This window comes from Alteromonas sp. ABH4_452 (assembly GCF_056311825.1).
In genome coordinates, this window is sequence record NZ_CM149973.1 from 2,128,428 (window position 1) to 2,186,098 (window position 57,671).

General features: G+C 44.8%; 47 protein-coding genes (1 of these 47 only partly in view). 25 read left to right on the forward strand and 22 right to left on the reverse strand.

Annotation, left to right across the window (positions count from 1 at the left end):
• The 5 genes from ACYX4N_RS09095 to ACYX4N_RS09115 all read left to right on the forward strand — a co-directional run.
• Positions 1-153: the 3' portion of a VOC family protein gene (locus ACYX4N_RS09095; RefSeq protein ID WP_476056325.1), read on the forward strand. Its footprint begins 222 nt before the window's first position; 153 of the gene's 375 nt are visible here — the last part of the coding sequence; the start codon falls outside the window, past its left edge; its stop codon occupies positions 151-153.
• Complete coding sequence (locus ACYX4N_RS09100) at positions 150-569, forward strand: GNAT family N-acetyltransferase (protein WP_476056326.1); 420 nt, start codon at positions 150-152, stop codon at positions 567-569. The genes ACYX4N_RS09095 and ACYX4N_RS09100 overlap by 4 nt, the downstream gene beginning before the upstream one ends.
• A 408-nt stretch (positions 570-977) precedes the next feature.
• On the forward strand, positions 978-1,643 hold the full coding sequence (locus tag ACYX4N_RS09105; protein ID WP_474806024.1) for a FlgO family outer membrane protein: 666 nt from the start codon (positions 978-980) through the stop codon (positions 1,641-1,643).
• A gap of 4 nt (positions 1,644-1,647) precedes the next feature.
• Positions 1,648-2,412, forward strand: coding sequence for a FlgO family outer membrane protein (locus ACYX4N_RS09110; protein WP_476056327.1), 765 nt, complete (start codon positions 1,648-1,650; stop codon positions 2,410-2,412).
• 10 nt (positions 2,413-2,422) lie between these two features.
• Positions 2,423-3,148, forward strand: coding sequence for a FlgO family outer membrane protein (locus tag ACYX4N_RS09115; protein ID WP_476056328.1), 726 nt, complete (start codon positions 2,423-2,425; stop codon positions 3,146-3,148).
• 125 nt (positions 3,149-3,273) lie between these two features.
• On the opposite strand, the gene mnmC2 is transcribed toward ACYX4N_RS09115, so the two are convergent.
• Positions 3,274-5,472, reverse strand: a complete 2,199-nt coding sequence (gene mnmC2 / locus ACYX4N_RS09120) for a tRNA (5-methylaminomethyl-2-thiouridine)(34)-methyltransferase MnmC2 (protein ID WP_476056329.1) — start codon at positions 5,470-5,472, stop codon at positions 3,274-3,276.
• A gap of 3 nt (positions 5,473-5,475) precedes the next feature.
• Positions 5,476-6,750, reverse strand: coding sequence for a Kelch repeat-containing protein (locus ACYX4N_RS09125; RefSeq protein WP_476056330.1), 1,275 nt, complete (start codon positions 6,748-6,750; stop codon positions 5,476-5,478).
• 223 nt (positions 6,751-6,973) lie between these two features.
• Between ACYX4N_RS09125 and ACYX4N_RS09130 the strand changes: the two genes are divergently transcribed.
• Both ACYX4N_RS09130 and fabB read left to right on the forward strand, forming a co-directional pair.
• Positions 6,974-8,539 (forward strand): AMP-binding protein, encoded by a 1,566-nt coding sequence (locus ACYX4N_RS09130; RefSeq protein WP_476056331.1) that lies wholly within the window; start codon positions 6,974-6,976, stop codon positions 8,537-8,539.
• Between the two features lie 307 nt (positions 8,540-8,846).
• The gene (fabB, locus tag ACYX4N_RS09135; RefSeq protein WP_118493712.1) at positions 8,847-10,061 is read left to right on the forward strand and encodes a beta-ketoacyl-ACP synthase I; all 1,215 of its coding nucleotides are present in this window, start codon (positions 8,847-8,849) and stop codon (positions 10,059-10,061) included.
• A 117-nt stretch (positions 10,062-10,178) separates the two neighbouring features.
• On the opposite strand, the gene ACYX4N_RS09140 is transcribed toward fabB, so the two are convergent.
• Complete coding sequence (locus ACYX4N_RS09140) at positions 10,179-11,900, reverse strand: serine hydrolase domain-containing protein (RefSeq protein WP_476056332.1); 1,722 nt, start codon at positions 11,898-11,900, stop codon at positions 10,179-10,181.
• A gap of 358 nt (positions 11,901-12,258) precedes the next feature.
• On the opposite strand from ACYX4N_RS09140, the gene ACYX4N_RS09145 reads away from it, so the two are divergent.
• Positions 12,259-12,873, forward strand: a complete 615-nt coding sequence (locus ACYX4N_RS09145; RefSeq protein ID WP_476056333.1) for a Pr6Pr family membrane protein — start codon at positions 12,259-12,261, stop codon at positions 12,871-12,873.
• Positions 12,874-13,174: 301 nt separating this feature from the next.
• On the opposite strand, the gene ACYX4N_RS09150 is transcribed toward ACYX4N_RS09145, so the two are convergent.
• The 4 genes from ACYX4N_RS09150 to ACYX4N_RS09165 form a co-directional block, all read right to left on the reverse strand.
• Entirely contained in the window at positions 13,175-13,648 is a 474-nt protein-coding gene (locus tag ACYX4N_RS09150) for a (2Fe-2S)-binding protein (RefSeq protein ID WP_071951887.1), read from the reverse strand.
• Between the two features lie 3 nt (positions 13,649-13,651).
• The gene (locus ACYX4N_RS09155; protein WP_476056334.1) at positions 13,652-15,976 is read right to left on the reverse strand and encodes a molybdopterin cofactor-binding domain-containing protein; all 2,325 of its coding nucleotides are present in this window, start codon (positions 15,974-15,976) and stop codon (positions 13,652-13,654) included.
• Positions 15,977-16,110: 134 nt separating this feature from the next.
• Entirely contained in the window at positions 16,111-16,335 is a 225-nt protein-coding gene (locus ACYX4N_RS09160; protein WP_476056430.1) for an alpha/beta fold hydrolase, read from the reverse strand.
• Positions 16,336-16,378: 43 nt separating this feature from the next.
• On the reverse strand, positions 16,379-17,068 hold the full coding sequence (locus ACYX4N_RS09165; RefSeq protein WP_474806045.1) for a Crp/Fnr family transcriptional regulator: 690 nt from the start codon (positions 17,066-17,068) through the stop codon (positions 16,379-16,381).
• 189 nt (positions 17,069-17,257) lie between these two features.
• On the opposite strand from ACYX4N_RS09165, the gene ACYX4N_RS09170 reads away from it, so the two are divergent.
• The 11 genes from ACYX4N_RS09170 to purF all read left to right on the forward strand — a co-directional run bounded on the left by ACYX4N_RS09170 (position 17,258) and on the right by purF (position 32,927).
• Positions 17,258-18,013 (forward strand): class II aldolase/adducin family protein, encoded by a 756-nt coding sequence (locus ACYX4N_RS09170; protein ID WP_474806047.1) that lies wholly within the window; start codon positions 17,258-17,260, stop codon positions 18,011-18,013.
• A gap of 236 nt (positions 18,014-18,249) precedes the next feature.
• On the forward strand, positions 18,250-19,458 hold the full coding sequence (locus ACYX4N_RS09175; protein WP_476056335.1) for a 4-phosphoerythronate dehydrogenase: 1,209 nt from the start codon (positions 18,250-18,252) through the stop codon (positions 19,456-19,458).
• A 29-nt stretch (positions 19,459-19,487) separates the two neighbouring features.
• Complete coding sequence (locus ACYX4N_RS09180) at positions 19,488-20,504, forward strand: aspartate-semialdehyde dehydrogenase (protein ID WP_476056336.1); 1,017 nt, start codon at positions 19,488-19,490, stop codon at positions 20,502-20,504.
• Between the two features lie 543 nt (positions 20,505-21,047).
• Positions 21,048-25,781: a FimV/HubP family polar landmark protein gene (locus tag ACYX4N_RS09185; protein WP_476056337.1), complete on the forward strand. Its 4,734-nt coding sequence runs from the start codon at positions 21,048-21,050 to the stop codon at positions 25,779-25,781.
• A 203-nt stretch (positions 25,782-25,984) separates the two neighbouring features.
• Positions 25,985-26,779: a tRNA pseudouridine(38-40) synthase TruA gene (gene truA / locus ACYX4N_RS09190; RefSeq protein WP_476056338.1), complete on the forward strand. Its 795-nt coding sequence runs from the start codon at positions 25,985-25,987 to the stop codon at positions 26,777-26,779.
• A 27-nt stretch (positions 26,780-26,806) separates the two neighbouring features.
• Positions 26,807-27,619, forward strand: a complete 813-nt coding sequence (locus ACYX4N_RS09195) for a substrate-binding periplasmic protein (RefSeq protein ID WP_476056339.1) — start codon at positions 26,807-26,809, stop codon at positions 27,617-27,619.
• A gap of 281 nt (positions 27,620-27,900) precedes the next feature.
• Positions 27,901-28,746 (forward strand): acetyl-CoA carboxylase, carboxyltransferase subunit beta, encoded by an 846-nt coding sequence (gene accD / locus ACYX4N_RS09200; RefSeq protein WP_474807436.1) that lies wholly within the window; start codon positions 27,901-27,903, stop codon positions 28,744-28,746.
• Positions 28,746-30,077: a bifunctional tetrahydrofolate synthase/dihydrofolate synthase gene (gene folC, locus ACYX4N_RS09205; RefSeq protein WP_476056340.1), complete on the forward strand. Its 1,332-nt coding sequence runs from the start codon at positions 28,746-28,748 to the stop codon at positions 30,075-30,077. The genes accD and folC overlap by 1 nt, the downstream gene beginning before the upstream one ends.
• A 45-nt stretch (positions 30,078-30,122) precedes the next feature.
• Entirely contained in the window at positions 30,123-30,743 is a 621-nt protein-coding gene (locus tag ACYX4N_RS09210) for an SPOR domain-containing protein (RefSeq protein ID WP_476056341.1), read from the forward strand.
• 157 nt (positions 30,744-30,900) lie between these two features.
• Positions 30,901-31,389 (forward strand): CvpA family protein, encoded by a 489-nt coding sequence (locus ACYX4N_RS09215; protein WP_179983818.1) that lies wholly within the window; start codon positions 30,901-30,903, stop codon positions 31,387-31,389.
• Between the two features lie 14 nt (positions 31,390-31,403).
• Positions 31,404-32,927 carry an amidophosphoribosyltransferase gene (gene purF / locus ACYX4N_RS09220; protein ID WP_474857062.1) on the forward strand — a complete coding sequence of 508 codons (1,524 nt, stop codon included), beginning with the start codon at positions 31,404-31,406 and terminating at the stop codon, positions 32,925-32,927.
• Between the two features lie 84 nt (positions 32,928-33,011).
• On the opposite strand, the gene ACYX4N_RS09225 is transcribed toward purF, so the two are convergent.
• A complete protein-coding gene (locus tag ACYX4N_RS09225) occupies positions 33,012-33,611 on the reverse strand; it encodes a Yip1 family protein (protein ID WP_476056342.1) in 600 nt (199 codons plus the stop codon).
• A 210-nt stretch (positions 33,612-33,821) separates the two neighbouring features.
• The gene (gene miaE, locus ACYX4N_RS09230; protein ID WP_476056343.1) at positions 33,822-34,604 is read right to left on the reverse strand and encodes a tRNA isopentenyl-2-thiomethyl-A-37 hydroxylase MiaE; all 783 of its coding nucleotides are present in this window, start codon (positions 34,602-34,604) and stop codon (positions 33,822-33,824) included.
• A 196-nt stretch (positions 34,605-34,800) separates the two neighbouring features.
• On the opposite strand from miaE, the gene ACYX4N_RS09235 reads away from it, so the two are divergent.
• Together ACYX4N_RS09235 and ACYX4N_RS09240 are read left to right on the forward strand one after the other, a co-directional pair.
• On the forward strand, positions 34,801-35,397 hold the full coding sequence (locus ACYX4N_RS09235) for an acyl carrier protein phosphodiesterase (protein ID WP_476056344.1): 597 nt from the start codon (positions 34,801-34,803) through the stop codon (positions 35,395-35,397).
• Positions 35,398-35,710: 313 nt separating this feature from the next.
• Positions 35,711-37,222, forward strand: a complete 1,512-nt coding sequence (locus ACYX4N_RS09240; protein WP_476056431.1) for a S10 family peptidase — start codon at positions 35,711-35,713, stop codon at positions 37,220-37,222.
• A gap of 4 nt (positions 37,223-37,226) precedes the next feature.
• On the opposite strand, the gene ACYX4N_RS09245 is transcribed toward ACYX4N_RS09240, so the two are convergent.
• Positions 37,227-38,159: a LysR family transcriptional regulator gene (locus tag ACYX4N_RS09245; RefSeq protein ID WP_476056432.1), complete on the reverse strand. Its 933-nt coding sequence runs from the start codon at positions 38,157-38,159 to the stop codon at positions 37,227-37,229.
• A 99-nt stretch (positions 38,160-38,258) separates the two neighbouring features.
• On the opposite strand from ACYX4N_RS09245, the gene ACYX4N_RS09250 reads away from it, so the two are divergent.
• Entirely contained in the window at positions 38,259-39,272 is a 1,014-nt protein-coding gene (locus ACYX4N_RS09250; RefSeq protein ID WP_474857058.1) for a zinc-binding alcohol dehydrogenase family protein, read from the forward strand.
• 119 nt (positions 39,273-39,391) lie between these two features.
• On the opposite strand, the gene ACYX4N_RS09255 is transcribed toward ACYX4N_RS09250, so the two are convergent.
• Positions 39,392-40,381 carry a YhdH/YhfP family quinone oxidoreductase gene (locus ACYX4N_RS09255; protein ID WP_476056345.1) on the reverse strand — a complete coding sequence of 330 codons (990 nt, stop codon included), beginning with the start codon at positions 40,379-40,381 and terminating at the stop codon, positions 39,392-39,394.
• A gap of 174 nt (positions 40,382-40,555) precedes the next feature.
• Between ACYX4N_RS09255 and ACYX4N_RS09260 the strand changes: the two genes are divergently transcribed.
• On the forward strand, positions 40,556-40,978 hold the full coding sequence (locus ACYX4N_RS09260; RefSeq protein WP_476056346.1) for a winged helix-turn-helix transcriptional regulator: 423 nt from the start codon (positions 40,556-40,558) through the stop codon (positions 40,976-40,978).
• A 101-nt stretch (positions 40,979-41,079) separates the two neighbouring features.
• Here the strand turns inward: ACYX4N_RS09260 and gtfA are convergent, their stop codons facing one another.
• From gtfA to ACYX4N_RS09275, 3 genes are all read right to left on the reverse strand, one after another.
• Positions 41,080-42,576 (reverse strand): sucrose phosphorylase, encoded by a 1,497-nt coding sequence (gene gtfA, locus ACYX4N_RS09265; RefSeq protein ID WP_476056347.1) that lies wholly within the window; start codon positions 42,574-42,576, stop codon positions 41,080-41,082.
• A 383-nt stretch (positions 42,577-42,959) separates the two neighbouring features.
• Positions 42,960-43,139, reverse strand: coding sequence for an oxidoreductase-like domain-containing protein (locus tag ACYX4N_RS09270; RefSeq protein WP_020743842.1), 180 nt, complete (start codon positions 43,137-43,139; stop codon positions 42,960-42,962).
• Between the two features lie 230 nt (positions 43,140-43,369).
• Positions 43,370-44,125, reverse strand: coding sequence for an SDR family NAD(P)-dependent oxidoreductase (locus ACYX4N_RS09275; RefSeq protein ID WP_476056348.1), 756 nt, complete (start codon positions 44,123-44,125; stop codon positions 43,370-43,372).
• Between the two features lie 110 nt (positions 44,126-44,235).
• Between ACYX4N_RS09275 and ACYX4N_RS09280 the strand changes: the two genes are divergently transcribed.
• A complete protein-coding gene (locus tag ACYX4N_RS09280) occupies positions 44,236-45,141 on the forward strand; it encodes a LysR family transcriptional regulator (RefSeq protein ID WP_476056349.1) in 906 nt (301 codons plus the stop codon).
• Between the two features lie 41 nt (positions 45,142-45,182).
• Here the strand turns inward: ACYX4N_RS09280 and ACYX4N_RS09285 are convergent, their stop codons facing one another.
• From ACYX4N_RS09285 to ACYX4N_RS09315, 7 genes are all read right to left on the reverse strand, one after another.
• The gene (locus ACYX4N_RS09285) at positions 45,183-46,952 is read right to left on the reverse strand and encodes a flotillin family protein (RefSeq protein ID WP_474857053.1); all 1,770 of its coding nucleotides are present in this window, start codon (positions 46,950-46,952) and stop codon (positions 45,183-45,185) included.
• Positions 46,953-46,970: 18 nt separating this feature from the next.
• Positions 46,971-47,585, reverse strand: coding sequence for an OB-fold-containig protein (locus ACYX4N_RS09290; protein ID WP_476056350.1), 615 nt, complete (start codon positions 47,583-47,585; stop codon positions 46,971-46,973).
• Between the two features lie 166 nt (positions 47,586-47,751).
• A complete protein-coding gene (locus ACYX4N_RS09295; RefSeq protein WP_476056351.1) occupies positions 47,752-48,525 on the reverse strand; it encodes a hypothetical protein in 774 nt (257 codons plus the stop codon).
• An 83-nt stretch (positions 48,526-48,608) separates the two neighbouring features.
• Positions 48,609-50,531: an alkaline phosphatase gene (locus tag ACYX4N_RS09300; RefSeq protein WP_476056352.1), complete on the reverse strand. Its 1,923-nt coding sequence runs from the start codon at positions 50,529-50,531 to the stop codon at positions 48,609-48,611.
• 14 nt (positions 50,532-50,545) lie between these two features.
• Complete coding sequence (locus ACYX4N_RS09305) at positions 50,546-52,129, reverse strand: alkaline phosphatase (protein ID WP_476056353.1); 1,584 nt, start codon at positions 52,127-52,129, stop codon at positions 50,546-50,548.
• A 321-nt stretch (positions 52,130-52,450) separates the two neighbouring features.
• Positions 52,451-53,176, reverse strand: a complete 726-nt coding sequence (lpxH, locus tag ACYX4N_RS09310) for a UDP-2,3-diacylglucosamine diphosphatase (protein WP_476056354.1) — start codon at positions 53,174-53,176, stop codon at positions 52,451-52,453.
• A gap of 135 nt (positions 53,177-53,311) precedes the next feature.
• Positions 53,312-53,803, reverse strand: coding sequence for a peptidylprolyl isomerase (locus ACYX4N_RS09315; RefSeq protein ID WP_476056355.1), 492 nt, complete (start codon positions 53,801-53,803; stop codon positions 53,312-53,314).
• 183 nt (positions 53,804-53,986) lie between these two features.
• On the opposite strand from ACYX4N_RS09315, the gene cysS reads away from it, so the two are divergent.
• Positions 53,987-55,369, forward strand: a complete 1,383-nt coding sequence (gene cysS, locus ACYX4N_RS09320) for a cysteine--tRNA ligase (RefSeq protein WP_476056356.1) — start codon at positions 53,987-53,989, stop codon at positions 55,367-55,369.
• Positions 55,370-55,445: 76 nt separating this feature from the next.
• Here cysS and ACYX4N_RS09325 read toward each other — a convergent pair whose 3' ends face one another.
• Positions 55,446-57,608, reverse strand: a complete 2,163-nt coding sequence (locus ACYX4N_RS09325; protein ID WP_476056357.1) for a TonB-dependent siderophore receptor — start codon at positions 57,606-57,608, stop codon at positions 55,446-55,448.
• Positions 57,609-57,671 lie beyond the last annotated feature (63 nt).

Here is a 57,671-nt window from a genome sequence, read left to right on the forward strand (position 1 = left end):
TTGTGCTCGCGCTCGTTACATAAAACGAAAATATCTTCAATTGAGAAGCAAAGTTGGGGAAGTGTTTTCTATCTATGGGGCCCGTCGGGCGAACTACTTCATATTACCGAATTAGGTAGCTTTTGCGAGAACGACGGGCGGAATGACGAATGATGCATACGAATTACACCGTTGAAGAAAGTCCTCCGTCAGCTGAAGACTTTGCAAGTTTAAGAAAATTGATTGGATGGAATAACCCGTGTTTATCGGTTGTTCAAAAGAGTATTGATGCCTCGTTGTTTTGGGCAACAATTTACCTCGACGACAACCTTGTAGGCTCTGGTCGGGTGATTGGCGATGGCGCAATGTATTTTTACATTCAAGACGTCATTATTCATCCAGAACATCAGAATAAAGGTTTGGGATCGAAAATAATGAACACCTTGATTGCACATTTAGAGTCTTGCTGCGCACCTGGCGCAACCATTGGCTTATTGGCTGCGCATGGTAAGGAAAGTTTTTATCTTAAGTTCGGTTTTGAACCTCGTGATGGTGAAAGTTTAGGTCTAGGCATGTGCAGGTTTATTTAGCTACCTGGTCATTAACGTGGCATGAGAGTCCCGGGAGTTCTTAAGTTTTTTAATCACATGGCATTGTGATCATTGCCTATTTAATATCGGCAGCTTTCTGTCCTAAGGCGGCAAGTCATCTCCGCTTTTTAAGAACGCTCTGGCTATAAACATCAAACTCATTTAGCGCTGAAAAAGGTACATCTCCTGAAACTAGGCGCTTTACGTCACTTGGTTATCAGCAATTTTTTTCAATTTATCCCTCAATGTATCGTTCAATGCTACTAGCAGCCTCTCTTTGGTGCGAATTTTGCAAAAGCCTGCTTAAAGACACTGAAAATGTCGGTTTGCGAAGTAGCTGATCACGTTTTTTGATGAGTTTTTGCTTCTTTCCGATAGTAATTTGACGTTTTTCACTGGACACGTGTAATGAAAAGTATCACAAAACCTGTCTCTCACGCTTGGCTGACAGAAAATGGTCGCTTAGTCACGAAAGCCTTGGCATATACCGCGCTTATATTGGGCTTACTCTCTGGTTGCTCTTCATCTGACGAACCTAAGAGTCAATTTGCGCAAACCGATGCCAGCGACGTATCGGCATTGGGGAATGTGGAATACCACACCTATATGTTGGCGAACGAACTTTTTGCTGATGTGGGTCCAGCGCGTCAGTCTCGCTATGCGGTAGTTGGCTTTGTACCTGCCGATACTATGAAATACAGTGCTGACCATCAACACCCGCTAATGTTGTTGGGTCATCAACTTGAGCAGGGAATGATTACTGAGGCCACGAAAAGAGGCTTTTCTACTCAAGAATTTAAGCTTTCGAACGATATAATTGTTAGTGACGAGAGCGACAGAGTGTTAACGCGCAATATCGACCAGCTTTCCAACATTGAGCGCGTCGATTTTTATATTACCGGCACTATGGTGTATCAAGAGTCTGGTGCGGTGGTTAACGCTCGAATTATCAACGCTAGAAATAAAAACATTGTCGCTGCAGCAACACGCTTTTTCCCAGCCGAACTGTTTTGGCGAGAAGAACAAGTAACCACCAGAAATGGCAAGTTATACAGAACTGAAGGTACGAGGTAACCCCATGAAAAGACGAAATCAATACGCAGCGCTTTCGCTTTGTGCTTCACTGCTAAGCGTCAGCGGGTGCTCTATGATGATGGGGGAAGAAGAGGTAGCAGAACAAGCGCCTCAGCGCCCAGCCATGAACGTGATTGATATCACTGCCGCCGACCGCGCTCCCTCAAAGCCAGTTGAAAATACCAATGATACCCAGTCTCAGGGTATGGACGCGTATGGCGCTATCGGTCAACCTCCTTTGTATTCGAGCGTACAGGGCGCGTATAAAGGTCGGCCTCTTACCAAGCATATTGGCGACTATGTGAAGAACATGGCGCAAGACTTAATCGCCAATATGGAATACGTGAATAACAAGACACCTATTGGTGTAACCCATTTCGCACTGCTAGATACTGACTTGCAGAAAACAGATTTGCTTGGCCGTCAGATGGCGGAATCTTTTGTTCACGAACTGCATAAATTCCGCGTGCCGGTTATCGACTTCAAAGCCACCGAGTATATTCGCATTACTGACGATGGCGATTTTGTATTAAGCCGAGACTATTTGGAATTGAGCAGCAGCCTGCCTATTGAATACGTGTTAACCGGAACCATGACCAAGCACCAAGGTGGCGTGTTAGTTAACGCCCGTATTTTAGGCATGGAGTCGCGTGCAGTGGTGGCAACTGCGCAAATGCTAGTGCCGTTCTACGTTGTAGATGCACTTATTCCAAGTGACGGTAGCCAGCAAAACGGTATGCGCGATGGCGTTAAGCTAAGTCGCGGCTAGGAGTTTCAGTATGGTGTTTACTAAGAAGCTTGTTCAAAATAGCTGGGTAGCGGTTGGCCTTATGCTAAGTGTATGTATGACAGGGTGCACTAGCACAGAGTCTATTGGCTCATTTTGGTTAGGTGAAGACGGTGAAATTACGCATCACGCTGAGCCAGTTCCTGTACCAAGCCGCTCAGGGTTAGAGTACACACCAGATTCTCGCGATAGACAATATCAACAGCACGTGGAAGTAGAGCCGGGCTACAAAGACCCGCTACACAATGGCTATTCACCTTCACAAACGCACAAACGTTTAAACGATTACGCTTCGCAGCTTGCGATGGAGTTGATGGACAATGCAACCCGTCTTACGCAGCAAGATATGGTGGGTGTGGCGAGTTTTGTAAGGCTTAATCAGACGTTGAGCGACAGCACCGTGTTAGGCAATCAGCTTTCAGAGTATCTAATTGCTGAGCTGCAAGACTTTGGGTTAGCGGTTGTCGACTTTAAACTTGCAGGTGGCATTACCGTAACGCCAGTGGGCGATTTCGTACTCACGCGAGATGGTACTGCACTCGCTAAACAGGTTGAAATGGACCATGTTGTAACCGGCACCATTATTGAAGATGACAGAGGCGTACGCGTAAACGCCCGTATTGTGTCGCTGGAAAATAAACAAGTGGTGGCAAGCGCCAACGTATACATTCCTGCGTTTATCGTGATGGATTTAAATAAAATGGCTAGCGTAAACTAGCCATTTAGTTCCATTGCGCTCTGTTTTTTCAAAGCGAACTCATTTCATGTTCGCTTTAAAACCTCTAAATATCCGATCTATTGTGTTTAAGGACAGGAGAATTTTCGCAAAAACCTCTCGGTTTATTATCCCTGACTTCTAATCGCTTCTCGCGTCATAAAGCGGCTGGTGTTAACGGCATTAAGCAGATCATTGCTTAAAGGTAGCGGCTCCCTACATAGACTGCTTACCAAAACCTCTGCCATTAATGGCGCTGTGGTTAACCCTCGTGACCCTAAGCAAGTAAGGGTGGACACTACACTTTCAGGCAACACAGGCGCGCTGGTTAACGGCTTGCCCACGCCTAGCATATCGTAGTGTTTTTTCAACGCATTAAAATCATGCAGTACACCGACTACAGGCTGGTGGTCGGGCGAACCTAAGCGCGTTGCCGCTCTTGCTTGGCCGTCGTGTTGTAATGCCTGCACGATGTCGGTATTTGCCAGCGCCTGTTCATGTGTGGCAAGGTTCGTTTCAGTTTCGTCGCTTCGCACATCGGTACTTAAGTCGTTTTTCACGTAGGTTGAGCCAAGTGCGTGTCTGTCGTCGAGCGCAGGCGTCATATAGCCTTTATGACACAATACCGTTTTGAGCTGTTCAATTGGCATTTGGGTGGGGATGGCTTCAACCTGGCCGCGAACAGGGCGAAGGGACAGGCAGTCAAAATCGCTAGCGTTTACCGCACCTGCGCCAAGGGCAAGAATAAGATGATCGGCAATAACGTTTTCTTGCGATAAGTCGCTATCGAAAGTGTTGCTATCAAGATCACCCTTAGCACATTTCTCAGGCTCACCAAGGTTAAAACAAATTTGCACTTTATGTGTCGCTGACCCGTTTACGCTGCCATCTTTAGTTATAACCACATCACCCGTATCAAGAGCGCCGGTTGAAGCACCGCCGTCAACATTACGTAGCGTTCCCTCAATCGCTTTATGGGATACATAGGTATGATTGGGTTTCAGCGTGAGCTTGCCACTTTGAAGAGCTTCTTCAATCATGGCACTAACTAGCTGTGGAGGAGAAAGCCATCCGCCCAAGCCAATGTATAAGCCAGAGTAGGGAAGAGCTAGGTTAGCGATATCGCTCACTTCTTTGTTGTCCACGGGTTTAATTAAAGCTTCAGGCCATACGTCGGCTGCTGCCAGTTTATTTTGGCGTTCCGCTACCTTGTCGTTAAAGCTTAATTGAATAACGCCACAAAAATCATGGGCAACGTCGGCTAGGCCACAGGCTTTTGCATGTTCAATAGTGTGATCGTAGGCTTGTCTAGCATACAAAAAACTGTGCGCCTGAATGCGGCTGGCAATACTTGCTTCGCTATGAAGCTGCGGGTAAAAGCCGCCTTGCGGGTTTCCGGACGCGCCGCTTGCAAGAGTGTCCCCATCGAAATACAAGGTGGTGTTAATACCGCGCTTCACTAACGCAAGGCACGCAGTGGCTGCAGCAAGGCCGGATCCTACTACTGCTACTTTACTTGTTTTATCTAAACTGCCGTTAGCGTACCTGTAATAGGGGCCAGCAGGCAGGCGAAGTTTATGCTGCACATTTTCGTTGTCTTGGTTAAAAACGCCGGTCAGCATGTCACGCTTAAGGCCAAAGCCGTTGCGTTTTTTAATGCTAAAACCCACACCAGCTAGCCCACGCTTTACTATGCCTGCGGCGGTAAATGTGCCAAAGGTTGTACCGGTTTTTGATAAGCGAGCCATTTGGCTAAACAGAGCGTCGGTCCACATGTCGGGGTTTTTGCTTGGTGCGAAACCATCTAAAAACCAGGCATCGATTAGTCCATTTGCAGGGGAATGCCATTGAGGTAAAAGCTCGTGAACATCACCAATCCACAGGTCGAGCGTGGTTGAGTGCTTATCGAAATGTAAGCGATGACAACCTTCAAGTCCCATAGGGTAAAGTGCAGCGAGTGCTTGCGCTTCGTCTTTAAGGGCAGGGAAAGCTTCTAGTGCACGCTGCATATCCTGTTGAGGCAGTGGAAACTTTTCCGTGGTAATAAAGTACAGGTGCTTAAGTGGATGATTCGGGTTCGCTGCTTTAAATTCGTTAAAAGCACGCATAGCAACTAAGAAATTAAGCCCAGTCCCGAAACCTGTTTCGGCAATGACAAAAGTTGGGTTGCGCCACTGTTGCCAGCGTTCAGCAAGGTCGTTGCCAGCAACAAAAACGTGTTGGGTTTCATCAATTCCGCTGTCGTTAGAAAAATAAACGTCGTCAAAATGGTCGGCGACAGGTGTACCGCTCTCATTAAAATGAACCTGTGCATGCTTAGATTTCACTGTTTATTTTTCTCCGCTTATATTGTTTTGGTGCTGACACTCTAGTTTGGGGGCTGTTTTTACTCGTTCATCAGCTTGCCCATCCGATGATTGGCTTGAAACGTTAAAGCTAGTTTGTCGCGTTGGTGAACAAGACGCCTCTGCGAGTGCTGAAAAATGCGTGGTGACTTTACTGGTCACGCGCTGCGCGCCAAGCATACCGCCAATAGTGACCCAAGAACCGTTAACGTTAATTAATCCGCGATGATCCATGGTGGGCGCTTCAGCTTCTGTTTTCGATATACCCCACGTTTCTTTTGCAGTATCAAAGGCCCAAATGGCGTCATCTGCAGTTGAAGGCTCGCCGTTATAGCCAATGCCATCGTAGTTGTACGGGTTAGCCGAGCCGCCTACAAAATAGATTTTATTGGTGGCCTCATCGCCCGCTGCGGCCATGCGATAGCGCGCAGTACCTGTTGGATGGTCAAGTTTACGCCAATCAACCTTTAAAGGGTTTTTCTTATCAATTACGCCTTTGAAACAGGCGGTTTCTGCAGCAAAGCTACGGCGTTTATCACTGTGCGGTGTTACTGATACGCCGTCACAAATTACCATGGTGTTATTAACGATGCCTCCAGCTTGACCAAATACCGGTTGGCCAAGAAAAGGGCTTGCCTGTTGCCATTGCTCGGTTTGCGTATCGTAGATTTGTACAAGATTTACGTTGCCATCGTTGTGCCAGCCTGAAACTAAGTAAACGTAGCGGTCTTGGTAAACCAGTGCAGTTGCATCATCAACAGGTACAGGCATAGGCGCCAATAGCGTATATTCCTCTGTCGTGGGCGAGTATTTATAAACATCTGGCGTACTAATTTCATTATGATCTTCATCCACCGTGTAGCCACCAAAAATGTAAACGGCATCGTTAACACCTACCGCCACGGAAGCCAAGCGACCTTTTAGTGCAAGGCTGGATGGAACTGGGGGAAGAGCTTGCCACTGCAAAGGTTTATCTTTGTTGTTAATAACGAGCTGCCAAGCACGGTTGTGCACGTTTTTATGGGTTTTGCCTTTGCCCAGCCCCATAAAACTAAATACATATTGTGTGTTGTTTATGGTGACAGAAGCTACGGCATTGTTTGACACAGGCTCTGGTAGCGCGGGGAGCCTAATAGTCGAAGCTGCTGCTGAGACAGTCGCTGCAGAAGCAATGATAAAGGCTGCCACCACGAAAGAAAGTCGGGGTATCGCACTTTGGAAAATGTGTAGAGCAATGGTTCTTGGCTTTTTTAATGACACAGCAATCTTCAGTTTTATCTAAATTTCGAACGTTTGGCCGCGTATTCTACCTGTCACCTTTTTGTTTTTCCGCAAAAGTTTGTACCTGCTTAAAACTCTTCTTTTTTTATTGCTTCTGCAAATAACAATCTATCAGTAAAAACAATACGTTTATTTAATTGTTGTTGTAAATAATTTGTTAAATTTAGCTGTGCGTCTATTGAAGATAGTTCAGGGAGAAGATATGGCGGGCGTGTTTCACCAATGTGGCAAGAGCATTTGCAAACGCACAAGAGATGAAATGGATGAGCGTGCACGTATCATCGCGTATGCACTTGCTGAGCAAGATGTAAAAGAAAACGATGTGGTAGCTATTTTTATGCGAAACCACGTCGATATATTCGAAATAGTAGAGGCATGCCGATATGTGGGTTCGCGTTATGTTTTGCTTAATTGGCACAGCCCAGTTGCAGAACTTTTACCTATTTTAGACGACTGCAGCGCTAAAGTGCTGTTCGCTCATCGAGATTTATTAAAGGGTGAGAATGACCTCCAACCATTGTCGCGCGTTTCCACCTTGTCAGTGATATATACGGTTAAAACGCCGGAAAGCATTTTAGAGCGCTATCATCTTACAGATAATTCACTGTTAGCATCCGAGCCGAAAACTGGGGAGCAGTACCAGTGCCTTGATACGCTATTAGCTGCCCCAAACGCAAAGCGCCACAATGAACCGCCGAAACGCTTCAAGGGCATGTTTCCGTACACGTCGGGCAGTACAGGAAAACCCAAGGGCATTAAGCGCGATGAAGACCTAACGCGGCCGGACCCTTATTTGATATTCAAAGGCCTCTCTGAAGCGTTAATGCAATTGTCGGAAGGTGACCGCTTTTTTGTCTCTGCACCGCTTTATCACAGCGCACCTCATGCGCTTACGCTCTGCTGTTTAGCAGCGGGTAATGTTGATGTATACATTGAGCCTCAATTCGACCCGGAACGATTTTTACAAGACATAGAGCGGTTTAAACTGACTCATGCTTACATTGTTCCCACCATGATGGTGAGGCTACTTAAACTGCCCGAGTCGATAAGAAGCAAATACGACACTTCAAGTTTGCGATTTGCCTTATCAACAGGGTCGGCACTGCCAAGCGATGTGAAAGAAGCAATGATTAACTGGTTTGGGCCAATATTTTATGAGTCTTATGGCGCTAGCGAATTGGGCTTCATGACCTTAATTTCATCTAAAGAGGCATTAGCTAAGCCTAATTCTGTGGGCAAGCCCATTCCCGGTGCAGCAATTAAAATACTGAGCGACAATAAAGAGGCGTGTGAAGTAGGGGACGTTGGCGTTATATACGCGCATCTCTCTATGTTCGCGCCATTCAAGTATACCAATACTACGGGCGCGCCGAGTGACTTGCATGTTGGTGAATTCACAACATTAGGCGATATGGGTTATGTGGACGAAGATGGTTACTTATACATTTGCGATAGAAAAAAAGACATGATCATCTCAGGTGGCGCCAATATATTTCCTGCTGAAATAGAAAGCGTCATCATAGAAATGCCTGAGGTTGCAGACTGCGCGGTATTCGGAGTGCCTGATGCTGAGTATGGCGAGAAAGTCGTGGTGGCTATTCAATGCCTACCCGGCAATACGCTTTCGATTGATGCGCTACACGGGTATTTAGATGGCAAACTAGCGCGGTTCAAGTGGCCTAAAACGTTGCAAATACTCGAAGCTCTGCCCAGAGAAGATACGGGTAAAATATTTAAGAACAAACTTAGAGCCCAATTTAGTGAATAAAAGAAACCGCAAAAGTTTATGTTCAAGCTATTTTGAAGGTTTTGTGAAGGTATAAATTAACGCTAGTCATGACCCTGTGCATTCGTGCTACATTGGACTTATTAAAATAAAAAACTACGTAGCCGCAGACGGTAACAACGAAAGAGAAGAGAAGTGGTCAAGTAACCTGTTTGTACCAATATGCACAGCATTGAAACAGGTACTGTAACGCTTAAGTATAGCTAGTTCGAGTATGGCAATTGGCAGAGCAGACCACTTTACCATTCAAAATCGTTACCATAAGCCGCAACAACGCAAAGGGTAAACTATGAGAAGAGCAGTTATCACCGGTCTTGGTATCGTATCAAGCATCGGCGTAAATAAAGAAGACGTACTTGCTTCACTAAAAGCGGGTAAGTCTGGAATTACATTTTCAGAACAGTTCGCCGAAATGGGCCTTCGCAGCCAAGTTTGGGGCGACATCGACATCGATTTGAAAGAGCACATCGACCGCAAAGCTATGCGCTTTATGGGCGATGCGGCAGGCTACGCGTACGTAGCGATGCAACAAGCCATTGCAGACTCTGGTTTAGAAGAAAGCGACATTTCAAACGAGCGCACAGGTATTATCGCAGGCTCAGGTGGCGCATCTTCTGAAAACCAAGTGCTTTCTGCTGATATTCTTCGCGAAAAAGGCGTTAAGCGTGTTGGGCCCTACATGGTTCCTCGCTGTATGGCATCTACGGTATCAGCTTGCTTAGCGACACCGTTTAAAATTCGCGGCGTGAACTATTCAATTGCCTCTGCATGTGCAACCAGTGCCCACTGTATAGGTAACGCGCTAGAGCTTATTCAGCTTGGTAAGCAAGACGTAGTATTTGCCGGTGGCGGTGAAGAGCTACATTGGTCACTGTCAAGCCAGTTCGACGCTATGGGCGCACTAAGTTCTAAATATAACGACAATCCTGCTGTGGCATCACGAACTTATGATGCAGCACGCGACGGCTTTGTAAGTTCTGGTGGCGGCGGTATGGTTGTTGTTGAAGAACTTGAGCACGCACTAGCACGCGGCGCAAAAATCTACGGTGAAGTAGTAGGTTACGGTGCTACATCAGATGGCTTCGACATGGTTGCACCATCGGGTGAAGGCGCAATTCGCTGTATGAAGATGGCAATGCAAAATATTGATGCGCCTATCGATTACTTGAATACCCACGGTACATCAACGCCAGTAGGCGATGTGAAAGAACTTGCGGCGATTCAAGAAGTGTTTGGCCAAGCGGGCGTACCTATTAGTGCAACAAAGTCACTGACAGGTCACGCACTAGGTGCAGCGGGTGTAAACGAAGCTATCTATAGCTTGTTGATGATGGAAAATAACTTTATCGCGCCATCAATTAACATCGACACGCTGGACGATGCAGCACAAGGCTTAGATATTGTTACCGAAGCACGTGAAGCAACGCTAAACACAGTGATGTCTAATAGCTTTGGCTTTGGCGGCACTAACGCAACGCTGGTTATGCAGCGTTATAATGGCTAGTCAAAGCAGCTAGGAACAGAAAATTCTTAGCTTCATTTTAAGAAGCCTTAAACTAAAAAGGGCGTAAAACTTAACACCATGAGTGTTTGTGTTTACGCCCTTTTTTATTGTAGACACTTATAGCTTTCTAAAGTAAAGATTGCGAACACGACCGTTAGATATCCTAAAGCCATTCACCTCACCGTGAACATCGCGTTCAAATAGGATATCGCCAACTTGTGAGCTAAAAAAGTCACCTTTGACTGGCGCAATATAATGGTCGCTCAAACGGTGATGAGAAATTTTCAGCTGTTTATTTTCTGGTGAAAAGTGATAAGTGGAGGAAAGTTCAGGGCTGAAGTAACTGCCGGCGAATTGCGATAACCAGGTTTTGGTTATTTTGACTGGTGTATAGCCAACCGACACATACGTATCGACGTTGTCTACTTGCACGGTCATTAATCTTTTCTCATCGCTTTCAGTAAAGCTAACATAAATCTCACCCTCTACATTCAGCATTTTGAAAGTGTTTTCACTGATAGGAGCGAGTACGCTTACGTTATCTTCCCCTCTTGAATACATTAGTTTACCGTTTTCTAAATATATCTCTCTCGAGTACGTTTCTGGTTCATACCAATAGTGACCCACATAGGCATTGAGTGTGTCTTCATCTAACACAAGAAAATTAGATTTTTCTTTAGGTGAGATTGACTCTAGAAATGCGTCAGCAATCGCGTTCTGAGGGGGAGGAGTATTTGTCTCTAGAAGCCTGTCAGCAATTTGTAGAGCCAATTCCCAAGGCCTTGCATCTGCGCCATTATTCAATATTGCTATTGCTAAATTTTGTTTAGGGAATCGAGCCAAATACGAACGAAATCCTGCGTCTCCGCCGCTATGCTGAATATATTTGGTACCTTTGTAATGGCTAATAAATTGCCCGTATGCGCCACCAAATGTATCTCCATTGTTTAAGGACGCAAGGGTATTCATTTGCTTGACTATAGCAGGGCTACCCACAGTCGGCTCGCTAAAATTAGCTGACCATTTCAGCAGATCTTCTGCGGTCGTAAATAAACTGGTTGCACCTACATTTGAAAAGTTCAACACGCTTTTTTTGTAACCATTGCCGTTACGCTCGTATGAGTAGGCCCTATTGCTAACGATCTTTTGATGGTCGTCGTAAAACAAGCTGTTACTCATATTCAATGGCGTGAACAGCCTTTCTTGCGTGAATTGAGCAAAAGATTTACCGCTAACACGTGCAACAACCTCTGCTAATAGTGTGAACCCGGTATTTGAGTACAGAAACTCTTCTCCCGGTTTGAAGTTTAGCTCTTTTTGTCGCGCTACTATTTTCAGTACGTGTTCGGTAGTGATTACGTCATCTAATCGCCAACCAGCCATACGCAACAAATTCCATTGATCTCGCATGCCGCTTGTATGTGATGCTAAGTGTCGTAAAGTTATTGTGTGACCAAAATCCGGCACTTCTGGAATGTATTGTCGTATGTCGTCATCGAAATTTAACTTGCCTTCTTCAGCAAGTAGAAGAATGGCGAATACGGTAAATTGCTTAGATACGGATGCAACGTGAAACATAGTTTCTGGCGTAACAGGTATATCGTACTCTAAGTTCGCACTGCCATAACCTTTTGAAAATATAATCTCTCCATCCTGCAGAACTGCAACTGAGGCCCCTGGCTTATTAATATCATCGAATTGGGTAAATAGTCGGTCAAACTCGATAGTTTGTTGTGAAGGGCTATTAAGAGGCTTTTCAGGTTTTGATGATGGTTGGCAGGCGCATAAACCAATTGATAGCAGTACACTAATGACTAGACGGGCTGCAAAATTAGACATTATAACGATTCCTTGTTATCACTTATTTTCAATTTTTTTCCGACGAAGAGCAAACTTCAATACGCTGTACAAAAACGCAAAAGCTATTCACAGGCAAAGGTTAGAGTAAAGTTGTTTTAATTTGCAGGCAAACATATTTTCTATTAGCTACCTACTGACGAAAATGCTTTTTCACCTGTTCTTTTCACTTTGGCTCGGCTGCTATTTCCTATCATTTGCTAAATATACTAAGTTTATGACGAAGCAATTTAGTATCAGTTGGTCTAAAAAAGCAGTTTTTCTTTTTTTAGAGGTCGATTAGTCTAATACTTGAGCCCTATTTATTTGTTAGAACCTTCATTATTCGAAAGGACTTTAAATGGATTTTGTTCTTTTTTTAATTACAGCACTGGCACTAATAATTAGCCTTATAAGAGAAATTAGGAAACGAGGCAGCGACAGCATAGGCGTTGTGGTATGGAAATATTTTAGTTATTACACAACACTTTCTAATCTTCTTGTCCTAGTTTGGTTCGCGGCTTTGACTTTTGGGCCTGAGCAATCAGTTGCTCAATTTGCTAACAACCCCAATGTAGCCACTGCAGTTACTTTTTATATAGTTACAGTTGGTATTGCTAACTACCTTATCTATGGATGGCTAAAACTCTCATTGTTTGAACGTATTTCAGATTTATTAGTCCATGCCGTTACACCCGTAATCACACTTGCGTACTGGTTTTTCTTTGTAGAAAAAACGCAGCTTCAATACTCTAATTTAGGCTATTGGCTCATTTTTCCGCTTACTTATGCCGCGTACACAATGTCTCATGGGAAATGGACGAAATTTTACCCTTACGAATTTACAAATGTTCAAGCGCTAGGCCTTAATAGAGTTTTATTAAATGGATTAGTATTATCTATCAGCCTCCTTGTTGGCGGCGCTCTATTTATATTTTTGGGAAAACTCTTGGCAAGTTCTAATAGTGCACTTTAGCCGCTTGTTCTGATCGTTGGGATCTTATACATGGGCTACGTTACTTCGTTTCTAAATTTAACTCATGCGTTATCTAGCATTTGTGTAGGGTGTAAAGGTTTGCTGTTTGACTTAAAAGGCTTGTGAGGCCCCTGTGTACGTGAAGCAACCCTCCAATTAAAAGCAGGTGGAATACCTGCAATTCGCTTTAAGCAGTCTACAAGACGACTAACCCTGTAGGCGAAATACTCAGATTAGATCTGAGCTTATACATGTTAAGGTGTTCTTCTCAGCCCAACCCGTTTTTCCAAAAATTAGCTTCTTATGTCGTCTGCTGAATCAAAGCTGCAGCATGTTTAATGGCTTTTCGAATCCTATGATAGGTACCACAGCGACAGATATTGTCGCTCATAGCTTCATCAATGTCATCATCGTTGGGATTGGGATTAGACTCCAAGAGTTTGACGGCGGTTAAAATTTGTCCTGCCTGACAAAACCCACACTGAGCGACATCTTCGTTTATCCATGCTTCTTGCACCGGATGCAGAATGTCATCGACCGCCAGCCCTTCAATAGTGGTTAGCGATGCACCCTCCACGTCTTCCATTGGAACAATGCATGGGCGGACTAGCTCACCGTCTTTAAAGATAGTGCAAGCGCCACACACGCCAACACCGCAACCATATTTTGGGCCAGTAATACCAAGTCGATCACGCAGGAGATACAGGAGCTCATCGTCGTTTTCAGCGTCGATAGAAACCGGGTTATTGTTAACATTAAATGTAATTTGTGGCATGAATTAACCCTCTGGATAGAAGTCACGAAGTGGAAAACGACGTGGTGCAATGCCCGTCGCCCTTGCAAATGCGTTGGCTATCGCCGCTGCCGCTGCAGGAACTACCAACTCGCCTGCACCTCCCGGTGTTTCTCCGTTAGGCGGCATAAAATGCACTTCAATATCCGGTGGCGTGTTGCGCATTCGAGCAATTTCAAAATCGCCGTAACTGCTCTCGCGTATGGCGCCATTGTCGAGGTGTAAACTGGTGCGGATCATGTAGGTAATGGCATCGGTTGCCGCACCGATAACTTGCGCCTCAAGGCCGGTTGGATTCAATACTCGGTTCACATCCAGCGCGACAACAATCTTGGTGACTTTACATTCTTTCTCCGGATCTTTGAACGTTTGTAATTCAACAAGCACGGCAGCTCGAGACTTATACTCTTTATGCAACCCGAGGCCCTGGGCACGTCCTTTTTTCATTCTCCTTCCCCAATTGCCCTCTTGAGAAACTTTCCGCAGAACAGCTTTGGATCGCTCATCATCCAGCATTTGTAATCTGAACTGGCATTCGTCCTTGTTCATTGCGCGTGCCAATTCGTCAACAACTATCTCGTTTGCGACGGCAGCTGTGCCGGAGTAGATGCCGCGCCAAGAGGAGGTTGGCACAACGAATTTTTTTTCGTTTAGCAGCAAGGAAGTTACACCAAACTTATATTGCACTAGTTGCGTTGAGTGCCAGACTGTCTGGCTGAAAGCAGCGGGAGCTAATTCTCCTCCCAATGCAGTAATACCTTCGCCAAAGCCATGTTCGAGATCCAATTCAGCGGTCGCAGCACGATGGTCAAACGACAACACTTTTTTGCCAATTAAAAAACCTCTAGTGTAGGTCGCTTTTACGTTATGCAAGCTGAGCGGTCGTGCGCGGCCAAACTTTGTGTCGTCCTGTCGAGTAAACATAAGTTTGATGGGGCGGTTTACCATTTGTGAAATACGCGCGCCTTCAACTGCTGCATCAAAAAATAAGCGACGGCCAAATGAGCCGCCGCTCTGAATTACATTCACCTCGACGTCAGTGGGTAAAACTCCAAGTTCACGCGCAATTTTGGCTTGTGCTGCAAGTGGCGTCTTGGCGCCAGTCCAAACCCTTACCTTTGAGCCGGTTGCATCGGCAAGTGCTGTCATGGTTTCCATGGGGGCATGTGCCAAATAAGGAAAGATGAACTCGCCGCCAACCGAATCGGTAGCCAGAGGAATATTAGGTAAGGTTGGCAGGTTTATCGCACGTAACTGCTCAATGACCTCGGCGTCAGATAGATTTTCTGCAGCACCCACACTCCATGAAATATTAAGAGCATCACGCGCACGAAATGCTTCGCCAAAGGAACGCGCAACGACTGCCACGCCAGAGGAATTTGCATCAACATCCAGCGGAACTTCTCTGATGGCAAGGACACCGGGCAGGCCTATTGCCTCAGAATCGTCATACGTGATCACGCGACCACCTAAGCTGGGTGGCCTAGCGACCACAGTGGGCATCGCATCTGGTACTACGTCGAGATCCATCGCGAAATCTAGTTTGCCGGTAACGATATCGCGCGCGTCAACCCGCTTTTGCTGCGTACCGATAATTTTGTATTGTGACGGATCTTTAGGCTGTGCTAATCGAGCGGCATCGTTGCGTCCTTCAACACCTGCGGTAAGCGCAGAGTAAGCAATACGGCTGCCATCGTTACCAATCGCATAGCCATTTTCTGTACTAATGTCGTTCACGGAAAGCCCGAAATGCACTGCGGCTGAAAATTTTATCTTATATAACAGGGCTGCTGCGACTTTGCGCAGCGGATCCCAAAGAGAGGTTATGGCGTGAGAGCCCCCTGTAATTTGACCAGTCGCTCGTCTGATTTCTGCCGGAGATAAAGTCGCATCAATGGAGGACATTTCAACGTCCAGCTCTTCGGCAAGAATCATCATTGCAGCGGTTAATATACCTTGCCCCACTTCCATTCGTGGAAGCTCAAAACGGACGCGGTTATCACTCGTTATCTTAATTAAATAATCGTAGTAGAAAGGGTCACCGGAGATGAGCAGCAGGTCTGTTAAATCCAGTTCATCTGCAAGCTCAGGTATTCCTAACAACTGGGCGTTGGCACCCTGAGGGCGAAGAGCACCGCCGGTTATATGTAACGCAACGGCAAAACTCGAGCCCTTGAGCATGTAACCAATAAACTTTCTTCGTCCGGTGTTTTCTGCCTCGACAATGTGTTCGTCACCACTATCGGATTGATCATGTGTCTGTGAGGAGGTAATCGTGTCTACTTGTTCTGCATGGTTGCTTTTTGTCATAAATTCTCCGTTACAGTTCAAGACCTTCGATAGCTAACTTAACCTTAAGAAAAGTCGTTTATTTAATTCAGGTAATTGCAGCTTGCCAAATACCTGTTAACGAGATGTTATCATAAAGTATAATTTATTAAACATTAATAATAAGTAATACTAAGTAGGGGTATTCCCTTATGTGCGGAGCATGTTTTCTGTGAGTTGGATAGTTGAAGAGAATTCGTTTGAGGCATCTCATCTATCTGATCTTCATGGGCGGAGTCTACCAAAACCAAAGCGGCTATATATTCGAGATAGGTGAGGGCATAGCGTTGCATGTTTACACCGCCAAATGAATGGCCTACAAGGATAATTGGTCCGGTAATATTTTTTTTCTAGAACCGAGTGAAGTTCAGCTACAAATTTCGGTCAAATAAACTGGTAACGACTAAACAAAGTATCTGGCTCGGGAATAGTGATCTTTCCATAATGCCGTTTCAGCAAGCCTTCACTTTCAAGCTCGCCTAAAAGCTGATTAACCGTTTGCCTACTACTATTTATCATTTGCGCCAAAGACTCCTGCGATAGGGTAAGTGTAATCGCGTTGTTTTTAGGTAAATGCTGACCATAGCTGGTGGTAAGCATCAATAGCCTTTTTACCAGCTGATGCTTAAGGCTAAGCCCCGCACTTGAGTCGATAAACTGAAACGCACTGCGCACACGCGTGCATAGAAGGCGAGTAAAATGAGGATACAATTCTGGATACTGTTCAAGTAATGCCTTAAACGCGTTTTTTTGAATTATAGCAACGACGGAGTTTGTCTCACAGAAGTTGTCGTGAGTACGGGGGAGGTCGTCAAACATTGATATTTCACCAAACCAGGTGCCGGGCCCAAGTAACGCGAATAGCATTTCGCGGCCATCTACACCTACCGTAACAACTCTTAAACGGCCTTCGCACACACCATAAAAACCTACACCGTCTTCACCTTTGGCATGCAGTTGTTGCCCTGCTTTTAAATGCTTAAGGCGCATCTTTTCGAACATGGCTTCCTGTAAATAGGGCGGCATCTCGCTAAACCACGTAGAGCTAGTCAGAACAGGTTTAAATTTTTCCATTTAACAAATTTCTTACACTGTCGTATATCCGACAGTGTATAGCAATTACTGCGCGTAATGTAGGCGGTAAGAGAAAGTAAATGGAAGTTTCATTGAATCGCTTAAGGTGAGGAGCCTTCAGAAAAGGGCTGACAAGCCTAAATCGACAAATCTCAATGGAATCATTTTAGATATAAAAAGAGTAAAGCTATGACAGATTCAGTAAAGTCGAAAGTTAGCAGTGAAGAATGGCAAACCCGTGTTGACCTTGCCGCGTGTTACCGCGCAGTTGCTATGTATGGTTGGGACGACCTTATTTTCACTCACATTTCTGCCCGTGTTCCTGGGCCTGAACATCATTTTTTAATTAACCCATACGGTTTAATGTTTGATGAAGTTACGGCATCCAGCCTAGTAAAAGTTGACCTTAACGGCAATAAGGTGATGGAAAGCGAGTACGATATTAACCCTGCGGGTTTTACTATTCACAGCGCTGTTCATGAAGCACGTGATGATGCCAAATGCGTGTTGCATTTGCATACAGCAGAAGGCGTGGCGGTATCTATTTTAGAAGAAGGGTTGCAGCCTTACTCGCAGCAGTCCCTTTTTCCACTAGCGTCCCTTTCTTATCATGCCTATGAAGGGGTGGCGTTAAATCCAGAAGAAAAAGCGCGGCTGGTTCGCGACCTAGGCGATACCCAATTTATGATTTTGCGCAATCACGGGCTCTTAACCTGTGCAGACAATATTCCCGATGCATTTTTGTTTATGTTTATCATGCAGCGCGCCTGTGAAATTCAGCTTAAAGCGCAGGCCACAGGTAAGCCGTTGATTCCAATTCACTCGGCAATTCTAGAGGGAATTCGTGCTCAAGCCGAGCAAGTTACTAGGCAAGCGGGTGGTTCACTTGCATGGCCAGGTATTAAACGTCGCGTTGAGCGTCGCTTCCCTGGATACGATAAGTAACTATTAAAAGTTAACGTTATCCAATACCACGATCGCAAAGGGTGAGATGGACAAAAAGCGCGAGCTAAAGCGCTTTGCTTTAAGAGTTTCCGTTTTAAAAGGTTGTATAAACTTCGGCTGTCTCTTTGATATGGCGGCCAAATGTGCATCAAAATGACGTAAATTAAGCCAACCACCGACAAGATAAATAAGGGCGCTAGGTTACTAAAAGCCTAACTTAGGGTACACTTAGCGCCATGAAAATACTTCTTGAAGATACCATTCCGTTTGGCACCGATTACCTTAATAGCGTAGGTCAAGTTGAAACCTATGCATGGCAATCTCTTGTGCCTGAAATGTTGCGCGATGTAGATATTCTTGCGCTGCGTTCTACCACTAAGGTTACTCCTGAATTGCTGAGCAACGCTAATAAGCTTAAGTTTGTGACTACGGCAACGGCAGGAACCAATCATCTAGATAAAATACATTTGGACAAGGTCGGTATTGCACATAGCAGTGCAGCAGGCTGTAATGCTGTTGCGGTGGCCGAGTATGTGTTAAGTGTATTATTACATGCACAAAAAGCCCAAAAGCTCGACTTTTACAATGCGAAAGTAGGCATAGTAGGGGCCGGAAACGTGGGAAGCGCGCTATCACGCATTTTAACGGCAATAGGTGTTAAACACTGCTTGTACGACCCTCCGCTACAGCAAGCGTTAGCAAGTACTGGTAAAACACAGCACAACGGTCAGTCGTTTGTAGATTTAGCACAAATTGCAACGTGCGACGTTGTCTCGCTTCATGTGCCTTTCATTAAAGGCGGCGACTATCCTACTTACCAGATGATCGATAAAACTTTTCTTGAAGCATTAACACCTGACCAGCTGCTTATCAATGCATGCCGAGGCGAGGTTATAGATGAAGAAGCGTTACTAAACCTGCTTCAACAAGAACGGACGCCAACAGTAGTGCTTGATGTATTTGATAATGAGCCTGCCATAAACACAGCACTATTTGACCACGTTTGGTTCGTAACACCACATATTGCGGGTCATTCTGTAGAAGGTAAAGTGCGCGGTACACAAATGATTTACGAGCAAATTTGTGAGGTAGTGGGCGCAGCCCCAGACAAAGCGCTTAGCGACTTTTTAGAGAAAACTAACCCGATCAAAGCTGCGTTAAATTCGCCAGAGGCGTCGCGGTTGTCGGTTGAAGATCTTACTGCAGTATTTCACAAGGTGTACGATGTCGCTATTGATGACGAAATAACGCGAAACGCTTTTTCATCAACATCAAAAAATAACGAAAAAACGAAATCTGATGTGGCGAGTACGTTTTCTACACTGCGCAAGCAATACAGAGTACGTCGCGAGTGCAGCGCCTATGCGTTACAATTGCCAAAGAACACCAGTAAACAAATTCAAAACACTTTCACCAAACTAGGCTTTTCCGTTAGTCTGGTTTAGATATTTTCTTATTAGGAGCATAAAGCATTATGTCGCAAGCGTTTGACGTAGCGGTACTTGGCGCCACTGGTTTAGTGGGCCAAACCATGATTGAACTATTAGAAGAGCGAGACTTTCCGGTAAACCGTTTGTATCCTCTTGCCAGTAAACGTTCAGCTGGTAGTACTGTATCGTTTAAAGGCGAAGACATTGAAGTATTAGATGCTGATGACTTCGACTGGTCATTAGTGCAATTAGGTTTTTTCTCAGCCGGTGGAAGCATTTCAGCAAAATTTGCTCCGCTAGCCGCAGAAGAAGGCTGTATTGTAATCGACAATACTTCAGAGTTTCGTTACGAGCCTGATATCCCTCTTGTAGTGCCAGAAGTTAACGCCCATGCACTGGCAGAGTTTCGCAATAGAAACATAATTGCGAACCCAAACTGCTCAACCATTCAAATGTTAGTAGCACTTAAACCAATCCAAGAAGCTGTTGGCATTGACCGTATTAACGTGTGTACCTACCAATCAGTGTCTGGTGCAGGTAAAGAAGCCATGGAAGAGCTGGCTAAACAAACTGCGGGTTTGCTAAATGCGCGTGAAGTGAAGTCAGAGTCGTTTAGTCGACAAATTGCCTTTAACGTTATCCCTCAAATCGACGTTTTCCAAGATAACGACTACACCAAAGAAGAAATGAAAATGCTGTGGGAAACCCAAAAAATCATGGGCGACCAAAGTATTTTGGTAAACGCTACTGCGGTACGTGTGCCTGTATTTTACGGTCATGCGGAAGCCATTCACTTAGAAACATGTTCTCCGATAGATGCACAGCAGGTTAAAGAGCTCCTAGCCAATGCACCCGGTGTTACCGTGTACGACGGAAATGAGCAGTTCCCAACTCAGGTTAGCAGTGCTAGCGGTAACGACATTGTGCACGTGGGCAGAATTAGAAACGACATTAGTCATCCATGTGGCTTAAATTTGTGGGTGGTGTCTGACAATATCCGTAAAGGTGCAGCAACAAACAGCATTCAAATTGCTGAAACGCTAATTCGCGATTACCTGTAAACGGTTCAACAGAGGTTCTGCCTCTGATTAATCGGATAAGCACAGGAAAAGGTAAACATTTTTCTGTGCTTGCCGATACGCAAACTAAGCAGGGTGTTTGTGCGATGTAAAAAATGCGTCTATTGCACTGTAAAAGAGATAACGTGTGTAGCGAATTTAGTGTTCTCGACGCGATGGTAAGATAAATCTCGGGACATTAAACAATCAGCATTTAGCAAAACTTTAAGCATTAGATTAGACCAATACTACTGTCTAACTAGATCACCCTTAATAACTGGTTTATAGTTTGTAGGGTTAGGAACAGAACAACGTTAAAAACAATAGTCAGTCAGACACTTAGGCGAAGAGTAAGAACTCTAAAAAGCGCAAACAAATCTTACTGCCAGGGTCATATTAGACTGAAAAACGCTAGCTTGACGATTAACGGTTTCAAGGTGGCTTCAGAATAAAAATAAAAGCCAATATATCTTTCTGTAGTGATTGGCTAAAAAATCCGCCCATACTATCGGGTGGTAAAGACGCTTGAGGGCATATAGGACTGCTATGAAATTGCATTTGACGGGCTTACTTTTACTCACATTATGTTTGTCTGGCCCTATAATCACTGTTGATGCACAAGAACGCGCTACCTTCTTAAAAGGTCCGAAAGACGCAACTGATCAATATTCGGGTCTAGAGTACGGACCTATTGATGCTAACGATACCCTTTGGCGTATTGCCGAGCGCTATCGCCAAAACAATAACCTGAGTGTTTATCAGGTTATGACCGCTATTTATGAACTCAACCCCAACGCATTTGAAAATGGCAACTTAAACTTGTTAGTAGATGGCGCGATTTTGAAGCTGCCGTCTGAGCGTTATATTGCCAGAATCGACAAACAAAAAGCACAAATGCGAGCTGAGCAAGACGATAGGGCATTCGCTGAAACGCTTAACAAGCCTGGTAGCAGCGTAAGGAATATTAAGCCAGCATCCCCGTTAGTCAACCAACAAGACCTCACTCAAACGCAAACTGACATTGAGCAAAAGATCACCCGTTTAGATCAGGAACAAACTCGTCAGTTTGACGAACTGCGTATGCAGTTTGCCGCCTCACTAGAAAATGTTGAAGCAATTCTCAACGAAAACAGACGCTTGTACGAGCGTGTTGAGGCCGTTAATGGCGAACTAGAAACCTTACGTGGTCAAGTGGAAGGCGATGTAAAGAGCCAACTAGATATGCAAGTGGCGCTTCAGCAAGAATTGCTCGACATGATTAAAGCCGAGCAAGCGCAGCGTGAAGCCGAGAAACAGTCTTCGTTTTTAAGCGCGCTTACCAGCCCATTAAGCTTGATCATCGGTTCTGCAATTCTGTCACTCTTGTTAGTAGGTGGCCTAATCATGTGGCTGCTGAAACGCAACAGCAAGCCGGAAGAGGCGCCTGCACCTGGCCCTACTATTACGGCAGATAACGACGAAGTACCCGTACCTGATGCTGACATTGATGACCTTTCAAGCGCATTAGCACCCGACTTCGATGACAAAGCGGAGTTGTCAGATGATGATTTGTTCAATGATGACGACCTACTTGATGACGTTCTGACTTCAGATTTAGAAGAAAGCCTTGATGACGAGCTAGAAACCTTTGCTGACCTTGAAGATGATATGTTGGTGCCAGACGATGGTGGAGACGATCTGTTCGAGGCTGGTGATGATGAGCTTGACCAGAGCGAGTTAGACAGCTTATTTGATGATGATGACCTGTCAGACAAGGTGTTAAATGACAAAGACGCAGATGACCTAGAAGGCTTTGACCTTTCAGGTGATGACGACATCTTTGATGAAGATGCTGCAGATGATAGCGAAACTGAGTCAGCGGCTACTGAAGAAGCTATATCAGTAGATGACGACGATTTTGATATTGATGACTTGCTTGACGATGTACAAAGTCAAGGCACCGAAGAACCTGAAAGCGATGAACTCAATGAGTCAGGTGATATTGACCCTGATGATATCCTTGCTGAGGTTAACGGAACAGCCGATTCTGAAAACGTCGACGAAGACGATATAGACGCCTTGCTTGCAAGTTCTGTTGATTCGGTATCAGAGGCTCTAGACGAAGAAGAAAGTAATGCATCTTTGCCGAATGTAGAAGATGAAGACGATAAGCCAGAGATAAGCATTGATGATTTGCTTGAAGAGCATGGCGTTGATGCAGGCCTTACCGATGAGCTAGACAGTAACGATGACCTTATCAATGAGGACATGCTGAGTAAGCTCGACGATGAGATAAATCAGCAAAACAACGAAATAGATAAGATCACCGACGATTTGCTTAACGAAATAGAGCAAATTGAAATGATGGGTGGTTTAGGCGAAGAAGATGACGAAGACGATATTGAAGATGAAATAATTACATCGGCACCGTCACCTCAATCTATCCAAAGCCTAGATGCTATTACTGACGATTTAGATGAAATAGTCACCGACGAAATAGAAACAGACGCTGATTTCAGTGATCCACTATCCGACGACCTTATCGCGGAACTTCAGGCGGAAGACGAGCTTGCGGAAGAGCCTTCAGTGGATCAAATGCCTTCAGCGGATGGAATGCCTTCAGCGGATGGAATACCTGAGGATATAAACGATTCAGCATTAGATGAGCTTGAAGAGCGTGATGAAAACACTTCAAGTGAGTTACCTTCTCAAGCCGAGGATGATGGGGATTTTGAGGACCCGTTTACTGACGAGTTGCTCGCTGAGCTTGAAGCCGAGCTGGAAGGTGAACCAGAAGTTAGCCCAGATGCCAATCCGGACGCTCACGATGAAGATACCGATTTAACTCTTTCTGAAAGTGAAGAAAACGAAGATGACTTTAGCGACCCTTTAACCGATGAGCTTCTCGCTGAATTAGAAGCTGAGGAATCTAAAACCAGCAAAGACGTAGATCAGCTAACAGACGAGCTGCTTTCTGAACTCGAATCTGAAATAGAGCCTGAAAATGACACAGACGCAGAATTTAACGCTGATGGCGAAACCGTTACGCAACCTGATGAAGCAGAACCAGCGCTAGAAGGGCAACCTGAGTTAGGCACTGAAGTAGAGCCCGAACAAGATGCCGATATAGATTCAGAACAAGAGCCTGAATTAGAAGCAGAGCTTGAATCTCAGCCCGAGCCTGAAGCAGAACTCGAATTCGATACTGAATCAGAAGAGGGCGAATTAGCACCAGAAGATAAGGTAGAGGCCGAGGCGCAGCAAGAGCTGGGCGCTGAAGCAGAGCCTGACCAAGATGCCGATATAGAGTCAGAACCAGAGCCTGAATTAGAAGCAGAGCTAGAGTCTCAGCCTGAGCCAGAAGCAGAACTAGAGTTTGATACTGAATCAGAAGAAGGTGAATTAGCACCTGAAGAGAAGGTTGAGGCGGAAGCTGACGCTGATAGCGAGCTTAATGATAATGTAGGGCCACAGCCAGAGCTAGAGCCAGAAGCGCTGCAAGAGTTAGGCACTGAACTAGAGCCCGAACAAAATGCCGATATTGAGTCAGAATTAGAGCCGGAGCTAGAATCAGAGCTAGAGTCTCAGTCTGAGCCTGAAGCAGAGCTCGAATTCGATACTGAATCAGAAGAAAGCGAATTAGCACCAGAAGACAATATTGAGGTTGAAGCTGACGCTGTTACCGAGCTTGAAGAAAACGCCGAGCCACAGCCACAGCCAGAACCACAGCCAGAGCCAGAAGCGCAGCAAGAGTTGGGCACTGAAGTAGAGCCTGAACAAGATGCCGATATAGAGTCAGAATCAGAGCCTGAGTTAGAAGCAGAGCTAGAGTCTCAGCCTGAGCCTGAAACAGAGTTGGAATTCGAAGAGGAAGCAGAGGCTGAAATAGAGCCGGAATCTGAACTCGAAAGTGTCAATGAAAGCGCCGAGAACAATACGGGAAGTGATGCAGACGATCCGTTAGATGACGCCATCGAAGCGTTTGAAAAGCAAATGTTGGACGACATCCCTTCTTTCGGTGAGATAGAGCCTTCAGCTGAAGAAAAGCCCTCAGCGGACGAAAAGTCTTCAGCTGACGAAAAACCTTCAGCTGACGAAAAACCTTCAGCTGACGAAGAGCCTTCCGCTGAACAAGAGCCTTCATCGGATGATTTTGCCCAAGATGAATCACCGGCAGAAAAAGACAGTGATGATTACGACGACAGTCTGTTAAATGAAGCATTTGATGAAATCGACAGCTTTGAACTTGAGCAAGAGGTCGACGGCGTTGATAAAAGTGAGCAGCAACTCGAAGACTCTGGTAGCGCTGAAAAAGTGGGTTCAGCCGAAGAGCTAGGCTCAAGCGAGATTGGCTCAGAAGACAGTAAAGAAAAAGAATTCAACGAACTTGATGACGTGCCTGGTCTTGACGATTGGTTGTCAGGGGCTGACGAAGACGATGCTGTTGACGACAACGAGATACTTGATGACTTAGACAGTGCTGAGTTTGATGAACTTCTTCAGAGCCTTGAGTCTGATGATGCCGTAGATGCAAGCGACATTGAAAGCGAAGATACACAAGAGTCAGTCGCCGAAAATGATGAAGATACGTTCGAACTTGAACAGGAAGCTGATGACGAGGCCACGTTTGAGTTGGAAGAGGATGTCGCTGACAACCTTGAACCAAATGAAGGCGATGATACCCTCGAGCTAGATGAAAACGACGAAACTTTTGAGTTAGATGATGGCGACGACATAGAATCAGCGAAGGATGATAACGAAGAAGAAACTTTCACCCTTGAAGACGATGATTCTGAACTAGCTTTAGACGACCTCGACATTCCAGATGATGTGGACTTAGATATCGCCACGCCTACGGAAATTGAAGAAGACCAGCAGGGTGCAGAACTACCTGAGCCCGAAAAGGAGCAAGAGGAAGAGCTGAAGCTTGATAATCCTGATTTGGATTTAGCAGCTTTACTGAGTGATGTCGATGGTGAAAGTGAGTCTCAAACGCCATCCGAAGATTTTCTTGATGTAGAAGCGCTGATGGACGATGGCGACGACTCTGATGAAGTTGATCCAGATAGCCAAGCGCTAGATCTCGATGTGAGTTTATCTGACTTTACCGGCGTTTCTGACGAAGACACGGTAATAGATATAGATAAAGATGCAGGGCAAAACGCCAATTTAGATTTGGCTCGTGCATACATTGAAATGGAAGATGCAGATGCTGCGAAAGAGTTGCTTGAAGAAGTAATGAAAGAAGGCAGCGAAGAACAGAAACAGGAAGCGGCCTCAATCCTACAAAAAATCACCTAATTCACTTGTAGGAGTGGGCGAAAGCCTGCATTGATAGTCGTATTGAGCGGCCTGTATATTGATAAGATATACAGGCCGCTTTTGATTTCACTAACTTGCATTTATTTGCCATGCAGTAGTTGGGCTTTGATTATAAGCAGCATTGCATGTTGTAAGCGAGATGACTACACTTAGCGCCTTTTAAGAAACGGGGTAAAACTGATATGGGGCGAATTGCCTTAGGGATTGAATACGACGGTGCTGCAGTTTACGGTTGGCAACGCCAGCGCGAAGTACCGAGTGTTCAAGAGCATCTTGAAAAGGCACTATCGACAGTAGCCAACCAACCTATTGAAGTGCAATGCGCTGGGCGCACCGACGCTGGTGTGCACGCGACTGGGCAAGTGGTTCACTTCAGTTGTGATGCTCCTCGTTCAGAGCGCGCATGGACGCTTGGGGTTAACGCAAACCTTCCAAACTCTGTTGCTGTTACTTGGGCGAAGAACGTAAGTGATGATTTTCATGCTCGTTTTTCTGCTACCCATCGCCGCTATCGCTACGTCATCCATAATGCAAAAATGCGCCCAGCAATTTTGAACTCGGGCGTTACCCACATTCACCGTGAATTAGACGAGAAGAAAATGCACCTTGCCGCCCAAGCGCTATTGGGTGAACAGGACTTTACGTCGTTTCGCGCAGCGTTGTGCCAAAGTAAAACGCCGTTTCGCAATGTGACCGATGTAAGCGTGTATCGCCAAGGTCGCTATGTGATTATAGATATCCGTGCCAATGCCTTCTTGCATCACATGGTTCGCAATATCACTGGCGCGCTTGTCGAAATTGGGGCAGGAGAGCAAGATGTAAATTGGATTGCTCACTTATTAAGCCTAAAAGATAGAAGTAAATCTGCAGCCACGGCAAAGCCAAATGGTTTGTATCTGGTAGATGTCACTTATCCTGAAGAGCATAACTTGCCTAAAGGGCCCTTGGGACCACTGTTTCTGCCAGATTGCACATAGCACTGTCGATGTATACAAGGAAGTATTGTGACCACGTTTCAATTTTTATCAAAAACTTTTGGTTTGTTATTGTGTTTAACGGCATTAGAGTGCGGTGCCGATATAAAAGATAAAACCCCTAGCATACGTTTCGCGGTTAACACACCAGGTGCTGCCCCATATTTATATTATGATGAGAACTCAAAACGCTATGAAGGCATAGTCGTCGATTTTTTTAACTCGGATGAGCTATCGAATCAGTTTCGTATCGTTTATTTGGACTCGAATCGTGCTAGAAGCGAAGATTTATTAAAATCGTCATCGATAGATTTGTTTTTATCTTCTGAAAGTTGGATAAGTAAACCGAACGACTTTCTGTTTAGCGAAGAGTTGATAAAGCATGACAGCTATATCTACTCAACTTCAAATTTTGAAGGGCCATTTGCGCCCGAGGAAAACTTATCTTCTAGTATTTGTACTAGATACGGCTTTACTTATCCCGTTTTACAGCAGTTCTTTGGGACAAAAGAAGACAGCATTCAGAGGGTTGACTCTAGTAGCCAATTTACAATGACTATGATGATGTCGAAAGGACGCTGTGACTTTGCGATAATGAATGAACACAACGCGCGTGCTGTTATGTTTAACAAGGTGTTTTGCTCTTCAGAATTCTATCAGTCTCCTAACATTGTTAGCCGGGTTAGTTTAGTGTTTGTTATTCGTTCTGATTTAAACTCTCTCAAAAATAAAATAGATAGTGCGCTGAAGCACTTTGTCGAAAGTGGACAACGGCAACTTTCGCTAGAACGTCACTCAGGTGTTAATCTGTTTCCAAAACTTACATGTCACGGTGCTCCTTGAAACCAACATTCTATGAATCTCGTCAATGATAATTTAAGTAAAAGCCAACAGCGGTTAGCATTACTGATATCGACTGCCAACTTCTAAGACCAGTTTTGTTTTTTCCATTTCGTTGTATTGTGGTCTAATAGCGCGCTATATTAGGTAGCTGTTCTATTGTGTTACGTATTTTTTCTTTGTAATACAGTATGAAACTTAAAAATTTAATGTGTTGTTGACCACAAGTATGAACAAACATTAATCGTCATGGTCGGCAAACAAAAACAAAGGATTCAATTTCCATGAGCTGGATTCAAAAAATTCTTCCTCGCACGCAAACTTCAACCAAAGGTAATGTGCCAGAAGGTATCTGGACAAAGTGTGGTTCTTGCCAAGCTGTGCTGTATAAGAGCGAACTGGAAAAACTTCAGGAAGTTTGCCCTAAGTGCGACCATCATATGCGTATTACTGCACGCCGTCGCATTGATGCGTTCTTAGACGATGGCGACCGCGTTGAATTAGGTGCAGAGCACGAGCCGCAAGACGTACTTAAGTTTAAAGACTCTAAACGCTACAAAGACCGTATTGTTGCAGCGCAAAAGTCGACTAACGAAAAAGATGCGCTAGTGGTAATGCAGGGCAAGCTAAAAGGTATGCCTGTAGTGGTTGCATGCTTTGAGTTTGCGTTTATGGGCGGCTCAATGGCATCAGTAGTAGGTGCTCGCTTCGTTGCCGCTGTTAATGCATGTTTAGAAAATGATATGCCGCTTATTTGCTTTAGTGCAAGTGGTGGTGCGCGTATGCAAGAAGCGCTTATGTCTCTAATGCAAATGGCTAAAACATCGGCTGCCCTTGCTAAAATGAGCAAAAAAGGCTTGCCTTATATTAGTGTACTTACCGACCCAACAATGGGTGGTGTATCTGCAAGTCTGGCAATGCTAGGCGACGTAAACGTAGCAGAGCCAAAAGCGCTTATCGGCTTCGCGGGCCCTCGCGTAATCGAACAAACAGTAAGAGAAAAGCTGCCTGAAGGTTTCCAACGCAGTGAATTCCTTGTCGAGAAAGGTGCAATTGATATGATTGTTGACCGCAGAGATATGCGTGATAGATTACACAGCTTGTTGGTTAAGTTGCATTATAAGAATTAGTGAATAACGAAAACAATTTAAAACCTGGCTCAGTGCCAAATACAGAAGGCGCAAAGGCGCCTTCTGCTTCGCAAAAAAGCCTGAGCCAGTGGTTATCCTACCTAGAATCTATTCATCCTAGCGCCATCGATATGGGGCTAGACAGAGTGAAAGAAGTGGCTAACGCCATGGCATTATCGCTCAGTCAGTCGTTGGTTATTACTGTTGCAGGCACAAACGGTAAAGGCACAACTTGCCGCTTGCTTGAACAAGCCATGTTATCGCAAGGCAAAAGTGTTGCGGTATACAGCTCACCTCATTTAACCGATTACCGCGAACGGGTGCGTTACAATGGCGAACTGCCGCCTGCCAGTGAATTTGTCGATGCTTTTGAGTTTGTAGAAAGTGCGCGAAAGAGCAATGCTGGCGAACCTATCACCTTAACTTATTTTGAATTTGGTACGCTCGCTGCAATGAAAATGATGCAGTCGTGGGCTGTTGATGTGGTCATTCTTGAAGTAGGCCTAGGTGGACGATTGGATGCCACCAACATTATTGATCCCGACCTTGCTGTTATAACCACTATCGATCTTGACCATCAGGATTGGCTTGGCAATACACGTGAAAAAATTGCTCGTGAAAAAGCGGGTATTATGCGCAAAAACGGCAATGCAGTGGTTGGTGAGCTGTTTCCGCCATCTTCGCTTTACGATGTGGCTAATGAATTACAGGCAAATGTGCGCTGGGCCACGCAGGACTTCGTCACAGTAGTGGCAAGTGATTACAGCGAGTGGAGCTGGAAAGGAAAGAGTAACAGCTACGCGTCGCTACCTTATCCTAAAATCCCTCTACAAAATGCGAGCACGGCATTAGCAGCACTTGAGCTGCTAGATTTGCTGCCCGAAGAAAGTGTGGTTAGAGACATTATCGAAAACACCACCATGCCGGGTCGTCAACAGACAATTAGCGAATCGCCTCTTGTCGTTGTAGATGTTGCCCATAATCCACAAGCTACTACGGCCATGCAAGAGTGGCTAAATCGTTACGACGTCAGCCAGATGCGCGTTGTTGTGGGTATGCTTAAAGATAAGTCAATTGCTGAAACCTTGGCGCCTCTTTCAGGGCTTAACGCCAAGTGGTACTTAGCTTCAACAAGTGGGCCGCGAGGTTGCAGTGCAGAAGTACTTGAAAATGCACTTGTTAATGCCGGCACAACCATAGAGAATATAGATACGTTTCAAGACGTGACCTCAGCATATCAACGTGCGCTTGCAGATTATCAAACTGGTGAACTTATTCTCGTTTTTGGTTCTTTTGTTACCGTTGCAGACGTACTTGCTGAGCAAAACTAACACGCGCATTGTAAGTAAAACCGTGTATTCAAGCAGGAGAGCACAGTGACATCGGCATTAAAGAATAGACTGGTGGGGACAATTATTGTTGTCGCCCTAGCGGTTATCTTTTTACCAGACTTTCTTGATGGCAAAAAGCAAACGAACAGGGAGCCCTTTGTCTCTGTTCCAGCTAATCCGCCTAAAAAGCCCATCGTAGAGCCTGAATCTTTCCCATCAGAGCGGGTAGCGAAAGCTGCGGTTCCGGCTGTAGAGATTGAAGATGAAACAGCGTTAGATGAAGAGCAGGTTGCTTCAAGTACTGGTGACAGCAAAAGTACTGACCAAGCTACTGCTGCTAAGGCGCCAGTGCCAAAAGCATTTGAAGAAGTGGACGAGCTAGCGAGCCAAACGGTTGTTGATACGAAAAGCGCCGCAGATGATGATGCTGGATGGGTTATTCAACTTGGCAGTTTCCGTCACGAGAAAAACGTGAAGGCACTGCTCGCTAAGCTAGAAAAGGCTGGATATCGCGCATTTAGTCGTAAAATTCAAACCAGCTCTGGCCCGCTCAATAAAGTTTTCGTAGGCCCTGATTTAGACAAAAAGAAACTGGAATCGGCACTTCCCCATTTGAAAGAGCTCACGAAACTTAAAGGGAAAGTCACCACATTCAAAGTTGAGTAGGGCGTATTCTTTCTACTTGAACCACGCTTACTGAAAGGAAGTGTCACGGATTGCATTACAGACTAGTAATATTTCTATCTTCTGTTAGAATGCGCGCCATCTCGCCAAAGGCTCGTTGCTTCATCACAAAAAGCAACATCAACGCAATAAAGAGACGATGAACTGGGTAGACTTTTCCATACTGGGTATCATTGCGGTATCTACCTTAATAAGCCTTATTAGAGGGTTTGTTAAAGAAGCCATCTCGTTAGTGGTGTGGTTTGCTGCACTCTTTATTTCAAGTAATTTCTACGCTGACCTTGCCGTTTACTTTACAGCCATTGACGATCCTTACTTGAAAAACGGCGCTGCAATCGCTGCGCTATTTATTACAACGCTCATTCTGGGCGGCATGATCAATTACGTCATAAGCCAATTGGTACAAGCAACGGGGTTGTCTGGCACAGACAGGGCCCTAGGTATAGTTTTTGGTGCTCTGCGTGGCGTGCTGATAGTTAGCGCATTGCTCTTTTTTATGGATACCTTCACCGGCGCCGCTTCCTCAAATTGGTGGCAAGCATCGGTGCTCATTCCAGAGTTTGGTGTCATCATTGAGTGGTTTTTCAGTTATGTGAAAGACTCCTCCAGTTTCTTAAATCCCGCTTGAAATAGGTAACGCACATGTGTGGTATAGTCGGAATAGTTGGTAAAACGCCCGTAGCTCAGTCACTGTACGACGGTCTAACGGTCATTCAACACCGTGGACAGGATGCCGCAGGCATTATGACTATCGACCAAAATATGTTTAATTTGCGTAAGGCAAATGGCTTGGTTCGAGATGTTTTCCATACGCGTCATATGAAAAGGTTATCGGGCAACATGGGTATTGGTCATGTTCGCTATCCGACCGCGGGTACGTCAAGCTCTGCAGAAGCACAGCCATTTTATGTAAACTCACCCTTTGGTATTGCCTTTGCTCACAACGGTAACTTAACTAACGCTCATGAGTTGCAAGAAGAAGTGTTTCGCATAGCACGCCGTCACATTAATACCACTTCAGATTCCGAGCTATTGCTTAACATTCTTGCTCACGAACTACAGCAGGTAGCGGGCTTAAGCGTAAGCGCTGAACACATTTTTGAAGTGGTAACTAAAGTTCATAAGAAAATACGCGGTGCTTATGCTGTAGTTGCAGCCATTATCGGTCAGGGTATTGTGGCTTTTCGTGACCCTCACGGTATTCGTCCGCTTGCGCTTGGTAAGCGTATGAGCGAACTGGGTGAAGAGTGGATGGTAGCCTCTGAAAGCGTTGCACTTGATGCAGTTGGCTTCCAATTTGTTCGCGATGTAATGCCAGGTGAAGCGGTATTCATTACCGAAGAAGGGCAATTGCATACCCGTCAGTGTGCAGAGAATCCGGTAACGTCACCATGTATCTTCGAGTTTGTTTACTTCGCACGCCCCGATAGCTTTATTGATGGCATTTCAGTTTATGCATCACGTGTAAACATGGGCCGTAAGCTAGGCGAAAAAATTAAGCGTGAATGGGCAGATCTTGATATCGACGTAGTTATTCCTATTCCTGAAACGTCGATGGATGTAGCGCTGCAAATTGCGAACACACTTGAACTGCCTTATCGCCAAGGCTTCGTTAAAAACCGCTATATTGGCCGTACTTTTATTATGCCTGGCCAAACCATGCGTAAGAAATCAGTACGTCGTAAGCTAAATGCAATCTCATCTGAGTTCAAAGGTAAGAGTGTATTACTTGTCGATGACTCTATCGTACGCGGGACTACATCAGGCCAAATCATTGAAATGGCCCGTGAGTCGGGTGCGAAGAAAGTGTACTTTGCGTCAGCGGCACCAGAAATTCGCTTCCCGAATGTATACGGTATTGATATGCCTTCGGCTAATGAGTTAATTGCATACGGACGAGAAATCGATCAGATTGCAGAGCTTATTCAAGCAGACGGTCTTATCTTCCAAGACATTTCTGACTTGGTTGAAGCCGTACGCGAAGAGAATGAAACGATTCAGCGCTTTGAAACATCAGTATTTGACGGTAACTATATCACTGCCGATATCAACCAAGAGTATCTTGAGCGCATAGATATGTCACGGGGTGAGGCAGCAAGAAAAGCACCTGTGGTGCAAGCTGAATTGAGTAACCTTGATGTACATAACATTGATGCTGCTGATTAGCATCTTTGGAATACGCTGATAGTTAACCAGAAAAGCCGCTTTAAAGCGGCTTTTCAGTATCCAACTTGTTTCGAACTGGAAACGCTAGTGCACGAACACTGGCCCGCCAGTTAACCCCCACACTAACACCGAACCTGTCATTAGAATTACCAGTAAAACCAGCCCGCATGTGACTACCGAACTTGAGTAAATGAAGCCTTTGTCTTCTGGCATATGCATCAAAATAGGTACGCCCGAATAAAGTAGATAAACCGAGTAGCTAATACCCACTAGCAGCGCCGTCATCACTACCCATAGTTCAGGGTAAAGACCGGCAAAGCCCACCATAAATAATGGTGTTGCAGTATAGGCCGCAAGTTCTAAAGACTGGGTATACGTTGGCGTTGCATCAAACGCTTTAGCCAACTCATGAATTAACACCGCCAGCGCTACAACACCGGCAATTAAGCCAAAATACATGCCGATACCCATCATGATGGCGGTATTTTCACTTAGTCGTATTACGTCTCCTGCGCCAATACTCCACCCAGTATGCGCACTAGAATAATAGGCTACGAGGGAAGGAATAAGTGCAATAAAAGCAATGTGGGTAAGCGCGTAAAAATAGGTTTCGTGTTTAGTATCAATGGTTTGCCATTCTTCTCTTGGGTGAATGTAAATACCAATTAGATGATTCAAAATCATAATGTCCTGCCTTGTTCACCAACGTTATTATTTTAAAAAATATTGTTGCGAGGCAGGGTAAACACACGGACAAACCGTAAAATCAGGAAAACACGAACACGACGCAAGGCGTCAAACACTGCCATTAACAATATGTTTACAATCTGAGTGTGCAGCAGAAAAGCAAAGCCGTCAATATAAATTGATTAATTTATAAACGGATGCAAAGCGTTAACTTAAGCGTGGTGCTCCTGAGTGGAAACGCAATTCGTCATCGTCGCTTTCAATCAATGATCTTTCAACGTCTCCAAAGTGTGCAACGCGCTCTGAAATATCAGTTTTAGCGATTTGCCCAGCCAGCGTTAGGTAGTCTTCAAAGTGTCTGGCCTCAGAGCGCAACAGCGACACATAGAACTTGCCTAAATCTTCGGAAACATACGGCGCAAGTTTGGCAAAACGTTCACAGGAGCGCGCTTCAATGTAGGCACCACAAATGAGCTTGTCGACAAGCTTTTCAGGTTCGTAAGTGCGTACGTGACGTAGCAATCCATTGGCGTAACGGCTTGATGTCACCGATTTATATTCAAAGCCTAACTCGTGCATAATTTCGAGTACTTGATAAAAATGATGAAGCTCTTCTTTAATAAGCATAACCATCTTATCTAACATGTCTTTTTTAAACGGATCTAAACCTTCAACATTAAACACGCTTTTAGACAGGTGCTTAGTATTTAGTGATTGCCAATCGCCCTCATGGCGGTAGGTGAAATCTTCATAGGGCTTCAGCCAGCCCAGCAGTACCTTACTTGTTTCATCATCAGCCACATAGCGACGAAGCAGGTACATAGCCGATTGTGCTGCTTTAAGCTCGCAAATTAAGTGATCGGTAAGGATAACCCGAAGGTTTTCTTCTTTCTGCGCTTCGTCTATCCATGACTGTGGTGTCTCGCAATGTAAAAAATCATTGACGGGTGACAGGAGAGACGTGACTTCAGAGGAAGATATTACAGACATGTTGAAACTCGGTTTTAAGTGCTACGAATTTTCAGTTACATTTGAATTTGTCATACTTTCAACGGTAGTGTCGGCAAGGCAGATGTCTGCGCTGTAGACTGAGGCTATCCAAATTCGATGCTTCTGAACTGAGCGTCAATTTTACTTGATACCCGCAAGCCGTTACAACTTAAAATCGAGGCCATTAAATTACAAAATGAATTACCTTGCCCATCTTTTTTTAGCACGCCCTACTGCAGACTCCCACTTTGGTAATTTACTTGGCGATTTTAGGCGTGGCGTTGATATAAGCACATATGGAAAAGCAGTACAGCTAGGTCTTAAAAACCACTACGAAGTAGATAAGTTTACGGATAGTCACGACAGTGTTTTGGCTGCAAAAAAACTGTTTGATAAAAGCCGCCGGCGTTTTGCGCCCGTGGCACTAGATATCTACTTCGATCACTTGCTGATAAAGCATTGGTCGACGTTCACATCGCAAAGCTTTAACGAATTTCGAGAACAAAGCTTTTCCCTGCTAGAACAGAGGCTGCCCAGTATGCCAAGAGCAATGCAGCATAGCGTAGGGCACATGATCACCCACGATTGGTTTGATGATTATGCCAAAGAAGAGGGCATTGCTAAGGCCATTTCTGTTGTTGCAAAACGAATTCGGTTTGCGAACACTTTTCATAATGCAGTAGACGATATAAGTGCCAATCAAAAGGAAATAGAAAAAGGCTTTCTGGTGTTTTTCCCAGACCTTATTGCGCACATAAAAGACAGGGGCCCTGAAAATATAAATGACGGTTAGCCACGTTAACAGAAACGTATCGAAGAAATTGGTAGTTCTATCGTTGATTGCTAAGCTCAATTATTAACAGCGATATAGTCTCAATATGGTGCAATGAAGGTCTGTTTGGAAAACAGGTTGGCTTGCGCTCAACTAATTAAAAAACCAAAAACTAACGACACACAAAAGAAGAAAAATGAAAAATAATCTTACATCAAATAGAAATACAAGAAGCCTGCTATTTAGTCAGGTTAATTCAAAAAGCAAATCACAGGTAGACCATGTACTAGTGTCTAAGAGATGCCACCGTCTATCAGCATGGCTTACGGCGGTGATGATTGCTTTTGTTAGTTTAACAACCAGTGTTTTAGCTCAAGAAGAGAACTCGGCTTCCCACGCTCGTGCGATTAAAATTGATAGTAGTGTAGTAACAGAGCATGAAACCAAGATTCTGGGGAAACGCGTAAAATACAGCGCGACAACAGGTACTCAGCCGGTTTGGAACAGTAAAGACGAAGCGGTCGCCACTTTATTTTATACGTATTATCAGCGAACCGACGTGAAAGAAAATACTAAGCGCCCGCTTATTATTTCTTTTAACGGAGGCCCGGGCTCTGCATCAGTGTGGATGCATGTAGCTTACACAGGCCCTCGCATTCTTAATATTGACGATGAGGGCTACCCGGTTCAGCCCTATGGTATTCAAACTAACCCTTATTCTATTTTAGATGTTGCTGATATTGTATTTGTTAATCCAGTAAATACGGGGTACAGCCGTGTGCTGCCTAAAGCTGACGGCAGCATGCCATCGCAGGATGAACAGCAGAAAATGTTCTTTGGCGTAAACGCGGATATTAGCTATTTGGCCGACTGGGTGAATACTTTTGTAACACGCAATAATCGTTGGCGTTCGCCTAAGTATCTTATTGGTGAAAGTTACGGTACAACACGGGTTTCAGGCCTAGCATTAGAGCTTCAAAATCGCCAATGGATGTACTTAAACGGCGTTGTACTTGTGTCGCCAACTGACATTGGTATTGAGCGCGACGGGCCAGTAAAAGCTGCAAATCGACTGCCTTACTTTGCTGCGGCGGCGTGGTATCACAATAAACTTGAACCAGAACTGCAAAATAAAGACCTTACTGAACTATTACCCGAAGTCGAAAACTTCACTATCAACACACTTATTCCAGCACTCGCTAAAGGTGGCTTTATTAGTGATACAGAAAAGCGTGATGTACTAAAACAAATGGCACGCTATTCGGGTTTAAGCGAGGCGTCTATTGCGCAAAACAACCTAGATGTAAGCACCGCTTTCTTTTGGAAAGACTTATTGCGAGACGAAGGGAAGACCTTAGGCCGTTTAGATAGTCGCTATTTGGGTATAGACGCTAAGCAAAGTGGCGATCGCCCTGACTATTGGGCTGAACTGACCTCATGGCTTCACTCGTTCACGCCTGCTATTAATTACTATTTGCGTGAAGAGTTAAATTACAAAACCGATATTAAATACAACATGTTTGGAAACGTCCATCCGTGGGATAGAAGCAATAATCAAACGGGCGAGAACTTGCGATTAGCCATGGCGCAAAATCCATATCTAAACGTGATGATTCAAGCTGGCTATTACGACGGTGCCACGAATTACTTCGATGCTAAATATACTATGTGGCAGCTAGATCAAAGTGGCACGCTAAAAGACCGTTTAAGCTTCAAAGGGTATCGCAGCGGACACATGATGTACCTGCGTCGCGATGACTTAAAACAGTCTAACCAAGACCTACGTGAATTCATTAACGCAAGCACACCGAGCAAAGGTGCACCTGCCATGTATCACCGAAAGTAAACAGCTAATCGCAGTGTGTAATCAGCGCACCTGCTTTTTTGAGCTGCGCTAAATATTCAGCGCAGCGCTCTTTTAGCATATCTCTTAATAGCCTAACCGCTGGTGTAATAGACTGGCGGCTTGGGCATATTAGCCAAAGTTGCGTGGGTTTGGGTTGGTAGTCTGGCAACAAGGTCACAAGCCGACCATTTATGATGTCGTCGCAGATATCTAAACTTGATTTAACGGCGACTCCTTTCCCTGCTACAGCCCATCTTCTGACCATTTCACCGTCATTAGCTGTCCTGATGCCCTGCATTTTTATCTTTATTGGTTTATCGTCGTGTACGAATTCCCATTCGTTATACACTTTATCGTGCAGCTGATAAAAAAGCCCGCTGTGTGCTTGTAAGTCATCAAACTCTTCAGGCGCACCGTAGGTGTTGATATAAGATGGAGAAGCAACAAGCAAGCGTGGAACGTCACAGATTTTAAAGCCATAGACGCTGGCATCGTCAGGCGAACCATAACGTAAAGCTAAGTCGATTGGGTCGCGATAGAAGTCGATATTACTGTCATTCAAATTGAGCTTAACGCTTATTTTCTCATGCTCTTCCATAAAATCATCAAGCCAAGGCGCAATGACATTGCGCCCCAAATCAGACGATAAACCTAACCTTAGTTCACCTTCAATAACGCCGGTATCACCTTTCAAGTTCTGCTTGGCGGTTGTCAGCATTGACATTGCTTGCTCACAAGTGGGAAGGAAACGTTCACCTGCAGAAGAAAGCCTAAGCGATCGGGTTGTGCGAACAAACAATTCAGCGCCAAGTGCTTGCTCAACACGTTTAACCGCAGCACTTGCCGTTGCTGTTCGCATATTCAAATGGGTTGCTGCTGCAGTAATGTTTCTAAATTCAGCAACTTTTATTACTACATTCAAGTCATCGAGAAGCATAATATTCAAAAACTATTTGATAATGTTTCTTGTATTGTGATGTTTATCTAAATTTAATCAAGAGTATGATTAACATATTGTCTAAAGGAGGAACGAATCATGAAAGCTATTGGCTATACCCACTCACTTGATATTAATGAGCCTAATGCGTTAATAGACTTGGAAATTGATAAGCCAAGTGCATCGGGTCGTGATCTACTAGTTAAGATAAGCGCCATAGCGGTTAACCCTGTCGACTACAAAATTCGTCAGCGAGTAAATCCAGAGGGTGGCGAACCTAAAATACTTGGCTGGGATGCAGTAGGCGAGGTGGTTGATATTGGCTCGGATGTCACCGAATTTGCAGTTGGTGATAGAGTTTACTATGCCGGCGATTTAACCCGAGCTGGTTCAAACGCAGAGTTTCAGTTGGTCGACGAACGTATTGCCGGTAAAGCGCCTAAGTCATTATCTGACAGCGACGCAGCAGCGCTTCCTCTTACAACGATTACCGCTTATGAGTTGTTGTTCGATCACCTCGAACTGAAACAGCAAAGTGAAAAAAGCGAAGAAGTGGTACTTGTTGTAGGCGCTGCGGGTGGTGTGGGCTCCATAATGTTACAGCTTCTCAAAACGCTAACGGGGGCCACGGTTATTGCTACCGCATCGCGTGAAAGCTCTAAACAGTGGGTGCAGGAATTAGGCGCCGATTACGTGGTCGACCACAGTAAACCCATGGCTGAGCAAATTAAAGGGCTAAACATTGGTGAAGTGACACACGTGGCCAGTTTAAATAATACTCACCAATACATCGATACTTATGTAGAGGTGATGAAACCTAAAGGTAAGCTTGCATTAATTGACGATCCAGAAAGTTTGGATGTAGCAAAGCTTAAACAAAAGAGCCTGTCACTACACTGGGAATTCATGTTTACCCGTTCTATGTTTGAAACTGATGATATGGCAGAACAAAGTCGTCTACTTACTCACGTAGCGGGCCTTATCGATGAGGGTAAAATTAAGACTACTGTAGGCAAACACTTGGGGAAAATTAATGCTGCCAACCTAATAGAGGCGCACAAAACTCTGGAAGAAGGCCGCGCAATTGGCAAATTAGTACTAGAAGCGTTTTAAGATAATGCCAATACCATGGCTCTTACCGAGAGCCATGAGTGTTAGTGTCGAGATAGGGCAAAAGCATTGGCTTCAGCCCTTTTTCTGTCTTTTTATAAGCGCTCTTACGCTCAAAAAGGTTAAAGCTTAACTAATGTTCTGCCCGATAATTCGCCTTTCAAAATAGCATCTATTTTATGGCTAACGTCATCTAGCGACACTTCTTCAGTTAAGTCGTCAAGACATTCTAATTTCCATTCACTGGCTAATTTATCCCAAAGTCTCAATCTAGGCGGCATTGGACATTGTACTGAGTCGATACCTAGCAAAGACACGCCGCGTAAGATAAAAGGAAATACACTTACATTAAGATCGGCAGAAGCAGTCAGCCCACAACATGTTACCGAACCACCATATTGGGTTGCCTTAATAGCCTGCGCTAAATATTCGCCGCCTACGGTATCAACAGCACCCGCGTATTGTTCTTTTAACATAGGGCGCTCTTTACTTTCCAACAGCTCATCGCGAGTTATTACTTTGCTTGCGCCGAGGTTTTTTAAGAATGACTCATGTTCTTTTTTGCCAGTACATGCCACTACAGAAAAGCCAGCTTTGGCAAGCAGTGCAACTGCCACAGACCCAACGCCACCCGTGGCGCCTGTTACCAAGATATCACCTTTATCAGGCGTTATGCCGTGTTCAACTAACCCTTGTACTGACAGCCCAGCTGTAAAGCCAGCAGTGCCAATAACCATAGACTCTCTTAACGTAAGGCCATCTGGCTTAGGTACCGCCCATTCACTAGGTATCCGGATGTACTCGCCAAAGCCGCCTGGGGTATTCATGCCCAAATCATAACCTGTAATGATAACCTCATCGCCTTCTTTAAACCGGCCGTCATCACATGACACCACTGTACCTGCTGCATCTATGCCTGGGGTGTGGGGAAAATTTCTACTAACACCAGGGTTACCTGTTGCAGACAAGGCATCTTTATAGTTGAGTGATGAATAATCTACCTTGATGAGAAGAGTGCCGTCTGGCAAATCATTTAGTGAGCGCTCTGTGATGCCACGAGTGAATGATTTGTCTTCCTGTTTTTCTACAAGTAAAGCCTTAAACGATGTCATACCTGTCTCCGTTGGTCGAAAATTTACGCTACCCATTGTGACGATATATAAACTTTGCGCAAGTATGCACTTTTTAGTAGGGTAGTACCCAAAAAGATACTATTGGACTTTCCCGTAAAAAGCTTTAAAGGCTTAGACGCAAATTATCGCGAGAACGCCAGTTTCGGAGGAAAAATGACAGCAAGTTTAAAATCCATGGACAGTACCGCAGAGAGTGGTACTGCAGGCTCAAAGAGTACAGACCAAAATATCGAGAAAACGGGCGGAACAGTCAGTGAAGCGAAACAATATATTTGTGGTGTCGCGGTGTCGTTAGAAATTATTGGCGGTAAGTGGAAAGGGGTGATTCTTTGGCATCTTTGCCATAAAACTCTTCGCTTTAGTCAATTAAGACGAAGGCTGCAGGGTGTGACGCAGAAAATGCTGACACAGCAACTTAGAGAGTTAGAGCGAGATGGGCTGGTAAATAGAAAAGTGTATGCCGAAGTTCCACCGCGGGTGGAGTACTCGCTAACCGTGTTAGGTCGCACATTAGAGCCAACCCTGCGTCAACTATGCGATTGGGGAAGAGCGTATGACGACGAATATAATTCGTAAGGAACGTCAATCTCATTTACATTAACAAAAAAGCGAGCACTGATAAGAGACACTCTCAATGCTCGCTTTCAACGTTTAAGTGAGAGTGTCTCTCTCGCGGCTTAGGCTAATAACGCGCCTATAGAAAGCGTATTTTCTTCGCCACTGCTAACCGTGTTGATAGTTGCGTCCATTGCAGCGAAATCGACGGTTAACGATGCTGCATCACCTTCATTGCTCCATGACATTACTAAAGTGCTATCCGCATACGTAACGTCAAAAGCTCCGGCAAAGGCTTTGTTTTCGTTTCTAAGCTTGATGAGCTGCATTAAGCCTTTAACTACCGGCTTTTTAACTGCCTCTTCGACCATGGCGGTAGACAAATAAGGGCGGTTAATGTCACGACCTACGTTGGTGTTGGCAAGTAACTCCATATCATTATGGGCCGCAAGTAAGCCGCCGTAATAAACTTGAGGAATACCCGGGCTAAAGAACTGAATAGCACGAGCGACCAAATAGGCGAAATCATCCTTACCTAGTGCATCGTAGTACGTGCAGTTAACCTGATATAAGTCTACGTTATTCGCTGCGGCGCCTGTGGCTTTTTTAGATTCACCGTTAGAGTTCACGTGTATCTGTTCAACAAGCGCGTTGATCGCGTCTGCATTAAGTAAGCCTGGCTTGTCACCACTTGCGCCCACATCGACAATTCCAATACCATCGTGGGTATCAAGCACTGTAAAGCAGTTTCGTGGTGAAATTGAAAGCCAGTATGCCAATGCCTCTGCGTTTTTGGTAAACAAGGTGTGCAGTACAAGTGGCGGTAACGCAAAGTCATAAACACTGTCGCAACGCGCCGCAATATCAATTTGAGTTTGATAATGGCTGTGTATTTCAACCAAACACTGCATACCCATGCCGCGAGCGCGGTTAGAAAGCTCTTCAATAAACTCAAAGGTTTCTTCAAGCATAAAGCAGTTCGAGCCTGCGCGTTTTATGGCGTAGCCTGCTGCGTCAAGGCGTATAAGGTCAACATTACTCTCAGTAAACGACTGAAGAATAGACGATAGATAGTCTTTGCCCAGCTCTGACTCTACATCTATATCGATTTGATTAGAGGTAAAGGTTGTCCAGAACGGTACCGTTTCTGGTTTACCAGTTTCTGTGCCTACTTCATAATCACTAAAAAATGGCGTTGGGCGAGGGCGGAACACTTGTGCTATTTGTTCGTCGATTTGCGCTGGGTCATTACCCTTAAAAATATCTTCTTTAGTTAAAAACAGTGGCCAATAGGTAGATTCGCGCCCGTTTGCTAGCACGTCTTTAAATGCTTCACTTTGCCCTGACATATGGTTAACAATAAGGTCGGCCATAATATCTACAGACTCACCCAGCTTTCTAACGCTGTTCCAATCGCCCAAGCGCTCATCCACTGACGTGTGGTCAATAGGGTCAAAACCTGCGTCTTCACCATCGTAAGGATAGTAGAAAGGAAGGATGTGAACACCGGTGAACAGGCCATTCAATGGACCTTCAAGTAAGCTTGTCAGACTCTCGATGTTGCCATCGCCTAGTCGATCTGCATAGGTGATTAATTGAACGCCATTGCGTATAGACATGATAATTCTCCAAAATTCAGCATGCGCTGGCTCGTACTGCTTTTCGTTTCGCGAGCACACATTACTACAGATTAAGCACTACCAGTCTGATAGGTTCACAATTGACCATGTAACAGGTTTAGCTTAATTCTTAATCTTTTACCGTGGTCTTATTCAATTTGTTTGAGGTACGCGGTAAAGGATGACCTTAATCGATTAAGTAAAATAGCAGTGCATGAGCAGTTTGTAAATGAGAAGTTTCAAAATGAGGCCTGGTAAGAGGCTGTGCTGTTACTTTGTTAACGCACTTTTGCGAAAACTCAACGTACTGAAGGAAGGTTTAAAGTGAAATGGTTCAGCATATAGTGCTTGGGTATATAACAGTTTAAATTTTTTATCGAAAGTTAGTCTCGCGTTCTAACGTGCAATTTTTCCTTGTTGTTTTGCTGTTCAAATTCTCGCTTCGCTTCTTTCCACTTAGCGAGCTTCTCATAGTATACGTCCCAAATACATGGGCAACATGAACCGCCGCCACAACAGTCGTCTCTTAATGGTTTTTCCGGCTCTTCAGGTAGTGACTTCATAACACTTATCCTCGATCTCGTTCCTTGAAAATAACTCAATCTCATATAATACGTCCAAGGTTCAACAACATCCTCTCGCCTAAACGTAATCTTTAAGCACAAGTGATAAAACTTTGACTGTATATCTTACCCCTTACGATACGCCTTTGCAGCTCGAAAGGTTCCAAAGGCGTTCAATCTATTTTCGTTAACAAGCAAAAGCTGACATTAACGCCATAATTTGCAAGATGTTACAGCTTCATACCACCAGATGCCTCAATCCTATGGCCGTTAACCCAATAGCAATCATCACTCAATAGCGCAGCCATAACGCCACCTATATCTTCGGGTTTGCCAACTCGGCCCAAAGCCGTCTGAGAGGCTATAGCATTATTGACTTCGCTGTTATCACGAATATAGCCTCCGCCAAAGTCCGTTTCAACGGCACCCGGTGCAAGAGTATTCACTCTAATATTGCGATTTCCTAGCTCCGCTGCCAAATAGCGAGTCATTACTTCAACAGCACCTTTAGCCATTCCATAGGCGCTGTTTCCGGGTAAGCAAAATCTTGCCAAGCCAGAGGAGATATTCAATATTGCGCCGCCATCTTCAATAATAGGTAACAGTGTCTGGGTTAAAAAATAAGGACCTTTCACATGCATATCAAATAGCGTATCGAACTGTTTAATGCTGGTTGCTTCAAAGGAAGCATTTAGGCCAATGCCGGCGTTATTTATCAGGTAGGTAATAGCCTGCTTTCCAAATTGGCTCTTCAGTACTTGTTTAAGCGTAATCAGAAATTCGGGAAAAGAATAATGCGAGTCAGCAGTGTTAAGGGGCAGGGCACTGGCCTTTCTTCCATAGCTTTGAATTTCTTTAACTACCTCATCTGCCGCTGCTTGATTAGTGTTATACGTGATAACGACATCTACCCCCTCTTTCGCCAGTGCTAATGCGCCAGCGCGCCCAAGACCTCGACTTCCACCTGTTATTAATGCAATCGCCATTGTCATCTCTCTGTCGGTTAATTTGCATACGAGTATATCGACCTAAATTGGTATGAAAAACTTGCCTAAAGCGATAACATTGTTTTTATTTGGTGAACAATAGGGAAGTAATGGACAGGTTCGAAATGCTTACCCGGTTCGTGGAAACTGCGAGATTAGGAAGCTTCAGTGCGGCGGCTGCACTACTCGGTCTGCCTAAATCAAGCATTTCCCAAGCGGTAACAAAGCTCGAAAAGCAGTTGGGCACACGTCTTTTTAACCGAAGTACGCGAAGCGTTTCTCTCACCTCTGATGGAGAAACATTTCTGCCACAAAGTATTGCCTTACTAAGTGAATGGGATGCCCTGCAATCACAATTCATATCGTCACCAGACAATGTGAGTGGCGAGCTTCGTATCGACATGCCTAGTCGATTTGCAACTAATATTCTGCTTCCCTTGTTAGGAGAGTTTATCTCTGCTTACCCGAAAATTACGTTGCGAGTAAGCAGCGTCGATCGCAAAGTTGATCTTATTAAAGAAGGGTTTGATTGTGTCATACGGGTTGGTGCATTAACGGATAGCAATTTGATTGCCCGACGCCTTTTAACTTATCCAATTTTTAACTGTGTAAGCCCTGATTATGCGTCGAAGTGGGGCATACCGCAGTCGCTGGCAGATTTAGGTAATCATAAACTCATTGATTATTCTCACTCGCTAAGCCATAAAACACCAGAGTTTGAATATATGAAAGATGGAAGGCGCCATGCCGTTGAAATGCAAAGCTTACTAAGTGTTAATAGTACTCAAGCCTATTTCACGGCTTGTGTAAGTGGGTTAGGTATCGCGCAAATTCCAAGCGTGGGCGTTGAGTCTGACCTGAAAGAAGGAAAATTAATTCGAGTGCTTCCTAGATACGAAGCGGAGTCGATGCCGGTTAACCTCCTTTATCCCTCTACAAGGCAAATGCCCCTTAGGTTAAAAGTATTTTCTGAGTGGTTAATTGAGAAGCTAGGTCAAAAAAGCCCTGTTAAATAACAGGGCCTAGCTTTTTTAGTTCACTATTTTACTAGTAACCGTTAATCAATAGGTTGGCCGTCCTGTGCTGTATGGCCATTTAGGTTTTCTGGTGCAGCCACAACCGGCTTAGGCTTAACTGCGCCTGCTTTAGCCAAGATATCGCTGTTTCCGGTAACCAAGTCTGCTAACGAGCCTTTATCTGCATCGACTAAACCCACTTCACGCAGCATGGAGTCTACCAGTGGGGCGTTAGCACGGTAATTTAGCGCTGCCTGCGTTACTTGCTCAGCCAAACCGTTGCCTGAGGTTGCAACGGTATGCTCACCTTTTGCACCGCTACCTTGACCGTATCCCTGAAGAATTTTAATACCTTCAATGTTTTCAAGAGGCTTAACCGCTTGCTCAACAAGTTCAGGTAATATCTTAAGCATCGCAAGGGCTTTTTGTAGCTCAATTTGTTCGGTCTTGAGCGTATTCTCAGCTTCGTAAAGGGCTTGTTTACCTTGCGCTTCAACGGCGAGCACTTTCTCGTCCGCGTCGGCTTGCAGCATTTTAGCATCAGCTGCAGCTTTGGCTTCTGTCAGAATTGCGGCAGCAGAGTTTTCAGCCGCCTCTTTCTTGGCCTGTGCTTCAACGGTTATACCTACAGCTTCTCGCTCCGCCTCTTTGCGAGCATCGATAACTTCAATTTGCTTCTTACGCTCAGCTTCTGCTACCGATTTAGCGGTAAGTACTGCTTCTTCTTTTTCCACCTTTTGCTTTTCAGCTTCTGCAGCTTTAGCGCGTGCAGCAGACTCTTCTTCCGACTTGGTAGCAACAGCAATTTGCTTCACTTGCTCTGAAACTTCAACTTCTTGCTGCTGGCGAATGCGCGCTTGCTCTAACGCCTGGCGCTTTGCGATTTCCTGAGTTTCTATTTCACGAGATTTCTCAATTTCTGCCGCCTCGATAGCACGGTTTTTAGCAATTTCAGCCTCGCGCTCTTCACGTTCTTTCATTTCTCGTTGCTTAGCAATTTCAGCTTTTTGCTCTTGGCGTTTAAAAGCAAGTACCTGCTCTTGTGCAAGGCGAGCTTCTTCTTCATCGCGTTTTACGTCTAACGATTGTTTCTCGGCAGCTAGGTTACGCTGCTCAATGAAAATACGGTTTTCTTGCTGAATGTCGTTCGTTTCTTTGCGCTTTTCTTCAATGATTTTAGTCAATCGAGCACGGCCTTCAGCATCGAATGCATTGTTTTCATTGAAAAACTGAAGGTCTGTCTGATCGAAGCCAGTTAAACTTACCGATTCAAGTTCTAAACCATTCTTCTCAAGGTCGTTAGCTACACTCTGCTGAACTTTTTGTACAAAATCAGCGCGCTGCTCGTGCATTTCCGTCATGCTCATTTCAGCAGCTACGGCACGTAGCACGTCAACAAACTTTGACTCCATTAATTTTTTAACTTCTTCAGCGCGTGTTGTGCGAGTACCTAGCGTTTGCGCGGCCATTGAAATGCCGTTGGCATTCGGCGCTACACGCAAATAGAAGTCGGCTTTTACGTCTACACGCATGCGGTCTTTAGTGATTAGCGCGTCTTTCTGTATTTTCTCTACTTCGATACGAAGGGTATTCATGTTCACAGGAATAATTTCGTGAACAACAGGCAGAACCAAAGCGCCGCCGTCCTTAATGACTTTCTCGCCGCCTAGACCGGTTCTTACGAACGCAGTTTCTTTAGTAGCGCGGGTGTATAGTTTGGCAAAAATAAGGCCAATAACGATAAGCCCTACAACAATAGCACCGGCAATAAAGAGTATTGACGGCAAGCTAGATGGTTGAATTGTATCCATACTTTTATCTCTTTTAAGTTATAAGTAGCGGGTTGCTAACCAGCTGTGTTGGTTTTTCTGAACTAAAATGACGCGCTCTCCCTGTGCGAACAATTCTTCATCTTCGAATGGTTCAACTAACACAAAATGAGGCTGAGAATAATGGTCGGTAAATTTTGCTTCGGCAGGATTTCCACGGCTTGCTTTACCAATCGTGATTTCCGCCACGGAGCCGATAAAATCTTCGCTATTGATTGCACTGGACTCGACGCTTGGTAATACACCGGCGATAATTTTTACGGTTTTGGCAGTAACGAGTAGCCCAACAATGAAGGCGAGAGGAACAGAGATAGCCGCAGGCAAAGTAATTTTAAATATGCTGGCTGTTAAGCCGTTTAGCATCAGGCCTGCAAGCCCAAATAAAGTAAGCAATACAACTAGGTATATAAGGAAGGGAACTTTATTTATATTTAGCCAGTTTGCTAACGACGTACTTAAAAAGCCTTCGCCATCTACTTCAGCAAAATCGTCGCCAAGCCCCAAAAAGCTCGTACCGAAAATGGTACTTATTAGTTCTAATATGAAAACAAAGAATACGGCTATAAGCGCAATGCTAAACCAGAAATTTGCAGGGGAAAGAAGAACATCTGTCATTTACACCGTCCATGATGACTAACTTGCTTTTATTCTTTATACCACAGAACAAAAATTAAGCCAGCGCGTAACGCATGTACTTTGGGCTAGTTTGTAACAAAAACTTTTTACGATGCCTAAATGGCTGAGCTGCAGACACAGCCATTTAGAGAGCGATTTTATACGTTTAGTGTGCGTGACCCTCACCGATGCTGTGACCGTGCTCATCGTAGTAGCCACTGGCACCAGCTTCAATAAAGCCTTGAGTAACCATTTTGGTTAAAAACGGATCAGTGTGGTCATCCCCAATATCTGCATAGTCAGTACTTTGATAGTCTTGTCTTTTTGCAAAGAAGTCTCTCGTGTTCACATCGAAATCTACGTTTGTAAGCTCCCAATCTCTTACATACCCATTTCTATCAACGCTAAAAGATCTGACTAATTTTAAGTGAGGAATCCATGTGAGCTTGAAGTGCCCTTGTTCGTTGTCTAGTGAATAGTGTTCAACGGCATTGCATCCTTTTCCGTCTTTTTTATCCAAGCTCATGGCATCAATGAGTTTGTCACTAATGAGTTGGTAGCGGTATGAAAAGTCCGTCTCTTTTTTTCCGTGAATGGTTTCACCTGGCTGGTATTCGATAGCGCGCTCATGAGCATCGAAAAAGCGAGTAGGTTTTATAAATTTGTTTCTAACAAGTGTCCATGACTCAGTAATATTGGTGGCAGGGTATTCATGTGCGACTTTATTGCCGTTTCGCCACAAATGTAGTGATGTAGTTTGTAAAGTTTTAGATGGGCTAGTCACGCTTATTTCATATTTAGCGAACAGACTGGTGCTGTCTTCTTTACACGTCTGCTCATTAGATACGTTTACTACAGACGAAGTTTCAGCCACTTGAGCTAAACTAAACGTACTCGCACTTGTAAAAAGAATAAGCGCAAATGCATTAAATAATTTCATTCATTTATCCTACCGAAAATGAAGTTCTTAACCGAAGCGAAAAAGGCGACCAAAGGCCGCCCTAGCATTACTTTTTCAATAACTTATTCCATTGCATTTTCTGCTTGAGAGACAAAGTCTCCTGCAAAATCCATAACATGGAATATAACGCTTTGCTCATTAGTACCGTTGACGAGGAAAGCGCCAGGGCCTTTAGCATAAATGCCTACATCTTCACCCGAGTGTGTTTCCGAACCCAGTGGAATTAAGGCTTCTTGGTGATAGCCAGGTGCTGTAGTGTCGACATCAGTGATGTCTTTACGACCTGTATCAGGGCCTTCTAAATAAGCTGCGTCTGAGTTAGTAACGTCTCCCAGATTTCTAAAGCCTAGGCCATTTGTGTAGCCAAGTGTGGTGTATGGCGTACCGTCGGCAGCTGTAGCAGCTTCATCTGAACCTACGTTTACTACCTTGCCTAAAATCGGGTTGCCGCGCTTTGGATAACCAGCAATGGTAAAGACGTGCCCGTGGTCAGCGGTTACAATAATAAGTGTATCTTCATCATCAGTAAGCTTATCAGCAGCATCAACAGCTTCAGCAAAAGCGATAGTGTCATGAAGTGCCCCGTAAGCATTACCTGCGTGGTGAGCGTGGTCGATTCGACCGGATTCAACCATAAGGAAGAAACCTTCTTCATTGTTATCTAAAACTTTAATTGCTGCACTTGTCATTTCAGCGATAGAAGGTTCACCAGCAATGTCGTTGCCGCGGTCGGCTTCGTATTGCATGTGTGATTCGTTGAATAACGCAAACACCCTTTCAGTGGTTTCAGTATCCAAGCCGTCGAAACCAGACTGATCATAGATATAAACGCCGTTTTCGTACATGGCTTGCCACTCGGCAGTTAGGTCACGTCCATCTGTACGATCTCCCTCAATGCTGCTCGCCGCATCTGGGCTGTTGAACGCTTCGTCACGCGGCAAGAAGTGGCGACGTCCGCCCCCCATTACTACTTCAATGCCATCAATGTCTAGGCCTTCAAAGTTTGCTTCTAAGTTAGCTTCGAAATTAATTAGCTGGTCGGCAATGTCAGAACAACCCGCTGTAACCGCATCTTCTGGCATATCTGAAATGTCTTCCCAGTTGCGATCTGCTGATTTTGCATAGGTTGCTGCTGGCGTAGCGTGCGTAATACGGGCAGTAGAAATAATACCGGTAGACTTACCTGCAATTTCAGCGAGTTCTAGCGCCGTAACTAACTCGTTACCTGCAACGGTAGAACAATCACCGCGCTCAATATCTTCGTCTACGCCGATAACACCTACGTCAGTTTTTATGCCGCTCATCATCGCGGTCATTGTGCCTGCAGAATCCGGTGTTTGGGCATCAACGTTATAGGTTTTTGAAAGCCCAGAGAATGGGAATTTGTCAAAGCTAAGCTGGTTTTCTTCGCCCGCTAGGCCGTTCATCTGACCATCTAAAATACGCGCTGCGGTAACGGTAGAAACACCCATGCCGTCGCCGACAAACAAGATAACGTTTTTCGCTTTACCGCGTAGGTTCGCTACCATTGCGTCTAATTCTTCTCTAGAATTAACTGTGGCAGTAAACGCCGCATTTGATGACGCTGCACTTTCACCCGATGTTGCGTTCATCCAAACCGCTTTATTGTTTTCCACTTCGTTTTGAGCAGCCACAAACCACTCATTATTGAGGCTAGTGAGTAGTTCGCTATTGCTCACGCTGTTTACGCCAGGAACACAAACATAGCTTGTCGAAGTAATTTCACTATCACCAAGTGTGCCGTCAGCATCGGCGTCTAAGCCTGAGTCAATGCGAACACCCGAGTTAGGGCAGTTAGCATCGCCAACCGCTAATTCCGTTTGCACGGTAAGGCTTGTTAAACCGTTTTGACCGTCAGCGCCATCAGCACCAGGTGCGCCATCGTTACCATCGTCGCCTTCCAAGCTACACGCTGAAAGACCTGCTACTGCTACCGCAATTATACTTAATTTAAAAAGGTTCATATTCTTATCTCTACTTACTCGTTTACAAGGCCAAGCGCTTGATTAATCAAGTGGAAAACAACGTTTTGCTCTATTACGCCTTGCGCAAGCTGGCTTCCAGGTCCTTTGGCATGCAACGCAATGTCTTCTCCAGAGTGTGTTTCTGAACTAAGTGGAATAAGTGCTTCTTGGTGATATCCAGGCGTTGTTGTGTCGATATTGGTAATATCAACGCGACCTGCTGCGCTTTCTAATGCATACGTGGCATCAGAATTTGTTTCATCACCTAGGTTGCGGAAACCTAGACCGTTGGTGTAACCGAGTGTGGTGTATGGCGTGCCATCAGACGCTGTTGCAGGTTCGTCTGAACCCACGTTAACCACTTTGCCTAGAATGGGATTACCGCGCTTCGGATAGCCTGCGATAGTGAACACGTGTCCGTGGTCAGCCGTTACGAGGATTAATGTTTCAGAAGGATCGGTATTTTCAACCGCTGTCATTACTGCTTCTTCAAATGCTAGGGTATCGGTAAGTGCACCCGCCGCGTTGCCCGCATGGTGAGCGTGGTCAATACGGCCTGACTCAACCATTAAGAAAAAGCCGTTCTCGTTGTTATCAAGAATGTTAATTGCCGTTTCTGTCATCTCTGCAACTGATGGTTCGCCCGCGATGTCATTTCCACGGTCTGCTTCGTATTGCATATGCGACTCGTTGAAAAGACCGAATACACGTTCAACACTCTCCGTGTCTATCGCGTCAAAACCTGCTTGGTCATAAACATATACACCATTTTCGTACATGGTCTGCCATTCAGCCGTAAGGTCGCGATCATCGGTTCTATCACCTTCGACATCACTCACTGCATCAGGGCTATTGAATGCGGCGTCTTTTGGCAAGAAATGACGGCGACCACCGCCCATAGCAACCTCAATACCGTCAACGTCAACACCGGTGTAACGCGCTTCTAAATTGCTTTCAAAGTTCACTAGCTGGTCAGCAATGTCTAAGCAGCCATCGGTTACAGCGGCTTCTGGCATGTCGGAAATATCTTCCCAGTTGCGATCTGCTGACTTTGCGTAAGTTGCCGCAGGGGTAGCGTGAGTGATACGGGCTGTCGAAACAATACCTGTAGACAGGCCTTTTATTTCAGCAAGCTCTAGCGCAGTAATAACTTCATTGCCTGCAACGGTTGAGCAGTCACCGCGTTCAATATCTTCGTCAACGCCAATTACACCCACGTCAGTCTTTAGGCCCGACATCATAGCGGTCATAGTGCCCGCTGAATCTGGGGTTTGAGCATCTACATTGTAGGTTTTAACCAAGGCCGTATGTGGAAAGCTTTCAAAACTCAAATAACCTTCTTCACCAGGGTTACCCGCTAATTGACCTTTGTGAATTCTTGCTGAGGTGAGGGTTGAGATACCCATACCATCACCTACAAACAAAATAACATTCTTTGCTTTGAACTGATTATTGGTTTGTAACTTTGTATTTAGTTTTGATTGTGCGTCGGTAAACCAAGCGCTGTTAGTTTGGTGCTCGGGTAACACTGCCGCTTGAAGACTAGCAGAAACCGCTAGAGCAACAGCAGTACATGCCACTTTCCAGTTACGATTCATGATTTTTTCCTAAACGTATTGTTTGTATTGGTTGTGGTTTTGTCTAGACATCCAATCACTACCCATCATCATTCCTTGCATGGGGAGTGAATTGTTAAATCACGGAGAGCGTATGGAGAGAAGGTGACAATTCTTTGACATTTATATTACTGAACTGTCATAAATGTCACAAAACTGTATTTTGGAGAAATTTTACGGTCGATTGAAATTTGACAAAGCTTACGTTTTATAGTGAGTTAGAGGTAAAGAAGGGCACACATATAAAATATTATTAATGGTAATAAAAAAAGAGGTAGGACCATCTGTAAGTGTCAGATTTGCTTACTTAAAATTGTGATGTTGTAACATAGCTTCTGAGGGGGTAACCTTTAAAACACTACCTTGATCATACCAATCGCCGAGCACGATTCGAGTCGCAGGTTTGCCATTAGCTTCAAGGCTGTGAATGTTTGGTCTGTGTGTATGCCCGTGGATCATGCGCTGCACACCCCACTTTTCCATCACTTTCACTACCTCTTCTGGGGTAACATCCATGATATCTGGTTTAAGGTTTTGTTGCTTAGCCTTACTTTCCTTACGGCCATTATCGGCTACGCGTTGGCGATACCATAAAGGTAGGGCAAGCATTAGACGAGGCCACCACCAACCACGAGATTTTTTGCGAAACTTTTGATAAGCAACGTCGCGTGTACATAACTCGTCACCATGGGTCAGCAGGGTAGGTGTGCCGTACAAGTCTATGACCTCTTGTTCGTTTAACAAGATCATGCCTGCTTTTGATAGCCACTTTTCTCGTATGGCAAAATCGCGATTGCCGTGAATAAAGTAAATAGGGCAGTGCAGACTTACCTCTTTAAAGGCTGTCGCTATAGCAGTATTGAACGGGGTGACATTATCGTCGCCAATCCACACTTCAAATAAGTCACCAAGAACATATAGTGCATCAGCATTAATCGCGTCTTCTTTTAAGAAGCGCATTAAGCATTCTGTAATATCAGGGCGGTCGGCACTTAGGTGTAAATCAGCAATGAAGTAGGTGAACGACATAAATCTTCTTAAGTGTGGTCTAAAAAGCCGCGTTAACGTTCACGCGGCTTTAATATAACTAAAGGCTTGTTTTGAACAGCATGCCAGCCAAGCCAAAATTTAGTCAGGTGTTGTAATTATTATCTAAGCAGTTACTTATGCTACAACTGCTTTTTCAATGATCACTGGCTCAACAGGTACATCCTGATGGTAGCCGTTGTTACCGGTTTTAACCGCTTTGATCTTCTCTACCACGTCCATACCTTCAACCACTTTACCAAACGCGCAGTAGCCCCAACCGTTTACTGACTTACTAGTGTGGTCAAGGAAGTCGTTGTTGTTCACATTAATAAAGAATTGTGCTGTAGCTGAGTGTGGGTCTTGAGTACGCGCCATCGCGATTGTACCTACTTCATTCGCAACACCGTTGTCAGCTTCGTTTTCGATAGGCTCTTTAGTATCTTTCTGTTCCATATCAGGTGTAAAACCACCACCTTGAACCATGAAGTTGTTAATTACACGGTGAAAGATTGTGTTGTCGAAAAAGCCGTCTTCTACATAAGAAAGGAAGTTAGCGACTGTTTTAGGTGCTTTATCTTCAAAAAGCTCTAGGGTGATGTCACCGAAATTTGTTTTTAACGTAACCATTGTGGTTTGTCCTGTGTGTTAGCGTATATGTAAAGTGGGGGCATTTTAGCGCAAAACAGGTAGCTAGCGCAAAGAGCGGGTATGGCAAATAACAGCAATATCGCTGCAAATGGCTTGTACCATTTAAATCGTGACAGTGCTAAACTTTGCGCCCCAAAATTATGACAAATAGGAAATATAGACATGCTACATCTTTACAATACCCGAACCCGTGAAAAAGCGAAGTTTGTTCCGCTTCAAGAAGGGAAAGTGGGTTTGTATGTGTGTGGTATCACCGTTTATGACCTAAGTCATATGGGTCACGCCCGTACCTACCTAAGTTTCGATGTTTTAGTACGTTATTTGCGTCACCTTGGTTTAGATGTGAAGTATGTGCGTAATATCACGGATATCGACGATAAGATTATTGCTCGTGCCAATGAAAACGGCGAAAGCTTTGAAGCGCTGACTGCACGCACTATCGCTATGATGCACGAAGACTTTGCGGCAATTAACTTACTAGAGCCTGACGTTGAGCCGACAGTAAGTGGGCATATGGATGAGATCATTGAAATCATTCAGCGTCTAATGGACAAAGGCTACGCCTATCAAGCTAAAAGCGGCGATGTGCTATTCGACGTAAGCAAGTATGAAGATTACGGTAAGTTAAGCAAACAAGACTTAGAGCAGCTTAAAGCCGGTGCCCGGGTTGAAGTAGCGGCAGGTAAAGACGACCCGCTAGATTTCGTATTGTGGAAAACCACCAAACCTGGTGAGCCAGCGTGGCAGTCGCCATGGGGCGAGGGGCGCCCAGGCTGGCACATAGAGTGTTCTGCAATGAACCACAAGCACCTTGGTGCGCACTTTGATATTCACGGTGGTGGTTCGGATTTAACCTTTCCACACCATGAAAACGAAGTAGCCCAGTCGTGCTGCGCGTACGATACGCCATACGTAAACGTGTGGATGCATGCGGGTATGGTACAGGTAAATGATGAAAAAATGTCTAAGTCTTTAGGCAACTTTTTTACCTTGCGCGATGTGCTTAAAGAGCACGATTCAGAAACTTTGCGTTTCTTCTTGATGTCAGCGCATTATCGTAGCCAGTTAAGTTACTCTCAAGACAATATTACTCAAGCGAAGGCAGCCCTAGAACGTTTATATACTGCACTACGTGGCGTTGTAGTAGACGAAAGTACAGACCTTAGTTACGGCGGTTATTTAGCGCGTTTCGAAGCGGCCATGAATGATGACCTAAACGTACCTGAAGCGTTTTCTGTATTGTTCGATGTTGCTCGTGAGCTTAACCGCCAAAAAGACAACGCTGAAGAAGCGGGTAAACTGGCTGCGGTGCTAAAAGGTTTAGGCGCAATTTTGGGTATGCTACAGAGCGATCCTGACACCTACCTTAAAGGTGGCGAGGGCAACGATGACGAAGCAGCAGAGATTGAAGCCTTAATTAAACAACGTAACGATGCCCGTTCTGCTAAAGATTGGGCAGCCGCAGATGCTGCACGCGATGCGTTAAACGCAAAAGGCGTAGTGTTAGAAGATGGCCCAAGCGGCACTACGTGGCGTAAAGCCTAACTATCCGGAGTCGATAAGCATTTTTACAAGTTAGATAGATTGAAAAAGCCCACAGATGTGGGCTTTTTTGTATGGATTAAAAGCGCTTTTCTATACCCACTTCGAAGCGACGCTGTGCCCCAAACCAGCAGTTGTTGGTATCAAAACATGAACCTACATATTCTTTGTCGGTCAAGTTGCTTACACTACCCGTTAACCTCAGGTCATAGTCTGGCATGTCGTAAGTGACAACAGCATCGACTAAGGTGTATGAAGGCACTTGGTCAGAGTTGTACTTATCTGCCTGCGTTTCACCCACGTAACGTACGCCAGCGCCCACCATTAGACCATCTAAGTTGTCGTCAAACAGGTAGTTAGCCCACAATGAAGCACTTTCCTCGGCTACCCATACTGGCGTATTGCCCACTTCATCTGGGTCTAGCTCATTTTCTGTCACTTCCATATCTAAGAAAGTCGCATTAGCCTGAAGCGAAAGGGCAGGTGTGATATTTGTACTTAATTCTAGCTCAACACCTTCTGACTCAACTTCACCAGTTTGGGTACGCTGAGCAAAATCTGGCGTGTTCACTACAACATTTTGTTTAGTGAGAACAAAATAAGCACCGGTAAACGTAGTCGCGCCATCGCTTGATTGGAACTTAGTACCTACTTCAACTTGATCGGCGGTGGTCGGCTTGAAGGCTTCACCTGTTACCGAGTCTACGCCCGTTACAGGTTCAAAAGACTCTGAATAGTTCGCGTATACGCGCCAACCTGAATCGAAGTTATACATAGCGGCCACACGGCCTGAAAATTCATCTTGGTCAATCTCGGTAGTGCCACCGTATTCAAAACCGTCGTAAACATTTGCAGCGACATCAGTACTTTCAAAGTTATCATAGCGACCATTTAACAACACAGTGATGTTGTTAAACTGCATTTCGTTTTGAACATAAAAACCGAGTTGTTCAACATCAATTTTGTGATCTTCTTGGTAGAAATCGAGCGGTAGCGCGCTAACATCGAAAAGGTCGTTATCAATATTCACAAGGTTCAATGGCGGTGTATTCGTACCTAACGTATCGCGATAGGCTACTGTAGAATCAGAATCTTGATAGTCGACACCAAACAGAAGGTTGTGAACTAGTTCGCCAGTAACTATTTGCCCTGCAAGCTGGGTATCTACCGTTACACCATCGGTTTCTTCGTCGGTTAGATAGGCAGAGCGGTACAAATCGTTTTCAGCATCTAACACAGAGTGGTAAGTGTTGCGTTGAAGCGCTTCTGAATCTGTATATCTGAACTTTTGCAGTACTGACCAGCTATCTGTGATTTGGTGATTTAGTTTGTAGCCAAGCATAAGCACTTCGCGTGAAAAGCTATTCCAGTTTTCATCACCTGCGTAGGTACTTGGATCTAACTTACCAAACTGGTCGCTGTACAAGGAACCTTGTCCGGGAAGAGGAGTTGATGGAATCATCTCTGGGTCATCTTGGTAGTAGCCAGATAGTGTAAGTTCTGTATCGCTACTAATATCAACCGTAACAGAAGGCGCTATGGTGTAGCGCTCGGTCTCTGTCGTGTCTTGGAATCCGTCACGCTTTCTTCCTAGCATTACAAGTCTATAGCGAGCATTGTCAGTAAGTGCGCCCGCGGTGTCTAAACCTAGTTCAAACAGGCTGTCAGACCCCAACGCTGCTCTCACAAGAGTTTCATCTTCGTCTTTAGGGTATTTAGCCACTTGGTTGACCATGCCACCAGGTGGAACCAGACCGTACAGGGATGAGGCCGGACCTTTTAATATTTCCAGAGATTCAGTAGCAAACGCATCAACTTGAGGGTAAAGATTCCAACTATTATTGGTTAGAAGAGGTAAGCCATCGTAAAACGTTTGGTAAGTAGTAAAGCCACGAATAGTAAACTGGTCGAAAATAGTAATGGTAGGGCGGCTTTCAGTGGTAACACCAGAAACGTAACGAAGCGCTTTATTCACTGAATCGGCTTGACGAAGCTGCAATAAATCTTGATCAATAACGCTAATGCTTACAGGCGATTCAATAGGGCGAAGTGATGACTTTGTTGCAGTGCTTCTATAAGACTGCATAGGGTTTACTTCAATGCGTTCTAATTGTTCTTCTTCTTCAGTTTGCTGGGCAAATGTATTGCTTGAAGCAAAAACAGCTAACGCAATAGCAGACAATGAGAAAATAGTCTTTTTTGAAATACTAGGTTTCGCTAATGATGGCTTACTAGACGCCATAAATCCCTTCCTCTAATGATAGATATTAAGATATTGAACTTTAGTCTATCATTTGAAAGGTAA

What these genes read in the sequence shown, in the direction of transcription:
- lpxH (WP_476056354.1), bottom strand. Translation starts at nt 53,176, where the DNA reads ATGTCGTTCACCTACTTCATTGCTGATTTACACCTAAGTGCCGACCGC.
- fabB (WP_118493712.1), top strand. Translation starts at nt 8,847, where the DNA reads ATGAGAAGAGCAGTTATCACCGGTCTTGGTATCGTATCAAGCATCGGC.
- ACYX4N_RS09115 (WP_476056328.1), top strand. Translation starts at nt 2,423, where the DNA reads ATGGTGTTTACTAAGAAGCTTGTTCAAAATAGCTGGGTAGCGGTTGGC.
- ACYX4N_RS09150 (WP_071951887.1), bottom strand. Translation starts at nt 13,648, where the DNA reads ATGCCACAAATTACATTTAATGTTAACAATAACCCGGTTTCTATCGAC.
- ACYX4N_RS09215 (WP_179983818.1), top strand. Translation starts at nt 30,901, where the DNA reads ATGAACTGGGTAGACTTTTCCATACTGGGTATCATTGCGGTATCTACC.
- ACYX4N_RS09155 (WP_476056334.1), bottom strand. Translation starts at nt 15,976, where the DNA reads ATGACAAAAAGCAACCATGCAGAACAAGTAGACACGATTACCTCCTCA.
- ACYX4N_RS09235 (WP_476056344.1), top strand. Translation starts at nt 34,801, where the DNA reads ATGAATTACCTTGCCCATCTTTTTTTAGCACGCCCTACTGCAGACTCC.
- ACYX4N_RS09270 (WP_020743842.1), bottom strand. Translation starts at nt 43,139, where the DNA reads ATGAAGTCACTACCTGAAGAGCCGGAAAAACCATTAAGAGACGACTGT.
- ACYX4N_RS09245 (WP_476056432.1), bottom strand. Translation starts at nt 38,159, where the DNA reads ATGCTTCTCGATGACTTGAATGTAGTAATAAAAGTTGCTGAATTTAGA.
- ACYX4N_RS09185 (WP_476056337.1), top strand. Translation starts at nt 21,048, where the DNA reads ATGAAATTGCATTTGACGGGCTTACTTTTACTCACATTATGTTTGTCT.
- ACYX4N_RS09300 (WP_476056352.1), bottom strand. Translation starts at nt 50,531, where the DNA reads ATGAACCTTTTTAAATTAAGTATAATTGCGGTAGCAGTAGCAGGTCTT.
- ACYX4N_RS09170 (WP_474806047.1), top strand. Translation starts at nt 17,258, where the DNA reads ATGACAGATTCAGTAAAGTCGAAAGTTAGCAGTGAAGAATGGCAAACC.
- ACYX4N_RS09175 (WP_476056335.1), top strand. Translation starts at nt 18,250, where the DNA reads ATGAAAATACTTCTTGAAGATACCATTCCGTTTGGCACCGATTACCTT.
- ACYX4N_RS09260 (WP_476056346.1), top strand. Translation starts at nt 40,556, where the DNA reads ATGACAGCAAGTTTAAAATCCATGGACAGTACCGCAGAGAGTGGTACT.
- ACYX4N_RS09305 (WP_476056353.1), bottom strand. Translation starts at nt 52,129, where the DNA reads ATGAATCGTAACTGGAAAGTGGCATGTACTGCTGTTGCTCTAGCGGTT.
- ACYX4N_RS09145 (WP_476056333.1), top strand. Translation starts at nt 12,259, where the DNA reads ATGGATTTTGTTCTTTTTTTAATTACAGCACTGGCACTAATAATTAGC.
- ACYX4N_RS09325 (WP_476056357.1), bottom strand. Translation starts at nt 57,608, where the DNA reads ATGGCGTCTAGTAAGCCATCATTAGCGAAACCTAGTATTTCAAAAAAG.
- purF (WP_474857062.1), top strand. Translation starts at nt 31,404, where the DNA reads ATGTGTGGTATAGTCGGAATAGTTGGTAAAACGCCCGTAGCTCAGTCA.
- ACYX4N_RS09295 (WP_476056351.1), bottom strand. Translation starts at nt 48,525, where the DNA reads ATGAAATTATTTAATGCATTTGCGCTTATTCTTTTTACAAGTGCGAGT.
- miaE (WP_476056343.1), bottom strand. Translation starts at nt 34,604, where the DNA reads ATGTCTGTAATATCTTCCTCTGAAGTCACGTCTCTCCTGTCACCCGTC.
- ACYX4N_RS09180 (WP_476056336.1), top strand. Translation starts at nt 19,488, where the DNA reads ATGTCGCAAGCGTTTGACGTAGCGGTACTTGGCGCCACTGGTTTAGTG.
- gtfA (WP_476056347.1), bottom strand. Translation starts at nt 42,576, where the DNA reads ATGTCTATACGCAATGGCGTTCAATTAATCACCTATGCAGATCGACTA.
- ACYX4N_RS09100 (WP_476056326.1), top strand. Translation starts at nt 150, where the DNA reads ATGATGCATACGAATTACACCGTTGAAGAAAGTCCTCCGTCAGCTGAA.
- ACYX4N_RS09315 (WP_476056355.1), bottom strand. Translation starts at nt 53,803, where the DNA reads ATGGTTACGTTAAAAACAAATTTCGGTGACATCACCCTAGAGCTTTTT.
- ACYX4N_RS09275 (WP_476056348.1), bottom strand. Translation starts at nt 44,125, where the DNA reads ATGGCGATTGCATTAATAACAGGTGGAAGTCGAGGTCTTGGGCGCGCT.
- ACYX4N_RS09105 (WP_474806024.1), top strand. Translation starts at nt 978, where the DNA reads ATGAAAAGTATCACAAAACCTGTCTCTCACGCTTGGCTGACAGAAAAT.
- ACYX4N_RS09130 (WP_476056331.1), top strand. Translation starts at nt 6,974, where the DNA reads ATGGCGGGCGTGTTTCACCAATGTGGCAAGAGCATTTGCAAACGCACA.
- ACYX4N_RS09140 (WP_476056332.1), bottom strand. Translation starts at nt 11,900, where the DNA reads ATGTCTAATTTTGCAGCCCGTCTAGTCATTAGTGTACTGCTATCAATT.
- ACYX4N_RS09285 (WP_474857053.1), bottom strand. Translation starts at nt 46,952, where the DNA reads ATGGATACAATTCAACCATCTAGCTTGCCGTCAATACTCTTTATTGCC.
- ACYX4N_RS09110 (WP_476056327.1), top strand. Translation starts at nt 1,648, where the DNA reads ATGAAAAGACGAAATCAATACGCAGCGCTTTCGCTTTGTGCTTCACTG.
- ACYX4N_RS09255 (WP_476056345.1), bottom strand. Translation starts at nt 40,381, where the DNA reads ATGACATCGTTTAAGGCTTTACTTGTAGAAAAACAGGAAGACAAATCA.
- ACYX4N_RS09225 (WP_476056342.1), bottom strand. Translation starts at nt 33,611, where the DNA reads ATGATTTTGAATCATCTAATTGGTATTTACATTCACCCAAGAGAAGAA.
- ACYX4N_RS09280 (WP_476056349.1), top strand. Translation starts at nt 44,236, where the DNA reads ATGGACAGGTTCGAAATGCTTACCCGGTTCGTGGAAACTGCGAGATTA.
- ACYX4N_RS09165 (WP_474806045.1), bottom strand. Translation starts at nt 17,068, where the DNA reads ATGGAAAAATTTAAACCTGTTCTGACTAGCTCTACGTGGTTTAGCGAG.
- cysS (WP_476056356.1), top strand. Translation starts at nt 53,987, where the DNA reads ATGCTACATCTTTACAATACCCGAACCCGTGAAAAAGCGAAGTTTGTT.
- truA (WP_476056338.1), top strand. Translation starts at nt 25,985, where the DNA reads ATGGGGCGAATTGCCTTAGGGATTGAATACGACGGTGCTGCAGTTTAC.
- accD (WP_474807436.1), top strand. Translation starts at nt 27,901, where the DNA reads ATGAGCTGGATTCAAAAAATTCTTCCTCGCACGCAAACTTCAACCAAA.
- ACYX4N_RS09240 (WP_476056431.1), top strand. Translation starts at nt 35,711, where the DNA reads ATGATTGCTTTTGTTAGTTTAACAACCAGTGTTTTAGCTCAAGAAGAG.
- ACYX4N_RS09290 (WP_476056350.1), bottom strand. Translation starts at nt 47,585, where the DNA reads ATGACAGATGTTCTTCTTTCCCCTGCAAATTTCTGGTTTAGCATTGCG.
- ACYX4N_RS09250 (WP_474857058.1), top strand. Translation starts at nt 38,259, where the DNA reads ATGAAAGCTATTGGCTATACCCACTCACTTGATATTAATGAGCCTAAT.